Below are 55,582 nucleotides of genomic sequence, written 5' to 3' on the forward strand. Positions count from 1 at the left end.
TCTTCTAGTGGCCTCCACCCCATCGATCTCACCCGGCATGCGGATATCCATCAGTATGACATCAGGTTTGAGCCGGAGGGCATCCTTGATCGCATCCGCTCCGCAACCGGACTCGCCAACTACCTCGATGCCTCCGCTGCTCTCCAGTATGGTGGTGAGCGAGCGGCGCAGCAGCAGCTGGTCGTCAACGATGAGAACTCTGTTTCTTTTTCCCATCAGTTTCCCATCAGTTTCCCGTCAGTCGTCCTGGGGGTCGGGGATGACTGCATCGACAATGTACCCGTTCGACGTCTCGCCTGAACTGATGCTCCCCCCGAGTGAGTTGCACTTCTTTTGCAGCAGGAGCAGCCCGATCCCGGCGCCGGGTGAGGCGGGCGGCGCGGGCTCGGGGGTTTCGTTGCGTATGATGATGCGGATGTTCTCGTTTTCTCTGCTAATTCTCACCTCAGTGGGTGCGCCGCCGGCGTGCCGCAGGACGTTCATGAGAGACTCGTGTACCACCAACGATGCGGCTTCTTCCGCCTTCCTGCTGCGAAAGGCTGTTGTGTGTTTGACTGCCAGGCTGACACCGGAGGCGCTAGCCTGCGCATAGATCTGCTGCAATGGCGCGGTAGGTACCGGGACGTGGGTGCTGGATTGCAGTAGGGCCAGGAGCCGGCGCATCTCCCGGGCGGCGGCGCGGCTGTCCGCCTCTATCGTTCTGAGTGCAACGCGCGGATCGGATTCGTCCGCGAGCAGGCATGCGCTCGCCTGAGTTGCGATAGAGGCGATACGGTTCGAGATGATGTGATGTAGGTGCTCAGTGAGACTGAGTCTGTCCTGATGGACAGCATCCGCGATCGCCTGATCCCGACGGCGTCGTTCCATGGCCTTCCGGGTCCTGCTTCTGATCAGCAGCGCCAGTGAGACGACGGCTAGCGATGCGATCAGTACGTACGGCGTTATGCCATAATGGGCGGACTCGGGTCCGCAGGCGACAACCACCATGACGCCGACAAATATAGCCGTTAACGTCGCTGCGCTGTTGATCCTGGCTCTCGTCCCGGTCATTGCACGTGTACACCTGCTCGATCGGGGTAGAGCGACCTCTCGGCAGACGTGCGGATCAGGTTGGCGGTGGCTGCTCCCCCTGCGCGGTTATCGTCCACCATGTCGCCGTCCATGCCGGTCAGTGCGGCGGGTGTTTCAGGACCGGCCGGCGCCGTGGCCGCGCTGGGAGCGGGCCAGGATGTCCAGGAGGTACTGGCCGTAGCCGGACTTGGCCAGCGGCTCGGCCCGGGCGCGCAGGCCGTCGTCGTCGATGAAGCCCATGCGCCAGGCGGCCTCCTCCGGGCAGCCGATGGTCAGACCCTGGCGGTGCTGGATGGTGCGCACGAAGCCGGTGGCGTCGGCCAGGGAGTCGAAGGTGCCGGTGTCCAGCCAGGCGGTGCCGCGGGGGAGGACCTCCACCTTCAGGCGCCCGGCGTCCAGGTAGGCGCGGTTGACGTCAGTGATCTCGTACTCCCCGCGGGCCGAGGGCTCGAGGGCCCTGGCGATGCCGACGACGTCGTTGTCGTAGAAGTACAGCCCGGGCACGGCGTAGTCGCTCTTGGGCCGGGCGGGCTTCTCCTCGATCGAGATCGCCTTGAAGTCGGCGTCGAACTCCACCACGCCGTAGGCGGTGGGGTCGGCGACCTGGTAGGCGTAGACGACGCCGCCGTCGGGGCTGGTGTGGCGGCGCAGCCGGGTGCCCATGCCGGGGCCGTAGAAGATGTTGTCGCCCAGGACCAGGGCGACGCTGTCGGAGCCGATGAAGTCGGCCCCCAGGACGAAGGCCTGGGCCAGGCCGTTGGGGACCTCCTGGACCGTGTAGGACAGGTTGACCCCCAGCTGGGAGCCGTCGCCGAGCAGGCGGTGGAAGCCGGAGGCGTCGTGCGGGGTGGTGATGACCAGGACGTCCTGGATGCCCGCGAGCATGAGGGTGCTCAGCGGGTAGTAGATCATCGGCTTGTCGTAGACCGGCATGAGCTGCTTGGAGGCGCCCAGGGTGATCGGGTTGAGTCGCGTGCCGGAGCCTCCGGCCAGAATGATGCCCCGCATGGCCCCAAGTATGGCCCATGTGCGCCGCGGTCGTCGAGACGGCCGCCGCGGCGCGCGGGCCGACTGCGGCGCGTCCCCGGCGCGTCCTCGGCCCGCGGCGGGTGATGGGCTAGCGTGCCTGTCGTGGAACGACTCATTGGCGCACGCCAGACCTATGGCTGGGGCTCGGCGGCGGCCATCCCCGAGCTGCTCGGCGAGCTCTCCGACGACCGTCCCTGGGCCGAGCAGTGGTACGGGGCCCACCCCTCCGGGCCCACCGCCCTGGTCGGCCGCCCCGGCACCCTGGCCGATCTCATCGACGCCGATCCTCAGCGGCTGCTGGGCGAGGACGTCGTGCGGCGCTTCGGCGAGCACCTGCCCTTCCTGCTCAAGCTCATCGCCCCCGAGCGGGCGCTCTCGCTGCAGGTCCACCCCTCCCTGGACCAGGCGATCGAGGGGTTCCGGCGCGAGAACGAGGCGGGCCTGGCGCTGGACGACCCCGACCGCTCCTACAAGGACGCCAACCACAAGCCCGAGATGGTGCTGGCCCTGACGCGCTACGAGGCCGTCGCGGGCTTCCGCGCCCCTCGCCGGGCCGCCGAGGTCCTCTCGGGACTCGACTCGGCCCTGGCCCACCGCATGCGCCGCACCCTGCGGCTGAACCCGACCCGCTTCGGCATCCGCCAGGTCTTCTCCGACCTCGTCTCCACCGGGACCCGTCCCACGGCCGTGGAGATCAATGCGCTGGTGGCGGAGATCGACGCGCGCCTCGAACGGGGGTCCTCCCCCTCCCGGCGCGCGGACACCAACGCCGTGACCATGGCCCGGGCCTTCCCGGGCGACCCGGGGGTGGCGGCGGCGCTGCTGCTCAACCCCGTCACCCTCCACCCGGGCGAGGCCCTCTTCGTGCCCGCGGGCAGCGTGCACGCCTACATCAGCGGTCTCGGCGTGGAGATCATGGCATCCTCCGACAACGTGCTGCGGGCGGGGCTGACGACCAAGCACGTGGACGTGCCCGAGATGCTCGCCTGCGTGGACTACGTGGCCGCCCCGCCGGTGCGCCCGGCGCCGGAGTACCTCTCCCGCGCCACCCGCGCCTACTACGCCCCTGTGGACGACTTCGAGCTGCTCGTGACCACGGTCGTCCCCGCCGACGGCCGGATGCAGGTGCCCGGGCGCGGGCCCCGGATCGTGCTGGCCGTCGAGGGGACGACGACGGTGACCACTCCCGCCGGCCAGGCGGCCCTCGGGCGCGGCCAGGCCCTGTTCGTCGGCGCCGACGAGCGCGTGCTCGCCGTCGAGGGGGACGGCGTCGTCGTCCAGGCCGACGTTCCCTGAGGCCCGATGACTGGGTCCGGGTGCTCGTCCCCGTCCGGCCGCGAGGACCGGACGGAACCGGCCCCGGAACCGGCCCCGGAGCCGCCCGTGCCGCCCATCAGGCCCCCGGTCCGGCTCCGACGGCCCCCTCCTGGCGCGCGGCGGCGGCGAGCAGGGCGGCGTCGGCGTCGGGGGAGACGAGCACCGCCGTGAGACCGGCCCGCCAGGCGGCCAGGACGCCGAGCACCGCCCGCTCGGTCGTCTCCTGCCTGATCAGGAGCGCCCGGGCGCCGGCCGCGAGCGCCGCCTCGGCGCCGGCGCCCGGGCGGCCCTCGGCCAGCGCGTCCCGGCTCACCGTGCGCGCCCCGCCGTCGCCGACGACCCTGAGGGCGGGCTCGGAGCCGCCCGTCGGGGCGGCCGGGAAGCGGTCCGCGAAGGGCATGACGTCGGCGATCCCGTCGAGCACCAGCGGCGGGAGGGCTCCTGGCCAGCGCGTCGCGAGCGACCCCATTGTCACAAGTACCTGAACGTCCGCTGAGGGAAACAACCAACGAATCCTGAATGCGACCGACATGACGGGGGCTTCACTTAGTAGGTTTTCTACAAAAATGTCGTTGCTTTCGAGCAGCACAGGTGTGGCGCCGGCCACCCACGCGCCTGCGCACCAGGTCACCGCCCGCCAGTGCGGGCTCATTCCCAGGTGCACGTCGGCGCCGGGGCCGGCCTCGGCGGTGACGAAACCTGCGCACTTGGCGTGCCACATGCTCAGGACGTGTCCGGTCAGCTCGATGCGCTCGCCGGGGGCGTACCACACCAGCCAGGGGCGCGAGGAGTCCGAAGTGGAGGGCAGGACCCGGATCAGCGCGTCGGTCATGGGCCGATTCAAGCAAAAAGGGAGCGCGGTTCAAGCGGGCGCGCCCTCTGGGGCGCCACCGGCTCGCGGCGGCCCGGCCCCGGGCGGCGCGGCGGCCTCGGGGGCGGGCGGCCGGAGGGGCGCTGGACGGGGCGCCGCCGGTGCCCGCCCACCGGGGCGCGTGCGCCGGGTCCCAATCCGGGGGGTGGCCGGAGGGGCGTGTAGAGGAACCCTCAAAATCCTGGCTCCGCGGCTCCTGTTATCGTTCCGTTACATGGACTTTTTGTTGGAATGACGCCGATGGTCACGATTGGGTGACATATCCCTCGCCGGCTTGACTCTCTTTGCTGACACCCGTGTAATTCATGGGTAGTTAATCTGCCCCTGACCTGAAGGGAAGCCAACGTGTGGAACATTCTCGGCGAGGGTCCGCTCGCGCGTACCGACGAAGCTGACGACCAGACCCTCCTGTTCCTCTTCGGCGGTGACGAGGTCGACGAGGGGCCGCTCGCATGGCAGGAGCGCGCCCTGTGCGCGCAGACTGACCCGGAGGCCTTCTTCCCCGAGAAGGGCGGCTCGACGCGTGAGGCCAAGCGCGTGTGCGCCACCTGCGAGGTTCGCGAGGAGTGCCTCGAGTACGCTCTGGCCAACGACGAGCGGTTCGGCATCTGGGGCGGCCTGTCCGAGCGGGAGCGTCGCAAGCTCAAGCGTCGCGCCGTATGAGCCCAGAGGGTCCCGGCGCCTGGTCCGCCGGCGGGACCGAGGCGCTCGCCGTCGTCGTCACCGCCGGGGTCACGCCCTACCTCCGCCGGACCCTGCGAGCCCTCGCCCGGCAGACCGTGGCGCCCAGGACCGCGATCGTCGTCGATGTCGCCTCGCGCCACAACGGCCTGGGCGACGGGACCCCGGTCGAGGAGGCCGTCGCCGCCTCCGGGATCGGCGCCTGCACGCGGGTGCGCGTCGTGCGCGCCCCCGACGCCAAGGGCTTCGGCGGCGCGGTGAGCCGCGGCCTGGCGCTGTACGACGAGCTCGCCGGGGCCGACCCGCACGCGCCCTCCCCGCGCCGTCGGCGCAGCGGGACGCGATCCGGGCGCTCACGCGGCAAGAACGCCGGGAAGCGCTCCGAGGACCGGGGCGACAGGGGCGAGCAGGGCTGGCTGTGGCTGCTCCACGACGACTCGGCGCCGGCCGCGGACTGCCTGGAGGCTCTTCTGACCGTGGTGGCGGAGGCGCGCTCCGCCGCGCTGGTCGGGCCCAAGCAGGTCGACTGGGATGATCCCGAGCAGCTCCTCGAGGTCGGGCTGCGCACGACCGCGTCGGCGCGCAGGGCCAACGACGTCGTGGCGGGCGAGATCGACCAGGGTCAGCACGACGACCGCTCCGACGTCCTGGCGGTCGGCACCGCCGGCGCCCTCATCGACCGCGCCGTGTGGGAGGAGCTGGGCGGCACCTCGCCCGAGTTCCCCGTCTTCAACGACGGGCTCGAGCTGTCGCGGGCGGTCCGGCTGGCCGGGCACCGCGTCGTCGTCGTCCCCCAGGCCGTCATCCGGCACCGGCGGGCCGCCTACCTGGGTCTGCGCCCCGCCCAGGGCGGGGCCGCCGGGCGCGCCGACGCGGACGGGCGGCCCGCGGTCCCCCAGCCGCACGCGGCCGATCCCGACCCGGACCGCTCCTTCCGCGCGCGCCGCACCGCCCAGCTCCTCGCCTGGGCGACCTTCTCGACCCGGCCCGTCGGCCTGCTGCTGACCTGGTTCCTCATCCTGGGGGCCGTTCGCGCCGCCGGGCGCCTGCTGACCAAGTCCCCGTCCCTGGCCCGCGCCGAGCTCGGGGCCGCTCTGGCCGTCTCCCGCCGCGGCCGGGGCATCAGGCGGGGCCGCAGACGCCTGGCCGCCCATGCCACCGTGCGCCGCTCAGTGCTGGCCCGGCTCTACGTCAACGCCGCCGACATCCGCTCGGTGCGCCGCGACCGGGTCCGTCAGGAGCGCGAGCGCATCGCGCGCGCCGAGGCCCCCAGCGAGCTGGAGCTGGGCGAGCTCGCGGCGCTGGCGCGGCGTCGCCGACTCGTGCTGGCCGGCGTGCTGGCGGTGGCCCTTCTCGCGACGGGGGTCGGCCTGGGCGCGGTGACGGCCGCCGGCGCCGTCACGGGTGGCGCCGGGGCGGGCCTGGCCGCCGGCGGGCGCGCCCTGTGGAGCGCCGCCTGGGCCACCTGGGCCGCCTCCGGCGACGGCTACCCCGCCGTCGTCAACCCGCTGCTGGCGCTGCTCGCGCTGCCCGTCGGCCTGGCGGGCCGCGTCGGGCTCGACGGCGACGGCCTGGTCCGCCTGCTGCTCCTGGCGGCCGTGCCGCTGGCCGCCCTGGGCGCCTGGTTCGCCGCGGGCACCGTGACCCGGCGCACGAGCCTGCGGGCCTGGGGCGCGCTGACCTGGGCGCTGGCCCCCGCCCTCCTGCTGGCCGTGGGGCAGGGGCGGCTGACGGCCGTGCTGGTCCACCTCGCCCTGCCCTGGGCGCTGCTGGCGCTGGCGCGGGCGGTCGGCGCCGACCGGCGCGACGCGGTGCTCTCGGGCATGGTCGACGCCCACCACGCCACCGCGCTGGAGAAGGCGGACCTCGACCGCTTCGCCTCGGAGCGCATCGAGGACCTCGCGGCCCTGGCCGACGACCCGGACGGCGACGGCGGCAGCGGTAGCGGGAACGGTCCCGGGGAGGACCCGGGCGCCGGCGCCGAGGAGTCCGCCGCGCCCGGCACGGACGAGCCGGGCGGGCGCGACGCGGCGGCCCCGCGCGAGCGGGCCGTCGCGCTGGCCCGGATCGTGGAGGAGAACGACGCCGAGCTCGGCGCCCCCGCCCCGGCGCGGCGCTCCGGCGACGCCGCCGACGGCGAGGAGGAGCCCCGAGGGGCCGCTGACGGCTCCCGCGATCCCGCTGAAGGCGCCGGCCCCGACGGCGGCTCCGAGGGCTCGGGCTCCGGCGGCGCGCCCGCCGGTGCGGCTCGCGCCGGGGCCGTCGAGCGCTACGGCCCCGGCTCGCCGACGGCCGCCGCCGTCGCCGGGCTCTTCCTGACGCTCGTCGTCGCCGCCGCCCCGGCGGCGGCGGCGGTCGTGGTCGGCTGCCTGGTGGTTCTCATGACCACGGTGCGCCGGGCGGCCCTGCGACTGGTCCTGACCCTCCTCCCGGTGGCCGTCACCGCGGCGCCCGCGTGGTGGCGCGCCGCGCGCCTGGCCTCGGCCGAGGGCCCCGCCGCCGGGCTGCGCTACCTGCTCACCGACACCGGCGGCCCCGTGGCCGCCCCGGCGCCCTCGGCCCTCGACACCCTCCTGGGGGTGCCCGTCGACCTGACCGCGCTCGTGCCCGGCCCCACCCTCGTGCTGGTCGTCAGGGGGATGCTGGCGATCCTGCCCCTGGTCGCGCTCGGCGGCCTGGCCGTCGCGGGCCGGCGCGGGCACCGCGCCCGGGCCGGCCTGCTGGGCGCCGTTGGAGGCATGGGCCTGGCGCTCGCGGCCGTGCGCGTGACCACGGGGATCGGCACCCTGCCCGACGGGACCGGCTCGGTCACCGTCACCGGCTGGGCGGGAACCGGCGTCACCCTGATGACGGCGGGACTGCTCGCGGCGGGCCTTGCCGGCGCCGACGCCGCCCGCGCGGGCCTCGTGCGCCGCGGCGCCGGGTGGCCCCACCTGGTGCTCGCCGCGGTCACCGTCGTCGGGCTCGTCGTCCCGCTGGCCGTGGGGGCCTGCTGGGCCTGGGCCGCCCGCACATCCACGGGCCGGGGCGCCGACGCCGTCGTCAGGGCCCTGCAGCCGGGCACCCAGCAGGTGCCCGTCATCGCCAGGGAGACCCAGCGCTCGGCCGGCGCGGGCCGCGTCCTGGCCCTGGCCTCGACCTCCGAGGGCCTGGTCGTGCGAACCTGGCGCGGGCCGGGCACCCAGCTGACCGACGTCGTGCCCGACGTCCTGGCCGCCCAGATGCGCAGCCGCCTGGAGGCTCCGGGCGGCGCGGACCCGGCGGCCGGTCTCGCCCCGGCCGAGGGGGCTCTGCGCATGGCGCCCGCCGATCCCGCCGACGCCGAGCTGGCCGACATCGTCGCCCGGGCCACCGCCGGGCAGGACGAGACCGTCGCCGACGACCTGGCCGCCCACGGCATCGCCGTCGTCCTGCTGGCCGACGCCCCCGGGGACGAGACCACCGCCCTGGCCCGCGCGGGCCTGGAGTCCACGCCGGGGCTCGACCAGCTCGCGCAGACCGCTGCCGGCAACTCCTGGCGCGTCGGGCCGACCGGCGCCGCCGAGTCCGCCCGCGCCACCCTGGTCGCGGCCGACGGCACGACCGCGATTCTGCCCACCCCCGCGGGCGCGCCCACCGAGGTGAGCGCGCACGTCCCCGAGTCCGCCGAGGGGCAGGCCCGCACCCTCGTCCTGGCCGAGCGCGCCGACGCGGGCTGGTACGCCGAGCTGGACGGCGAGCCGCTCGAGCCGACCGTCGTCCAGGGCGTCGCCGGGACCTGGCGGCAGGCCTTCTCGGTGCCGCCGGGAGGCGGAGAGCTGGTCGTGGCCCACCGGTCCACGGCGGGCGCCATCGCCACCCGTCTCATCTGGGCGGTCTGGGCCGTCACCGTTCTGGCCGCCCTGCCCCTGCGGCGCAAGGGGGCCATCGCATGACGGACAGGACAGGCAGGACACGCAAGGCGGGCGAGGCGGACGAGGCAGGGGCGGCCTCCCCCGCCCGCCGGCGCCCGCGCTGGCGCAGGGTGCTCGGGCGAGCCGTCGCCCTGGCCGCCTCCGCCGCCCTGGGCCTCGCCATGGCAGGTCTGACCTGGGCGGGCGGCCGCGTCCCGGCTGACCGGAGCGCGGTCGTGGCCGCCGCGCAGGTCCCCGCGCCCGCCGGAGAGGCCGTCTACGCCTGCCACGCCGCCCCCGGCAACACCCTGGGCGCCGTCTCCGTCGGCAGGACGACCGCCACGACGACTCTGACCAGCCTCGACACGGCAGCCTCCCTGACCTACAGGGGGGAGGCGCTGACCGGGCCCGCCACCACGCTCAACGAGGCCTCCGGAGGTGTGCTGAGCGTCAACCCGGACGGGACCAGGCCCACCGGAGCCGCGGGCGTGTCGACCACGCTGACCGCCGACGGCGACCTGCGCGGACTCACCGCGGCCCCCTGCACGCCCCCGAAGGCGATCTCCTGGATCGTGGGCGGGTCGACCGCGCTCGGCTCGTCCGCCGAGCTGCGCCTGACCAACCCCGGCACCACGACCGTGACGGCCACAGTCCGCCTCTACGGCTCAGTCGGGGAGATCGCGCCGCCCGCGGGCGGCCAGGTGGTCGTGCCCCCGGGCAGGACCATGGCGGTCATGCTGGAGGCGGCCGGCAACGATCCCCGCCTGGCGCTGAGCGTGGAGGCCGTCGGGGGGACCGTCGTCCCCGCGCTGGTCACCGAGTCCCTCGACGGCGAGACCGCTGCGGGCACCGAGGTGCTCACGGGCGGCGCGGCCCCCGACACCGAGCTGACCGTCCCCGGCGTCGTCCTGGTCGAGGCGGCCGAGCAGGGCGAGAAGGCCCCCGGCGCGGCCGCCGGGGCGCCGGAGTCCTCGGACGCCCCGGCGGTGCGCCTGGTCAACCCGGGCAGCGCGCCCGCGACCGCGGCGATCTCGGTGATCGGCCCGGACGGCACCCGGGTCCTCCAGGGGGCGGACTCGGTGACCGTGGACCCGGGTGCGGTCTTCGACGTGTCCCTCAGCGGCGTGCCGGCGGGAGCCTACGGCGTGCACGTCAGCTCCGACGCCCCGGTGGCCGCCGGGGTCCGGCTCGTGCGCAGCGCGGGGGAGTACCCCGCGCGCTCGGGCGCGCTGCTGCACGACGTCGCCTGGTCGCAGGCGGCGACGCCCGACGCCGGTGAGGCCGGCTCCATCGCGCTGCCCCGCGCCGAGGGCCTGACCCCCCAGCTGGTGCTGACGAACTCCGGGTCGAGCGCGACCACCGTGACCCTGGCCTCGGCCGACGGCTCCTGGAGCCAGGAGACTGAGGTGCCGGCCGGAACCACCGTGACACCGGAGGTGCCCGGCCGGGTCACGGCGCTGACCATCTCGGGTCCAGCGGCCCAGCAGGTCACGGCGGCCGCGGTGGTGACTGCGAAGGTCGGCGGGGACGCGGCCGGGACCCTCATCGCCTCCGTGCCGGCGGTGGCCGACTCCACGGCCCTGGCGGAGAGCGAGCTGCTACTGCGCTAGGCCCGCCGATCTCGGCACGGAGGCGAACCGATCTCGGCGAGGGACGGCGGCCCGGCCCGGCCGGTCGCTAGCCTGGGGCCATGCCCGTCTCGTTCCGCCGTGTCCCGGCCCTCGTACCCGCGTCCACCCGCCGGCGGGACCGTCACGGGCGCGGGCTGCGGGGCCCGCTCCTGCCCCCGCACCTGCCGGCGTGGCGCACGCGCGCCGAGCGCTTCGACGAGCTCGTCGTCTCCGCCGCCGAGGACCTGACCCGTCGCTGGCCGCAGGTCGGCTCCATCCAGTTCGCCGTGGAGGACGTGCCGCCCTCCGACCCAGCCCCCTGGGAGCACGGAGTCGTCCTGGGCAGGGGCTTCGCCGCCCGGCCGCGCGCCGACCTGCCCTCCCGCATCGTCATCTACCGCCGGCCCGTCGCCTCCCGCGCCCAGGGCGACGCCGAGCTCGCCGACCTCGTGCGCCGTGTCGTCGTCGAGCAGGTGGCGCTCATGCTGGGGCGCGGCCCCGAGGAGATCGACCCGGAGGCGTAGGGCCCGCCGGCGGGACACGATTGCGTGCGTCAGGTACCCGGCCGAGGGGCTGCGCGCGATAACCTGCGCGTGTGAGAAGAGTCCGACGCTGCCGCAGGTCCGGCTGCGAGAATCCCGCTGTCGCCACCCTGACGAGCGTCTACGCCGACTCCACCATCGTGCTGGGCCCACTGGCCACCGAGGCGCAGCCCGAGGCATACGACCTGTGCGCCAAGCACGTGGAGTCCTTCACCGCTCCGCGCGGCTGGCAGGTGATCCGCCTGGCCACCGACTTCGAGCCCGCCCCGCCGTCGGACGACGACCTCACCGCCCTGGCCGACGCCGTGCGCGAGGCCTCGCGCGCCCCGCGCCCCAGGCCCCAGCCGGCCGAGCGCGCCGGACGGCCGGGCGGCATCCTGCCCGATTCCCTGACGCGCGAGCCCGACACCCTGCCCGACCACCTGGTCGGCCTGGGCGACGGCGAGATCATGCGCCGCGGTCACCTCCGCGTCCTGCGCGGGGAGAAGGAGGACTGACACATGAGTGTCGTGCCTGACTCGCCCGCCCCCACCGGTATCGCGCCCTGGGTCCGCCAGATCCTGCGCTGCCCCGCCACCGGGGGCGGGCTCGTCGACGGCGTCGGCCCCGACGGCGCCGCGTGCCTGGAGTCCCCCGCAGGCGCCCTGAGCTACCCCGTGCACGACGGCGTGCCCATCCTCCTGGCCCATGAGGCGGCGCCTCTCCGGCGCCCCGCCCACCCGGCCGCAGGCCGGCGGCCGGGTGAGGGCGGCCGGCAGGCGCCCGCAGGGCTCCTTGAACCGACCTCGACGCGGAAGTGAACCGATCCGATCTCGACGAAGAGGGGCGGCGCCCGCTGGCCCGGCCCGAGCCCCCGTCGGAACCGATTGTCTATCCCTGGTCCATCCGCCTGTCGCGCAGCTCGAGCATGAACTCGCGGTCCCTGCGCTCGGCGAGCACCGCGGCCAGGAACCGCTCCGGGTGCGTGCCCACCGGTGCCGGCGGGAACACGTAGGGCTCGACGGCGGCCGCCAGCTGCGCCGCCAGGCGCGCTCGCGGCGCGGGCTGCATGGACGAGCCGCGCTGGAGGAAGGTCCGCCCGATCAGCGCGAGGTTGCCGGGCAGGGCGCGCAGATCCGCCTGCGCGGCCCACGCGGCCAGCTCCGGCGGCATGAGCACCGGGGGAGCGGACTGGGCCGCCGAGCGCTCGCGGACCGCATAGGTCCCGGCCAGCAGGTCCCCCAGCCGCTTGCCCCGGCGCGTCACCACGCACACCAGGGCGGCCACCACGCCATAGGTCAGCCAGATCTCGAGCACCGCCACCAGGACGCGCACGAGGCCGTGACGCAGCCGTATCGCGCCGCCGTCGTCGCGCACCACCCGTGTTCCGGTCACGAGCCTGCCCGCCGACCGCCCGCGGGAGAGGACCTCGACGGCCAGGGGCACCACCAGCATCCACAGCAGCAGGACGAGTGAGACCACGACGATCTGCACCGCCTCCGATGGGAGCGCAGTGGTGGGGATCGTGGACAGGGTGATCACGGTCATGAGCAGACCGCCGCTGTACAGGGTGTAGTCGATCAGGCCGGACAGGATGCGCAGCCCGGCCGAGGCGGCGCGCACCTCCAGGGCGACGGCCTCGCCGGTGATCACCACATCGGGCGTCATCATCCGCTCGGACGAGGCCACGGCCTCATTGGTCATGCCAGACTCCTTCCGTGGACATTGATGCGTACGCGGCCGCGCACCGCGACCAGTGGGACCGGTTGGACGAGCTCACGCGACGACGTCGGCTCAACGGCGCGGAGGCCGATGAGCTGGTGAGCCTCTACCGCGCCACCGCCGGGCACCTGTCGCGCATTCGCACCGGCGCCCCGGACCCAGAGCTCGTCGCCGAGGTCTCCGCCCGCGTGGCCGCCGCCCGCGGCCGGCTCACCGGCACCAGGGAGGCCCGTCTGAGCGACCTGAGCCGCTTCTGGGCCGAGTCGGCCCCGGCCGCGCTGTACAGGGTGCGCTGGTGGACGGTGGGCGTCATGGTCGCCGAGATCGCCATCGCCGTCGTCGTGGCCGTATGGACCCTGCGCAGCCCCGAGGCGATGAGCACCGTAGGCACGCCCCAGGAGCGGGACACCTACGCCCACTCCGCGTTCGAGTCCTACTACACCCGGTACGCCCCCAGCGAGTTCGCCGCCCAGGTGTGGACCAACAACGCGCGCATCGCCGCCGTCTGCGTGGCCGGCGGCATCACCGGGCTGCTGCCCGCCTACATGTTGCTCGCCAACGCCCTCAACCTCGGCCGGGCCGCCGCCGTCATGGCCGATCACGACGCGCTGGGCGTGTTCTTCGCACTCATCACGCCCCACGGCCTGCTGGAGCTGACCTGCATCTTCGTCGCCGGCGGCGCGGGGCTGCGCCTGTTCTGGACGCTGCTCGCCCCCGGCCCCAGGTCCCGCGTCGCCGCGCTGGCCGCCGAGGGCCGGGCCCTGATCACGGTGGCGGTGACGCTGACGGCGGCCCTCGCCGTCGCAGGCCTCATCGAGGCCTTCGTGACTCCGGCCCAGATCCCGTGGGCGGTCAAGCTTGTGGTGGGGGTCCTCGCCGTGGCCGTGCTGTGGGCCTACACCCTCGTGCTGGGGCGCCGGGCCGCGGCCGCCGGGCACACCGGCGACCTGGCCGAGGAGGAGGCGGGCGCCGCCCTGGCCGAGGCGGGCTGACCCTGCCCCGCCCGGGCGGAGGGGGAGCGGTCGGGCGGGCCGCGGGCGGGGCGGGCCGCAGGGCGGGCTCGGGGCATGCGCGCCCATCACAGGCGCCCCGCGGCCTTGAGGGCCAGGTAGGTGTCCGCCAGCGCCGGGGGGAGGGCGCCGGGCTCGGCCTCGACCACCTCGACCCCGCGGCGGCGCAGCCGGCCGCGCACCCGGTCCAGCTCGACGACGTCGCGCTCGGCGGCCGCCGCCGCGTAGACGGCCTCGCTGTTGGCGCGGTCGGCGCGCAGCGCGGCGAGCCCGGGATCGGTGGGGGAGGCGAGCACCACCGCATGGTCGTGCGCCACGCTGCCCAGGGCGCGTACCATCGGCGCCTCGCCGCCCGACCCGTCCAGGGCGGTGAGCACGACGACGAGCGCGCGCTGCGACAGGGCCTTGCGCACCGTGGAGGCCAGCAGCGTCCAGTCGGTCTCCACCAGCTCGGCGTCCAGCGGCGCCAGGGCGTCCGCCAGGGCGCTCATGAGCGCGGGTCCCGACCGGCCCTGCACCTGGGCGCGCACGGCGACGTCGAGGGCGACGACGTCGACCCGGTCCCCGGCCCGTGACGCGAGGGCCGCCATGAGCAGGCAGGCCTCGATGTGGGCGTCCAGCCGCGGCGCGTCGCCCAGGCGGGCCGCGGCCATGCGGCCGGTGTCGACCACGATGAGCACGCGCCGGTCGCGCTCGGGCCGCCAGGTGCGCACGACGACCTCGCCGCGTCGCGCCGTGGACCTCCAGTCGATGGAGCGCACGTCGTCGCCGACGACGTACTCCCTCAGGGAGTCGAACTCGGTGCCCGCCCCGCGGGTCATGACGGCGCTGCGGCCGTCCATCTCCCGCAGGCGCGCGAACCGGGAGGGCAGGTGCCGGCGCGAGGCGAACTCGGGCAGGACACGCAGCCGTGCCGGCGCCAGCAGCGAGGCCTGGCGGCCGGCCAGCCCCAGGGGGCCCACCAGTCGCACCGTCACCAGGTCGGCCTGACGGTCTCCGCGGCGCGTCGGCGTGAGCACCGTGCGGGTGCGGCGGCGCTCGCCCGCGGGGACCGACAGCGACGCCCGCTCACGGGTGGCCCCCGCCGAGGGGGGCCACGCGTCGCGCACCCGGGCGCTGACCCGCCGGCGCCCGGTGTTCGTCACGGTCAGGGTCGAGGTCGTCGAGCCCCCCAGGCGCACGGAGCGCTCGACGAGGCGCTGCGCGCGCAGGCTGCGCGGCGAGGGCGCCGCGATCACATCGACCACCACGAGGAGCGTTGCGCCCGCGGCGCACACGACCACGGTCAGCGGTCGGGGCACGGCGAGCACGAGCAGGCAGCAGGCGGTCAGCAGCCAGACGGTGCGCATGGTGAGGTACACGCTTCCTCCTCCCTCAGGTCATCCCGGCCGGTGGGCCGGGCGGCGGCTCAAGACGCTCAGCGGGGCACGGGGACGGTGCGCAGCACCCCGTTGATCACGGACTCGGTCGTCACGCCCTCCATCTCCGCCTCGGCGCGCAGCTGGATGCGGTGGCGCAGGGTGGGCAGGGCGAGCGCCTTGACGTCGTCGGGCGTCACGAAGCCGCGCCCCGACAGCCAGGCCCACGCCCGCGCGGTGGCCAGCAGCGCGGTGGCTCCGCGCGGCGAGACGCCCAGCGACACCGACGGCGACACGCGCGTGGCCCGCACCAGGTCCACGATGTAGCCCAGGACCTCCGCGGAGACCCCGACCGTGCGCACCTGGGTGCGCGCGACGGACAGGTCGCCGGGGCCGGCCACGGAGCGCATGCCCGCGCCCGCCAGGTTGCGCGGGTCGAAGCCGGAGGCGTGCCGCGCGAGCACCTCGACCTCCTGGGCGCGCTCGGGCAGGGGCAGGACGAGCTTGAGCAGGAAGCGGTCGAGCTGCGCCTCGGGCAGGGGGTAGGTGCCCTCGTACTCCACGGGGTTCTGCGTGGCGACGACCATGAAGGGGTCGGGCAGCGGGCGCGGCTGACCGTCGATGGAGACCTGACGCTCCTCCATGGCCTCCAGCAGGGCGGACTGCGTCTTGGGCGGCGTGCGGTTGATCTCGTCGGCCAGGAGCAGGTTGGTGAACACCGGTCCCTGCCGGAAGGAGAAGGCGGCGGAGCGGGCGTCGTAGACCAGGGAGCCCGTCACGTCGCCCGGCATGAGGTCGGGGGTGAACTGGATGCGCTTGGTGCCCACGTCCAGGGCCTGGGCCAGGGAGCGCACGAGCAGCGTCTTGGCCACGCCGGGCACGCCCTCGAGGAGGACGTGCCCCTCGGCGAGGAGGGCGATGACCAGGCCCGTGACCGCGGCGTCCTGGCCGACGATGGCCTTGGCGACCTCGGAGCGGATGGTCGTGAGCCGTCCGCGCGGATCGTCCTGGGCGGCGGGCGCCGGGTCTGAGGTGGTGGGGGTGCTCATCGTGGAAGGACCTCGCTCTCGAGTCGGTCGAGCTGGACGGCCAGGTCCGCCAGGGCCCGGTCGTTGGATGGGGCGGGACCGCACAGGATCTCGTGGACGAGCCCGGGCGGCCGGCCGGCGACCTCGGCCGCGGTGCGGGCGACGGCGGCGCGCTCGGTGCCGGGCGGGAGGCCGAGCCTGCGGGTCAGGCGCAGCGCGGTCGCGGCGCGCAGCGCCTCGCCGGCGCGGTCGCGCGCCCCCGCGCGCCGGTACAGGCGGCCGCGCCCCCGCGTCGTCTCGGTGGCGCGCACGACCACGGGCAGGTCCTCGATCACGAGCCGCCCGAAGCGCCGCCCCCTCACCACGGCCAGGGCGAGGACGATGACGGCGCCGTGCGCCATGAGCACCGGCATCCAGCGCGGCAGGGACGCGTCGTCCCACACCGTGGGGGCCTCCTGCTGGGAGGCGTCGAACCACACCATGCGCCGGTTGTGGCCCAGGGCGCGCACGGCCAGGGAGGCGTGCCCCTCCTCGGTCAGGTGCGAGTTGGTCGCGGTCGTGGCGTCGGCGATGATCCGCAGCGCGCCGCCGCCGCGGGTGGTGGTGGTCGCGTAGGCCGCGTGGACGGAGCCGTCCGGGTCGGGCTGCGCGAGGGGGAAGCAGGCGGTGGCCTCGGCGCCGGCGCCGACCTGCACGGAGCCGCGCGAACCGGCCACGGACGCCGCGGCGGTGGCGTCCTGGTCGGGGCACTGGGCCGTCAGGACGGTGTCGGCGGGGGCCGACTGGCCCGAGGTGGTCAGCTCGCTCGAGCGGGTCAGCCCGGACAGCTCCTGGTACAGGGCGCCGACCACGACGACGTCGGCCCCGGTGCGCGCCAGCGCGTCCCGCTCCGTCTCGGTCAGGGTCCCGGCGTTGAGCAGCGCCACGGTCGTGCCCGGCTGGGCCGCGCGGATGGCCGCCTGGGACGAGCGGACGGTCTCGGTCGACACGCCCTCGTGGTCCAGGAGCCGGGCGAGCGCCTGTGCCCCGTCGGGCCGGGGGTTGTCGATCGCGTAGGGGGTCTTGGAGTGCCGGGGCTGGGTCAGCGAGCTGATGATGGCGACCAGGAGCAGCGCCCCCACCGCCAGCATGAAGGGGCGCCACCGGCGGAGCCTGGCGGTCAGGGGCTCGCCGGCGACCTGGTCGTCCTCGGGTGGCGGGCCGACCGGTCGGGTCCCGCGGGAGGGGGCTGCGGCCGTCACTGCGGGCCCCCGATCGCCGGCGCCGGGGCCGGCGCGGGCCGGGGGGCCGGCCGGGTCCTGCGGACGGCCTCGGCGAGCTCGCGCATCCAGGCGTCCTGCTCCGGGGTGGAGACGACCTCGCCGTAGCGCACGGCGTCGAACAGCGCCCCGGCGCGGTGGAGGTCGTCGGCGAGGTCGACCACCACGGCGGCGGCGATGGTCGCCGCCTCGTGGGCGGTCATCCCCGGGTAGTCCTCGAGGGCGCCGCGCTCGTCGAGGGAGCGGATGATCGCCCGGAAGCGCTCGACGACGGCGGTGGCCCAGTCGCCCTGCCCGGCGGCGTCGTCCGCGGCCCTGGTCAGCGCGGTCGAGCTGCGGTCGTCGTCGAACAGCGCGCGCTCCGCACGGGCGCGGCGCACCCGGGTGATGCGGCTGAGCAGAGCCAGCAGGAGCGCCACCAGGGCGAGGACTACGACGACGACGATGAGGATGGACACCCAGCGCGGCGCCCCGGGCATGACGTTGCCGGGGTCGAGGTGCTCCACGATCCACCGCCACAGCCGCTCCCACAGGGTCTCCTGCGCGTGGTACTCCGGGCGCGCGAGCTCGCGCTCGGCGGCCTCACGGGCCTGGGAGGCGTCGGGCGTGGCGGGGACGTCGGCGCCCGGCGCGCAAGGAGCGCCCGCGCACGGGAGGGCGGGCAGAATCGGCGAAGCGGTGCGGGTGCGGGGCATGGTGCTGCGGGATCCGGTCGGGTCACACGCCGGCGGCCCGGCGCAGCTCGACGTCCAGGCCCTCCTTGCGCATGCGCAGGTCGATGTAGGTCAGCGCGACGACCGCCGAGGTGAAGGGCAGGACCGCCGCCTGGAGGAAGGAGGAGAGGAAGGACGACGCGGCCATGGCGGTGGCGTAAGGGCCCGGTCCTCCCACGGCCGTGAGCCCGCTGACCAGGCCCAGGGCGCCCGAGACGATCCCGACGAGGGTGCTGGTGATCAGCAGGGCGAGCAGCAGGATGCCGAGCACTCTCCAGAAGCTGCCCTTGGTCAGGTGCCACGACCGGCGCATGCCCTCCCACACCCCCACGTTCTCCAGGATGAGGGCGGCGCTGGAGAAGCTCAGGCGGATCGTGAGGTAGACGGCGACGATGATGAAGACGAGGGTCAGGATGAACAGGACCAGGACGCCGACCATGATGGCCGTCAGGTTCGAGTCCCCGTCGAGGGCGCTGATGATGGCGGCGACGATGGTCACGAACAGGCCCAGCGAGAACAGGACCGCCACGAGGCTGATCACGCCGATGACCATGGACTGGCCGATGAGCGGCCAGATGCGGGGGCGGACCCGCGCCCAGACCTCGCCCGGCGTGGCGATGCGCCCGAGCACGGAGCGGGAGACCGTCATGATGAGCAGGCCGGTCAGGATGGTGGAGACCAGCGACAGGAGCAGGGAGGGGCCCAGCTGCACCAGGCTCGTGACGCCGGTGATCCGGAAGGCCTCCAGGGCGAGCTCCGTGTCGTCGGCGGACGTCCCGGAGGTGGCCGGCAGCGCCGCCAGGGCGTCGAGCTGGGCGCGCGTGGCCAGGAACGTCACGGCCGCCGACAGCAGCCCGACGATGCTCATGACGATCAGGGCGGGCAGGAACATGGCGCGCGGGTTGGCGCGCAGCGCCTCGAACGCTCCGCTGATGATCTCGGTGACGCCCAGCGGCCGCAGGGGGACGATTCCCGGCTTGGGCGCGAGGACGAAGGGGCTCTGCATGAAGTCCGGGCCCGCCGCCCCGTAGGCGGCCGCCTGACGCGCGTACTGGCCGGCCCCGTACTGGCCCGCCCCGCCCTGCCCGCCGCCCGGCGGCGGTGTGCTCGGCGCCTGCCACGCCGGACCGCTGCCCGGGGCCTGCTCCGGGGCCTCGGGAGCCTGCTCCGGGGACCGGGGGTAGTCGGATGGCGGCTGCCACGGCTGGTTCGGGGGCCCGTCGGTCTCGCTGGTCATGGCCCCACTGTGGCACGCCGCGGTGACGTTCTCCTCCGACCCGAGGAGGAGATGGGCGGGCCCGGGGGGCGGCGCCGTTGTGGAAGACATAACGGGGGCGACACGACGGCATCACGAAGATGGCACGAAGGCGTCACGGAGGTGTTACAAAAGAGGTGTATGGGCCAGTACACGGACGACACGTGCCGAGCGGCGCGCCAACAATGCCTCGTCCGGCGCTTCCTCATGTCAAGATACGTCCTATGAGCACCCGCATCCTGGTCGTCGATGACGACACGGCCCTGTCAGAGATGATCGGCATCATGCTCACAGCCGAAGGCTATGAGCCTTCGTACTGCGCAGACGGGGCCGCCACTATCGACGTTTTCCACAAATCCGATCCCGACCTTGTCCTCCTCGACCTCATGCTTCCCGGCCTCGACGGCGTGGAGATCTGCCGACACATCCGCGAGGAGTCGGATGTCCCCGTCATCATGCTCACCGCGCGCACCGACACCCAGGACGTCGTCGCGGGGCTGGAGGCCGGGGCCGACGACTACGTCACCAAGCCGTTCAAGTCCAAGGAGCTTCTGGCCCGCGTGCGCACCCGGCTGCGCCGCACCTCCGACAATGTCAACGCCGAGCACGTGCGCGCAGGCGACCTCGACATCGACGTCGCCGGGCACCAGGTCCGCCGCGGCGAGATCGAGATCGGCCTGACTCCCCTCGAGTTCGACCTGCTGGTCACACTGGCCCGCGCCCCCTGGAAGGTCTTCACCCGCGAGGAGCTCCTCGAGCAGGTGTGGGGCTACCAGCACGCGGCCGACACCCGGCTCGTCAACGTGCACGTCCAGCGGCTGCGCGCCAAGATCGAGCACGATCCCGAGCACCCGGCGATCGTGGTGACCGTCCGCGGCGTGGGCTACCGCGCCGGCGACAGCGCCTGACCCGGTCGCCGGCGCCCGGATCGTGACCTTCGCCCACCGGCCCGCTCGTGCGAGCTCTTCCGAGGCGCCCCGCAGGGCGCCCGGGGGCGCGCCGACGCCGGTGAGCAGCCCCGGCCTGCGCCGACGCGACGGCTTCATGCCGTCGCTGTCGGCCATCCGGCGCAGCCTGGCCACCCGGATGGCGATGTTCGCCATGGTCGGCGGCATCGTCCTGATCGTCATCCTCCTGGTGGTCGTCACGGCCCGGATCCGCGACGACATCTTCGCCGACCGGCGCGACGTCATCCTCACCGACGCCCGCCTGCGGGTCGCCACCGTCCAGGCGGCCTTCGACACCTCCGGCGCGACGACGGCGGACCAGGTGGCCGCCGTCGCCCAGACGCAGATCTCCTCCGTCGGCCAGTCCTTCGCCGGGGCCGGCGGCGTCGGCGTCGTCCTGAAGCGGAGCGGCACCGAGACCACGGCCAACGTCATCAACGACCTGACCACCGACGTCAAGCTCATGCCGCTGGTCTCCGAGGACCTGACCACCGCCATCGCCGAGAGCACCGGCGAGCACCGGCAGTACTGGAAGTCGATCAGCGTGGACTCCGGCAGCGGCTCCAGCCCGGGCCTCATCGTCGGGCAGCGGGTCTCCCTGCCGCTGGCCGGCGACTACGACCTCTTCCTGGTCTACACCCTGGCTCCGGAGCAGAACGTCATCGACCTGGCCTCCCGGGCCGTGGTCATCGCCGGCTCGGGCTTCCTCCTCATGCTCATCCTGGGGGTCTGGGGTCTGACCTGGCGCGTCCTGATCCCCATCCGGCGCACGTCCCTGGCCTCCCAGCGCCTGGCCGGCGGCCGCCTGAGCGAGCGCCTGCCCGTCCACGGAGAGGACGAGATCGCCACGCTGTCGCGGTCCTTCAACGAGATGGCGGCCTCCCTGGAGGCGCAGATCGAGGCCTGGGAGAAGCTGTCCAAGATCGAGAGGCTGTTCGTCTCCGACGTCTCGCACGAGCTGCGCACCCCCCTGGCCTCGATCCGCCTGGCCAGTGAGCAGATCTGGGAGGCCCGCGACGAGATCGAGGATCCCTTCGCGGCGCGCAGCCTGGAGATCCTCATGCGCGAGATCGACCGCTTCGAGTCCATGCTCACCGACCTGCTGGAGATCTCGCGCATCGACTCCGGGCGCGTGCAGCTGCGCGCCGAGGACGCCGACATGGTCGCCCTGACCCTGGGCGTGCTGGACCTGGTGTCCGTGCACGTCGAGGCCAAGGGCTCCCAGGTCGAGCTCGACGCCCCGTCGACGCCGGTGGTCGCCGAGGTCGACTCCACCCGTGTGGAGCGCATCCTGCGCAACCTCATTGTCAACGCCATCGAGCACGCGGACGGCTCCCGCATCGACATCACCATCGCCGGGTCGCACGACGCGGTGGCCGTGCGGGTGCGCGACCACGGCATCGGCATGAGCCCCGACGTCGTCAGGCAGGTCTTCGACCGGTTCTACCGGGCGGACCCCTCCCGCACGCGGACCCTGGGCGGGACGGGGCTGGGCCTGTCGATCGCCCTGGAGGACGCCGCCCTGCACGGCGGCACGATCGTCGCCTGGGGGTGGCCCCAGGAGGGCGCGTCCTTCCTGCTGACCCTGCCGCGCCACCTGGGGCCGGACGCCGGGCCCGGCACCTTCACCCCGCCCGGGCCCCTCGACGTCGTCCCCGACGACGCCCCCGCCGTCGCCCGAGTGGCCCCGCGCTACGAGCCGGAGCCCAAGGCCGCGACGGCCCCGGCGCCCGTGGTCGTGCCCGCCCCCGCCTCCCGTCGCGCCGCCGACCGGGCCCAGGAGGGCGGCCCGCCGGTCGTGGTCGAGGCGCAGGTGGTGCCGCCGCTCGCCGCAGACGCCGACGTCGAGCCCGGGGCGCGCACGCCGGAGGACGTCGCCGGCAGGCGGACGGATCCGGGCGGGCCGTGATGGGACGGGGACTGATGGGACGGGGACAGAGAGCGCGCGCGTCGCGGCGCGCCGTGCTCGCGGCACTGACGTCGGGGGGCGGCCTGGCCGCGCTGGCCGCCTGCGCCGACCTGCCCACCTCGGGCCAGGTCACCTCCTCCGACGCGGTCTCGGCCCGCAGCGGGCAGCTCGTGCAGACGGCCGCCCGGCCGCGGGACGGCGCCGGGCCGGAGGAGGTCGTCTCCGGGTTCCTGCGGGCCTGCATCGCCGGGTTCTCCGACGACTTCGCCACCGCCCGCATCTTCCTGCACCGGGTCGCCTCCGAGGCCTGGGACCCCTCGGCCATCGTCCGCGCTTACACCGGAACCACGGCGCCTGTGGTGGGGCGCGATGAGTCGGGGGCCGTGAGGGTCGCGGTCGAGCTCGTCGGCTCGATCGACACGGACGGGGTCCTGGCCGCCGGCCCGTCGGCCGGGGGCACGAGCGGCTACACGGCCTCCTACTCGCTGGCCACCGACGGGCTGGGCCAGTGGCGGATCGTCGATCTGCCCTCCGGTGTGCTGCTCCCGGCAGGGAGCCTGTCAACCAACTTCGTCGCCACGAGCCTGTACTTCCTGGCCCCCGACCGGAAGCGCTTCGTCCCCGAGCTGCGGTGGCTGCCGCGGCGGGACCTGGCCGCCGCCGCCGTCGAGGCGCTGCTGGACGGACCTGGGGACTGGCTCGCCACGGGGACGTTCTCGGCGTTGTCCGACGGCATGATGCCGGCGGACGGCGGCGTCGTGCTCGAGGACGAGACCGTGACCGTGACTCTCGATGCGGCCGCAGCCGGCCTGGGGGAGCAGGACCGCTCCCTGGCGGTGGCGCAGCTGAGTGCGACGCTGAGCCGCATCGAAGGCGTCTCGTCGGTCGTCGTCATGGCCGGGGACGAGCCGATGGGCGAGCCGGCCTCGATCCAGGAGCCGGATGCCGACGGCGGCGCGGTCGTCGGCCTGAGTGCCGGCGCCGTCGTCCAGGGCACCAGCTCGACCCGCAAGACCCTCGCCACCGTCCAGGCCCTGGGCACCGCCCAGGCCCGCTACCCGGCCCTCGGCCCGGACGGGACGGTCTACGCCCTCAGCGCCTCGAGCCTGCTGCGGCTGCGGCCGGGAGAGAGCGCCGCCAGCGTCATCGCCTCGGTGGGGGAGGCCGATGCGGGTGCGGGCGGCCTGCTGCCTCCGGTGGCGGACCGCTACGGCTGGGTGTGGACGGCCGCCGACGGCGCGCTGACCTCGGTGGGGAGCCTGGGGCAGCGCGCCCAGCTGGGCGCGCACTGGCTCGAGGGGCGCGAGGTGACGGCGATGGACCTGTCGGCCGAGTCCGCCAGACTCGTGCTGCGCCACCGCAGCAGGGGCGACGGGGGCGACGAGCGCGTGAGCGTGGCGGTTGTCGTGCGCGCAGACGACGGGGCGCCCACCGGGCTCGGCGAGCCGCTGCCGCTGCCGCTGGCCGCGGGCTCGGGCGTCACCGGGCTGGCGTGGTGCGATCCGGTCAATGTGGCGGTGCTGGCGCCCGGTGAGGCCGGTCAGGGGACTCTCGACATCCGCTACGTGCAGGTCGGGGGGATGAAGACGAGCGTGGCCGGCACCCAGGGCGCCAAGGCGCTCGTCGCCGACCGCGTCACCGGCGCGGCGCTGCTGACGGATGAGCGCGGCCAGGTCTGGCAGCGCAAGGGCGCCACCTGGCGGGTGCTGACCACGGAGGTCTCGGACCTGTCCTACCCGCTGCCCTGAGCCGCGCCCGGTCGAGGTGCGGCCTCAGACCAGTCGACGCGGTGGGGGAGCGGAAGACGGGGCCGGCCCGTGAGCCGGTCCCGGTCGCGTCATGACTGGCGGGCGGGGACGACAGGGCCCCCGGCTACAGGACCTGGGCGTCCAGGCGGATGACCCCGTAGGTCCACCCGTGGCGGTGGTAGACCGCGCACGGCTGCTTGGACGACTTCTCGATGAAGAGGTAGAAGGGGTGCCCGACGAGCTCCATCTGGTAGAGCGCCTCGTCGACCGTCATCGGCACGGCCTGGTGCAGCTTCTGACGGACGATGATGGGGGAGTCCCCCAGCTGCGACTCGACGGCGACCCCCGGCTCGGTCGGGGCCTGGGGCGAGTCCTCGATCGGCGCGTCCCCGGTGTCGGGGACGACGACGGCCTCCTCCGCGGCGGCGGGGGCCTCCTGGTCCTTGGCGGCCTCGACCACGTAGCGGCGGTGGTTCTTCTTGCGGTCGCGCGCGCGGCGCAGACGCTCGGTCAGCTTGCCCATGGCGATGTCGAAGGCGGCGAAGCGGTCGGAGGAGCTGGCCTCGGCCCGGATGATCGGGCCCTTCGAGATCACGGTGATCTCGGCGCGCTCGGCGGTGTCGGCCTGGCGCGGATTGCGCTCGTGGGTGACCTCGACCTCGACACGCTGGACGCGCGGGTCGAGCTGCTCGACCTTGGCGGCCTTCTCCTCGACGTAGTCCCGCAGGCGAGAACTGATCTCAGCGTTGCGGCCGACGACGGTGATGTCCATGGTGAACCTTTCTGGGTCCTGGTGATCCTGCGGGGGATCGGGCTGGGGGAGCACCCGTCGCACCGTGCGGCGGGTTCTGGATGGTCGCTCACCACCTCCCCGAGTGCCTGTCCGCCGTCCGGGCGGAGTGCCGTGCAGCCACCTGCCTGCGGCTCGCGCGTCCGTGCGCTGTGATACATAAACTACACCATAATGGCGCCTCTCAGTGGGGCTTTGATGTCACCGACAGGGATCGATCCCGGGCCGATCGTCCGGCGCCGCTACCGGTCCGCCCGGCACGACCGGGTTCGCCCTGCGCGATGGCGGCGGGGCGGCCGCCACGGCGAGCGCGCCGACGACGCGGGCCCCCTCCGCGTGCAGCGCGCGGGTGCACGCCCCCAGGGTCGCGCCGGTGGTGACGACGTCGTCGACCAGCAGGACCGCCAGCCCCGCCACCGGCGCCAGGACCCGCGGCGGGCTCGCGCGGTTGGCCCGCCGCTGCCGCGCCGAGCGGCCGGCTTGGCGCGCGCCGCCGGCGAGCCGGCGGCGCAGCAGGTCCGTGCTGAGGACGCTCAGGGCCCGGCGGCCTCTTCGCGTCGGGTCGGCCTGCGGCCACCCGGCGGCCACGCCCTGGGCGACGGCGTCGGCGAGCGCGGCGGCCACCAGGCGGCCCCGGGCGCGGCGGACCCAGCCGGAGGGGGCCGGGACGACGAGCAGCGGGCCGGCGCCGACGACGGCGCGCGCCTCGTCGTCCAGGGAGCGCGCCCACAGCCGGCCGGCGCGCCTGCCCGTCTCGGCCATGAAGGACGCCAGGTCCTCGCGGGCGCCGTTCTTCCAGCCCAGCACCATGTGGCGCACCGGTCCGGCATAGACGGCCACGGCCCGCACGTCCAGCGCGCCGGCGGCGTCGGCGCGCTCGACGGCGGCGGGCTCCCCGGCCAGCAGGTCCCGGCAGTCCGGGCACAGCGCGGTGTCCCAGCGCCCGCAGCCGGCGCAGGAGACCGGCAGCACGAGGCGAGCCGCCTCGCGCAGGCGCTCCAGGCGGCGGGAGGCGGCCGGCGTCGGGGCCGCGCGGGGCGCGCCGCCGGGCGGGGACGGGGCCATGCCCCACGGTCTCACGACCGTGGGGCGCAATGAGGCAGATCATGCGGCAGCGTGATGGCCGCCCACGGGGCGTCCACTACGATGGGAGACGTCTGTGCCCGGTGACCGGGCGTTGAGGGCGCCCGTGCCCGGGGACTCAGCCGTGCGCAGCGCGCACCCCACCACCAACAAGGGAGAAGCCAGCGTGTCGATCGTCGACCGGATCCTTCGCATCGGTGAGGGCCGTACCCTCAAGAAGCTCGGCGCCATCGCCGACCAGGTCGAGGCGCTCGCCGACACCTATGCGGACTTCACCGACGATGACCTCAAGGAGGTCACCGCGGACCTCAAGGAGCGCTACATCGACGGGGAGACCCTGGACTCGCTGCTGCCCGAAGCCTTCGCCACGGTGGTCGAGGCCGCCGACCGGGTCCTGGGGATGCGGCCCTTCCACGTCCAGATCATGGGCGGGGCGGCCCTCCACCTGGGCAACATCGCCGAGATGAAGACCGGTGAGGGCAAGACGCTGGTGGCCACCATGCCCTCCTACCTGCGGGCGCTGACCGGCAAGGGCGTGCACGTGGTGACCGTCAACGACTACCTGGCCGAGTACCAGTCCGACCTCATGGGCCGCGTCCACCGCTTCCTGGGGCTGACCACCGGCTGCATCCTGACCGGCCAGACCCCCGCCGAGCGCCGCAAGCAGTACGCGATGGACATCACCTACGGCACGAACAACGAGTTCGGCTTCGACTACCTGCGCGACAACATGGCCCAGCGCCCCGAGGACCTGGTGCAGAGGGGCCACGCCTTCGTCATCGTCGACGAGGTCGACTCCATCCTCATCGACGAGGCCCGCACCCCGCTGATCATCTCCGGCCCCGCCACCGGGGATGTCAACAAGTGGTACAAGGAGTTCGCCAAGATGGCCGGGCGCCTGCGCGCGGGCAAGGACTACGAGGTCGATGAGAAGAAGCGCACCGTGGGCGTGCTGGCGCCCGGCATCGAGCGCGTCGAGGACTACCTGGGCATCGACAACCTGTACGAGTCGGAGAACACGCCGCTGATCGGCTTCCTCAACAACGCGATCAAGGCCAAGGAGCTCTTCCACCTCGACAAGGACTACATCGTGCGCGACGGCGAGGTCCTCATCGTCGACGAGCACACCGGCCGCGTCCTGCCGGGCCGCCGCTACAACGAGGGCATGCACCAGGCCATCGAGGCCAAGGAGCGCGTGGAGATCAAGGCCGAGAACCAGACCCTGGCCACCATCACCCTCCAGAACTACTTCCGCCTCTACCCCGAGGGCTCGCGCTCGGGCATGACCGGCACCGCCGAGACCGAGGCCGCCGAGTTCAACGGGACCTACAAGATCGGCGTCGTCCCGATCCCCACCAACAAGAAGATGATCCGCACCGACCAGCCCGACCTGGTCTACACCACCGAGGCGGCCAAGCTGACCGCCGTCGTCGATGACATCGTCGAGCGCCACGAGGCGGGCCAGCCGGTCCTGGTGGGCACCACGAGCGTGGAGAAGTCCGAGCGGCTCTCCAAGATGCTCAGCGAGCGGGGGGTCCCCCACGAGGTCCTCAACGCCAAGCAGCACGCGCGCGAGGCCGCCATCGTCGCCATGGCGGGGCGCAAGGGCGCCGTCACCGTGGCCACCAACATGGCCGGCCGCGGCACCGACATTATGCTGGGCGGCAACGCCGAGCACATCGCCGTCGCCGGGCTGAAGGAGGCGGGCCTGGACCCGGAGGAGAACGCCGAGGAGTACGACAGGGCCTGGCCCGCCGCGCTCAAGGCCGCCCAGGACGCCTGCAGGGCGGAGCACGACGAGGTCGTCTCCCTCGGCGGCCTGTACGTGCTGGGCACCGAGCGCCACGAGTCGCGCCGCATCGACAACCAGCTGCGCGGACGCTCCGGGCGCCAGGGCGACCCGGGCGAGTCCCGCTTCTACCTGTCCATGGAGGACGACCTCATGCGCATGTTCGCCTCCAACGCCGCCCAGCGGATCATGGCCTCGGGCGCCTACCCCGACGACGTGCCCCTGGAGTCCAAGGTGGTCACGCGCGCCATCGCCAGCGCCCAGCGGCAGGTCGAGTCGCGCAACTACGAGATCCGCAAGAACGTCCTGAAGTACGACGACGTCATGACCGAGCAGCGCGAGAAGGTCTACGACGAGCGGCACCGCGTGCTCGAGGGCGAGGACCTCGAGCCGCAGGTCGCGGCCTTCCGCTCCCAGGCCGTCGAGACGATCGTCGCCAGCCGCACCTCCGAGGGCCGCGCCGACGAGTGGGACCTGGACGCCCTGTGGGACGACCTGGCCCACCTCTACCCGGTGGGGCTCACCCGCGACGAGCTCGTCGACGCCGTGGGCGGGCTGGACCTGCTGACCTCCGAGCGGCTGTCGGCCGAGCTGTCCGAGGACGTGGCGGTGGCCTATGAGGACGCCGAGAAGCGCATGGACGACAACGCGCTCGCCCACGCCCAGCTCGGCGCCGAGCCCATGCGCACCCTGGAGCGCCGCGTGCTGCTCGCGGTGGTGGACAAGCGCTGGCGCGAGCACCTCTACGAGATGGACTACCTCAAGGAGGGCATCGGCCTGCGAGCCATGGCTCAGCGCGACCCGCTGGTGGAGTACGCCAACGAGGGGGCCCACATGTTCAAGGCGATGATGGAGGGCATCCGGGAGGAGACCGTCGAGCAGATCTTCGCCAATGTCGGCCGCTTCGACGCCGCCGCCGCGCGCGCGGCCGAGGACGGCACGGCCGAGGCGGCCGCCGCCGTCGCCGCCGCCGACGGCACCGCCGCGGCCCGGCTCAAGCTCGGGTCGGGGGCCAGGACCGGCAGCGTGCTGGGCTCGACCGGCAGGGAGGCCATGAGCAGGCGGATGACCTACTCGGCCCCCGCCGAGGACGGCACAGGGGCGGCCACCTCGACGACGCCGGGCCCGCGGCCGAGCGGGACGGGCGGCGCAGGGGCGTCGGGGTCGGCGGGCCCGCGGTCGGCAGAGCGGGCGGGGGCGCCCTCCGGCGGGGCCCCGCGCGCCGCCAACCGGGCCCAGCGGCGGCGCGCCGCCAAGAGGAAGCGGCGGCGCTGAGGCCGGGCGCGACGACGGCTCGGACGCGGGGCCGGTCGGGCGCGACGGCGGACTCAGCCGATCTCGAGCGTTGACATGACCCACCGGCCGCGATGAGGGACCAGGAGAGCCGCTGCGGCGCGGACCTGCGAGCCGTCGTCGAGCAGGATGGCGGCCTCGCAGTTGCCCGACAGGGTGATCTGGGTGTGGATGGAGCACACCCTGGGCCTGGGGCGACCGGGCTCGGTCCCCAGCAGCCGCAGTGCCAGGCCCGCGCGGCGGGCCAGCGCCTGGAACATCTCGGGGGTGGTCCATCGCGCCAGGTGGTCCACGGGCCTGTGCCCGCTGAGGGCCTCTGCGGCCGCCGTGACGATGCCGGCGGCATGGCGCCGCGGGTCGGGCAGGTCCCGCGAGTCCGGCAGGGCCTCGGCGGTCGCGGGTTCGGACCTGGACAGGGTCTTCTTGCGCCGCCGCTTGCGCTGCTGCCGGAGGCTGAGCTCGGTCTGGAAGCGCAGGCGGTCCCACTGCCGGCGCTCGGCGCCCGCCATGGGCGTGCGGGGGACGACCTCGCCCGCCGGCTCGCCGACAGCGGTCCTGGGGACGCGCGGTTGCGGCCCGGTCGGCTCCGGGCGGCCCGGCGCGGGGCGCGTGAGGGCGGAGCTCTTCCCGGCGGGGAGCGGCTGCGTCAGCCCCGGGGCGGGCGGCGCGGCGGCTGTCACGGCTGTCACGGCCGGCTCCCGTCGTCGGCGGGTCCCTGGGCGCGGGTAAGTGAGTCGGGCAGGTCCAGGGCGTCACCCGGGTGGATGAGGGAGGGGTCGGCGCCGATGCGCTCGGCGTTCGTCTCATAGATCAGGGGCCAGGCCCGCACGATCTGCTCGTCGGCGGCGCCGGGCCCCAGGGCGGCGGCGGTGATCGACCACAGGGACTCCCCGGGCCCGACGACGTGGGCGGACGAGGATCCGGACAGGGCGCCGGCCCGGTCGCCGGCGGCCTCGCCGGGAGCGGGAGGCTCGACGTCGGGGTCGCCGTTCTCGACGCCGGGTGCGGGCTGGGCGGGCTCGGCCTGCGGGGCGGAGGGCCCGCCGGCGCCCGCCCGCCACCCCAGGTCGTCGGGGACGGAGGGGGCGGCCGCCGCCACGGGGGTGACTGCGAGCCCCGCGACCACGGCGCCTGCGGTGATCCGCCGCACGAGCGGGGCGCCCCACCGCTGGAGTGCTGTGTCGGCGCGGCCGCCCGCTGCGGCGCCCACCGGCGCACTGGGCGCACCCGCCGCGGCGAGGGCGTCCTGGAGCAGGACGGTCAGGGCGAGTCCCGCGGACGCCAGGTGCCACAGGCAGCCCGCGGCCCCGAGCCCGCACGCGAGCGCGATCGCGCTCTGGGCGATCTGGGCCGTGCTCCACCACGCCACCGGCACCGAGGCGAGGCCGGCGGCCGCCGACCAGGCGCTCGCCGCCAGGACCGCCGTGCCGACAGCCGCGGCCAGCGCCACCGCAACAAGATGCATGAGAGCGCGCATAAGATCCTCCACCATTGGAGATGCTGTTTGAGGTGATTTGATATTGCACGTTCATGTGAGAAATGTCAAGTTGTTCTGCGGCGGGGCGTGGCGCGAGCGGGCCGGCGCGGCCGCTGCGCGCCCGGGCGGGGAGGTGCGCAGGGCGCGCAGGGGCAGCCGGTCAGGGGCGCTGGAAGACGCGCAGGGGTGCGCTCAGCGGCGCGCAACGCGTGGAAGTGCGCTCTTGCCGCCCCGCCGGTCGCCATGGTGGGCTGCCTCCATGGACTGGGACGCGCTGCTGGCAGACCTGGAGAGCCGCTTCGAGGCGGAGCGCCGCGCCGACATCGCCGCCCAGGCGGCGGACCTGGCGGAGGCCGAGATCGCCGTCGTGCGGATGGCCGATCGGCTGCGCGGGGCCGTGGGGCGCGCGATCCGCCTGCGCACGCGCGGCGGCACGCCGGTCGATGGCGTGCTGGTGCGGGCGGAGGACGGCTTCGTGCTCATCGACGAGGGGGACGGCCTGCAGGCTCTCGTCCCCACCGGCTCGCTCGCGTTCCTCGCTCCGCTGCCCGGGCCCGCGCCCGAGCCGGACGGGCGCAGGCGCCCGACCCTTCGGGCCGCCGCGCGCGAGCTGGCCCGTAGCGGTGCGCGGGTGCGGGCGATGACCCCCGCCGGGGACGTCATCGGCCGGATCGCACGGGTGGGGGCCGACTACCTGGACGTCGTCGTGGACGGTCCGCGCAGCGACGAGCGGCGCCGGGCGGCAGGGGCGCCGCGCAGAGGCGTCGTCACCGTGGCCCTGGGCGCCCTCGATGTGCTGCGCAGCCGGTGAGCGCACCCGTTCGGGGCGCGCTCACCGGGCGCGCTCACCGGGCGGGTCACTCCTTGTCGAGGGAGCGCCCCGCGGCGACCATCTCGCGTGTGGCCTCCAGCTGGCGCTCGATGTAGGCGTCGAAGGCGCTCTCCGGGACCCGCCACAGGCGGCGGGCGCCGACCTGGAGGGCCGGCAGGTCGCCGGACTGGATGAGGGCGCGCACGCCCTGGGCGGACAGCTGCAGGTTCTCGGCGACCTCGGCAATGGTCAGGAACTTGTCTTTCATGGCACGATAATGACACTCCGGCGCACAGCGCGCCATCCCTGAACAGCCTTGTGGATAATCAAAGATGCTTCCAGGCTGTGCCAGGGCCCCATGAGTGATCAGGAGAGTCTCGTGGCCCCTTCCCGCCGCGGCCCCGCACCGGCCGCCGATGCTGCACCTCCGGCTCGCAGACGCCGGTCCACCTGGCGCGACCCGCGCATGGCCGGCGGGCTCGTCCTCATCGGGGCCGCCGTCGCTCTGGGCGCCTGGGCGGTGAGCACCGCAGCAGACACCCAGCAGGTCTACGTCCTGGCCCGCGACGTCGCCCCGGGCCAGGACCTGACGGCCGACGGGGTCCTGTCCCTGGTGGACGCCCACCCGGGCACGGACGCCTACATCCCGGCCGGCGAGCTGCCCGAGCGCGCCGTCGCCCAGCGGTCCCTGAGCGCCGGCGAGCTCCTGCCCGCCGGCGCCGTGGGGTCCCAGACGCCGGAGGACCTGCGCGCGATCGTCCTGAGGGTCTCCTCCAGCCTGCCCGCCGGCACCGCCACCGGCGACGTCGTCGATCTGTGGGTCCTGCCCGCAGCCCGGACCGCCGCCGAGAGCCCGCGGACCCAGGCCGAGGTCGTCGCCGAGCACCTGACCGTCTCGGCGGTCGGGCAGACCGATGAGGGCCTCATGGGCGGGGACACCACCGAGGTCGAGGTCCTCGTCCCCGCCGGCTCGGTGGCCGCGGTGCTCACCGCCGTCGGCGGCGACGGCGCCCTCGTCCTGGTCCCCGGCGGCGCCGGGAGCTGAGATGGACGAACGACTGCACGGGGTCCTCCTGGCCGTCTCCGGGGACGACGCCGACCTGCTGCGCGCCATCGACGCGCGCGGATCCGGGCTGCGCGTGGTGCGCCGCTGCGCGGACGTGGCCGAGCTGCTCAGCGCCGCCATGGCGGGCCTGGCCGCGCTCGTCGTCATCGACGCGGACTTCGACGACCTCGACCCCTCGGTCGTGGACCGGCTGAGGCACGTCGGTGCGAGCGGCGTCGTCCTGGCGCCCGCGGACCGGGCGGAGCGCTGGGCCGCACTCGGGTGGCCCGTTGAGGACCGGGAGGCTGATCCCGAGGCCGTGCGAGCGCACGTGCAGGCGCTCGCACGCGCCGTCGAGCCCGCTACGAGTCCGCGCACGCCCCCGCGGGCGGGCTCCTCCGCCTCGCCCGCCCGACCCGGGGCCGACGACCGGCTGTGGGCCGAGCTGACCGCCTCGGGGCCGCCCACCCCGACCGCTCCGGACAGGCCCGAGGAACCGGGGCGCCACGGACCGGGCGGCAGGATCGCGGTGGTCTGGGGGCCGCGCGGCTCCTCGGGCAGGACGACGATCGCCGCGGCGCTGGCCCACAGCCTGGCTCCGGCCGGCGGCACGATCCTGGTCGATGCCGACCTGGAGGGGCCGTGCCTGACCCAGGTCCTCGGGCTGCCGGAGGACTCCTCAGGCCTGGCCACCGCCGCGCGCCTGGCCGGGCACGGCAGGCTGGATGACGAAGCCCTCGAGGCGCTCCTGGTCCCCGTCGGCCCCTCGGAGCGCCTGCTGTCCGGTCTGGGACGGCCCGGGCGCTGGCGCGAGCTGCCGCCCTCGGCCATGTCCCAGGTGTGGGCGCGCTGCCGGGGCCTGGCGGCGTGGACCGTTGTCGACATCAGCGGCGGACCGGTCGATGACTCGGTCGACGAGTACACCCTGGAGCCCGGCAGGGGAGCCGTGGCGGCCGACCTCGTGGGCGGCGCCGATGTCGTCCTGGTGGTGGGCGGGGCGGATCCGGTCGGGGTGCGCAGGCTCCTGCAGCTGCTGGGCGACCTCGACGGGGAGGCGCGCCCCGCCGGGCGGATGGAGGTGGTCGTCACGCGGGTGCGCTCCAGCGTGGCGGGGCCCTCGCCGCAGCGCGCCGTCAGGGACGCCCTGGAGCGCTACGGGAGGGTCAGCGAGGCGGTGCTCGTGCCCGACGACCCGGCCACGGCCGATCGGTGCCTGATGGAGGGGCGCGCCGTGACCGAGGCGGCGCCGGACAGCGAGCTCGGGCGGGCCCTGGCCGGGCTCGCCGACCGGGTCGACCCGCAGGCGGCCGCCTCCGGGCGCGAGGGCGGACGCGGGCGACGGCGCAGGCCCGGGCTGCGACGCCGCCGCGAGAAGCGGGGCGCTGCGCGGGCGCTCCGGTCGGCGCCGGCTCCGACGCAGCGGCCGGCGGCGCCCGCGCCCTCCGCCGGCGCGCCGGCTCCCGCTCCTCCACCGGACAGGGGCGCAGCCCCGCGGCGGGGGCCGCAGCCCCCGCCGCTCGCGGCCCCGCCTCCGCCTCAGGCCGGGGACGGGGGCGGGAGCCCGGCCGCGCCCGGCGCGCGCGTGAGGCGGCGCCGGAGCCGACGCGCCCGGTAGGGGCGCGCTCCGCGGCGGGCGGGCGGGGCACACTGGGGGCATGCGCGTTTACCTGCCTGCGACGGCCGCCGACCTGTCCACCCCGCAGATCAGCCCCCGGACGGCTCATGCGGTCACGCCCGCCCTGGCCCGGGCCCTGCCCGATCAGGACGAGGAGGGTCTGGAGGCCTCGGCGAGCCTGTGCGCGGCCGACGCCTCCCTGGTGCTCCTGGCGGCCCCCGGCGCCGAGGGCCTGGCGGATCGCCGCGTCGTCATTGCGGCGGACGTCGAGGACGCCCGGGTCGCCGAGCCGGCGGCGGGCGGGGACGTGCTGCCGGGCACGGTCCGGGTGGAGGCGCCGGTGGGCTGGGAGGCCGTGGCCGCGCTGCTGGTGGACGAGCGGGCGGCGGAGGCGGACGTGCGGGCGGCGCGCGCCGGCGACGAGGAGGCCTTCGAGCGGACCGCCGAGGCTGACCTGCTGTGGTACGACGCCACCGAGCGCGGGCCCCTGTCCGCCGAGCTCGCGTAGGGGCCCCGGTCGGCCCGGGCCGCCCGCTTTGCCGAGGTGGTTGCTCTCCGGCTCGAGATCGGTTCAAGGAGGGCTCGGGCCCCGCCGCCGGGTCTCTAAGCTCTCCGGGGGTCAGGCAGGGCGTCAGGCGGGCGCCTCGAGCTGATCTCGCCGAGAAAGAAGCCGCAGGCCCGCCCCGGAACCAGTCGTCTGGTGTCCCGCGTCTTCAGCTTCTAGCTTCTGTTGGGCTCTGGGCATGGCGATACGGGGCCGGCGCCTGGTCTGGCCGAGGCCGTCGGAGGGGCGCGAGCAGCTGGGGCGGTGGGGCGGGAGGAGCGAGTCCGCTCAGGGGCCGGCGGTGCGCTGCGGACGCTACCACCAGATACTCGAGACCGGCTGATGAGGCGGGATGCTAGGAGGCTGTGATGCGCAGCGTTGAGCCCGACGGCGCCCTGACCACCTCGATGCGGTCGGGTATCTGGCGGCGCAGCTCCTCGACGTGGGAGACGATGCCGATGGTGCGCCCGCCCGCCTGCAGGCGCCCGAGCTCGGCCAGGACGGCCTGAAGGGTCTCGGGGTCGAGGGAGCCGAAGCCCTCGTCGACGAAGAGGGTCTCCATGGCGACGCCCCCCGACTCGGCGGTGACGACGTCGGCCAGGGCGAGGGCCAGCGCCAGGGACACGTAGAAGGTCTCCCCGCCCGAGAGCGTCTTGGGGTCGCGCACCCCGCCTGAGGAGAAGCGGTCGACGACGCCCAGCCCCAGCCCGCGGTCGCGGCGCCCTGCCGAGCCGGCCTCGTCGTCGACGCGCACGAGCTCGTAGCGTCCCGAGGACATCTGGGCCAGACGGCCGTTGGCGAAGACGAGGACCTCGGCGAAGCGGTCGAGAAGGACCCACGTCGCCAGGGGCGCGGCGGCGTCATTGCGGCCGGCGACCAGTGCGGCCACCCGAGCTGGCGCCCGGGAGCTCTCAAGGGTCTCGACGAGCTGGGTGGCGGCCCCGCCCACGGCCGCCAGTGCCTCCTCCAGGTGCCGGTGGGACTCCAGGGCGGTCGCGTGGACCGCCAGCGCGGCGTCGCGCGCCTTCTCGGCGGACTCCAGGAGACGGCGGGCGCCCGCGACGTCGGCGGTCTCCTGGCCGGTGAGGGCGGCGATCCGCGGGTCCTGGGTCAGCGCGTGGCGGACGCGTTCGCGGTCGGCGCGCTCGCGGTCGACGGCATCGGCGAGGGCCTCCAGCTCGGCGGGCGGCAGGGCGGCCCGCTCGGCTTCCGCCGCCTCGGCGAAACCGGCCCCGGACAGGGCCTCGGCCAGGTCGGCCGAGGCGACGGCGGCCTCCTGGGCGGCGGCGCGGACAGCGGCCAGGTGCGTGCGGGCCGACTCGGCGGCCCGGGCGGTCCTCAGGAGCGAACGGTGCCGGCTGGCGACCGTGGCGTGCTCGCCGGCGGCACCGGCGCAGCGCGCCCGGTCCTGCTCAAGAGCGGTCTGCGCTGCTGCCAGGCGCGCCCGGTCCTCGGCCAGCGCGGTGCGGTCCGCCTCCAGGGCGTCTCGCATGGCGGCGGTCTCCTCTGCGAAGCCGGCCAGCTGCTCGGCCAGCTCCGCGGCGGGGCGCGCGGCATCAGCGAGCGAGCGGAGGCGCTCGGCCGCCTCCGCCAGCGCGGCCTCGAGCTCGGCGAGGGGACGGGCGCCCGAGGCGTCGAGGGCCGCGCGGTACTCGCGGTCCAGGTCACCGTGCTCGCGCGCCCTCTCGGTCAGGATCTCGTCGGCGCGGGCGCGGTCGGCGTCGGCCCGCTCGACCTGGGAGCGGCTGACCGAGCCGGACTCCGGGGCGGCGGGGGCTGGGTGCTCCGGGGAGCCGCACACGGGGCAGGGCTCGCCGTCGACGAGCTCGGCGACAATGGAGCCGGCGGTCGCCTCCAGCCAGGCGCGGTGCTGGGCGGCGGCGTGCGCCTTGGCCTCCTGCACGGCGGCGGTCGCCTCGGCGACGGCCCGCCGGCTCGCGTCCAGCCCGGCGCCGAGGTCCTCGGCACGGGCGGCGGCGTCGCGCCGCGCGGCGGCGGTCTCGCGGTCCACGCGGGCCTGGGGGAGGCGGGCCTCGGCTCGGCGCGCGGCCTCCAGGGAGGTCTCGAGCTCGGCGTGACGGGCGGGCCGGGCCGCCAGCATCCGGGCGCGCTCGTCCACATCCGCGCGGCGCGCATCCAGGTCGGCCTGCTGGTGCGCCAGCGCCTCCTGGCGGTCCGCCAGGTCCGTCTCGAGGGCGACCAGCGGTTCGAGGGTCCCGGCGAGGGTGCGGGTGCGGGCCGCGGCGGCGGCCAGGTGCTCCTCGGCGCGTCGAAGGCGGCGGGGGTCCTCCAGGTCGGGGGCGCCGTCGGGCGCCTGGCGCGCGAGGGTCGCTGCGGTGGCGGTCTCACGGTCCTCGGCGGCCAGGTGGGCGTCCACGCCCAGGGACCGCGTCGCTAGGCCCCGAGCGGAGACGAGGTCCCGCAGGGCGCGTGCGCGACGGTGCAGGGCGGTGGCGACCTGGGAGGCGCGCCGGGCGGCGTCGAGGCGGGCGACATCGGCGTCGTGGTCGGGGCGGTGGGCGTCGAGCTCGTTCTGCTCGGCCAGGAGCGCCTCGCGCCGCTCGAGCCGCTGGCGCAGGTCGACGGCGGCCTCCGCGGCCGTGCGCGCCTCGGCCGCCTCGGCCCGGGCGCGCTCCACGGCATCGGCCAGCGGGGCCAGGGCGGCGCGGCTGCGGGCAAGGGCCTCCTCGCCGACGACGGCGATGGCGTCGGCATCCGGGACGGCGGCGCCGGCCTGCTCCGCCAGCGCGGCCAGCCGCTCGTCCAGGGAGGGCGCGGCAGCCCCGGCGGGCTCGGCGGACGCAGCGGGCCCGGCGGCGCCGCTGCCGGCAGCGTCGGCGCCCTCCGGGGGAGCGCCGTCGCCGGCCCCGGGGGCGGGCAGGGCCGCCAGCAGCGGGGCCGCGAGCTCGACGCGGGCCCGGAGCGCCTGGCGGGCGGCCTGGGTCTTCCGGTCGGTCAGGCGGCCGCGCTCGGCGATCTCGGCCTGGATGGCGTCGAAGATCGCGGTGCCGAAGACGTCGCGCAGCAGGGTGTGGCGATCCGCGGACGTCGCCCGCAGGAAGCGTGCGAAGCGCCCCTGGGGCAGCACCACCGTCTGGGTGAACTGGTCGCGGCTGAGCCCCACGACGCGGGCGACCTCGGCGCCGACGTCGTCCAGGCGGGTGAGGGGATCGTCCAGGGGCCGCCCGCCGGGGGCGGCCAGGCGCCACAGCCTGGCGGAGGCGTTCTGCCGGGTGGTGCCAGTGCCGCGCTTCTTGGGCCGCCGGTACTCGGGGCTGCGCAGGATCCTGTAGACGCCGGCCGAGGTGGAGAAGGTCAGGTCGACCTCGGAGGCGGCGGCGCCGTCCACGAGGGTGGAGCGCAGGCGCTGCTTGGACGAGCCGGCCGAGTCGGCGACCTGCCCGTACAGGGCGAAGACGATGGCGTCGATAATGGTCGTCTTGCCCGCACCGGTGGGGCCGGTGAGCAGGAAGCGGCCGGAGGCGGTGAAGCGGTCGAAGTCGATGGTCTCGGTGCCCGCGTAGGGGCCGATACCGGTCATGGTCAGCGTGTGCAGCCGCATCAGTTCCTCCTCCGCTCGCCGGCGCGCACGGCGTCGTAGGCGGCGGCCATGACGGCCTGCTCGTCGGGCCGGGCGGGACGGCCGAGCATCTCGGCCAGGAACCGGCCGGTGACCTCCAGCGGGTCGCTTCCGCGCGTGACGGGAGCGCAGCCGCCCTCGGCTCGCGGGGGAGGCGTGTGGGAGAAGGCCAGGAGATTCGGCAGCTCGGCCTTGAGGCGCGCCATGGCGTCCGGCTCCATGGCGCCGGTGAGGACCACCCGCACCCAGTCCTCGCGGTGCTCGGGGGCCAGGGCCAGGACCTCGGCGAGGGTGCCGGTGAGCGTCGTCGCCCGGTAGGGCGCCGGAGCGGGAACGCGCTCGAGACGGGTCACGCCGTCGGCGCCGATGTCGAGCAGCGCGGTGGACTTGGGGGAATCCGCCTCGGGGAAGGAGAAGGGCAGAGGGCTGCCGCTGTAGACGAGGCGGGGGCCGGGTGCGCCGGCACTGTCAGCACTGTCGGCACTGTCGGCACCGCCGGCAGCGCGGATCTCCTGGGGGCGGTGGAGGTGGCCGAGGGCCACGTAGTCCAGGCCGCCGGAGCGCTCGGCCAGCGGCGAGCCGCCCAGGCCGGCGTAGACGCCCGCGGGTACGGAGTCGACGCCGCCGACGCGGATATCCCGTTCGGACTCGGCGGTCGGCCTCCCGCCGACGACGAAGGCGTGGGACATGACCAGGGCCGGGACGCGGGCGGTTGCCGTAGCCCTACGGGCGGCGAGGTCGGCGGCGACCAGTCGCAGGGCGCCCGAGACGACGGCCTCGTGGCTGCGGGGCAGTCTGCGCGGGGGCTGCGAGGCCGCGGGGGAGTCGGGCCCGGGCGAGTCCTCGGACCCGGCGGCGCGGACGGCGTCGGGATCCTGGGCGGGGGCCCCGCCGGTCTCCCCGAGCCGCTCGGCGAGGAGAGGAGGCAGGGAGTCGCGGGCCGCGTCCGGGTCCAGGTAGGGCAGGGCGTAGACGTACAGGCCGTCCGCGCCCCCGGGACCGGGGATGATGATCGGCCGGTCGACCTCAGCGGTGCGGGCGCGGATGGTCAGGCCCTCGCGCAGGAGACCGGCCCCGAAGCCGAGGCGCTGGGCGGAGTCGTGGTTGCCCGGGGTGAGGACCACCCGGGTCAGCTCCGACAGGCGGCGCAGGGTCTCGTCCAGGAGGCGGACCGAGTCGGTGGGCGGGATGGCGCGGTCGTAGACGTCCCCGGACACGACGATGGCGTCGACCGCCTCGCAGCGGGCGAGCTCGACGAGGTGGTCGGCGAAGGCCGCCTGGGCGTCGTCCAGGACGCGCCCGTGGAAGGTGCGCCCCAGGTGCCAGTCGGAGGTGTGCAGGATCCGCATGGGTGCACCCTCTCACAGGGGTGCGACGCGAATGAGCAGGCACGGATGAGCAGACCTTGTCCGCGGCCCGCCCCCTCGTCGAGATCGGTTCGGCCTTGGGCGGCGCCGTCGATCGGCGCGAGCCGGATCGCCGTCGTCGAGCCCATGACCCTGTAGGGCTGCGGCAGGCGGTCGCCGCTCAGTCCTTGATGGTGAGGATCTCCTCCACGTCCGCGCGAGAGGGGGAGAAGGCGGCCAGAGGAGTGTCCGCGACGTGCCCCAGCGCAATGCCGATGGCGAGCGTCTCGTCCTCGCCGATCCCCATGATCTCGCGGACCACGCCGGGGCGGTTGACGAGCGCGTAGGCGTTGATGGCCCCCAGGCCCTTGTCGAATGCCGCCAGGGCGAGCATGGCGGAGAACGCGCCGAGGTCGTGAACGGACCACAGGGGGGAGTTCTTCGGGATGGTGATGTAGAGGACGGCCTGGGCGTTGAACAGGCGGCCCTGGGAGGCGGTGAACTCCCGGGCGGCCTCGCCCAGGGCCGCAATCTCCTCACCGGTGGCCGCCATATTGGCCTGAGCGGCCTGCGACCACTCGGTGCGGGGCATGACCGGGAAGTCCGAGTCCCCCTTCTCGCCGGCGGCCGCACTCGCGGTGTAGTGCTCCTTGATCCGCTGCAGCGCGGCACCAGTGGCGGCGTAGACGCGCCAGGGCTGGGAGTTCACCCACGACGGCGCCTGCTGGGCGGTGCGAACGATGTCCACCAGATCCTGGCTGGGCACGGGCTGATCGGTGAAGTCGCGGACGGAATGGCGCTTCGCGACAACCTGCTTGAACTCCATCATGCTCTCCTTCCGGACGCCGGTGCGCCCGGCGGAGACAACATCCGGTCGGCCCCGGGCATTCCGGGTGTTGTCTGTGGGTGGGCTTTTTGGGGGTGGTGGTTGTTGTGGGTGTGGCGGTAGAGTTGGTGGTGCTGGTCGATGGTGACCGGTGTGCGGGGCTGGTTGTGGCTCGTTCTGTCTGTTCTGTCGGTGCTGTCGGTGCTGTCGGTGCTGATGGTGGTGAGTGATGGTGACTGTGTCGTTCTCGCTTCGTCGTGGTGGGGTGCTGGTGGTGGCGCTGGTGGGCGTGTCGTGCGTGCTGTCGGCCTGCGGGCGGGGGGATGGGGGCGTGTCGGCGTCGGCCGGCTCTGAGGCTTCCGTGGTCTCGGCGTCGCCGGTGGTGGACCTGCCGGAGGAGCAGGCGGCGGCGCGGGAGGCGGCTCTGTCCATGGCGGCGCCCGAGCGGCCGGAGGGCATGGACGAGGAGTCCGCCGAGGGGGCCGTGGCGACGGCGACGTACTTCGTCCAGCTCTACCCCTACGTGTACGCCACCGGGGACCTGGAGCAGTGGAGGTCGATGAGCCGCCAGGACTGCCTGTTCTGCGGCTCGGTGATCACCAACGTCACCAGGCTCCACGACTCCGGGGGATGGAAGGACCCATGGGTGCACACCGTTACCGGGACCGGCTACGCCGACCCCGGCCCCGGCAGCGAGTACTCCCGGGTGGACGTTACATTCAACAGAGAGGCTACTTATACCTACGATGGAACCGGGGCAGAACCTGAGGTGGCAGAGCCCCATTCCAATACGCTCATCATTTTTGCTGTGAAATACGTGGAGGGACGTTGGGTTATTCGAGAGGGGCAGGTTGAATGAAAGCAAGAGCTATCAGATGCGTTATTCCGATTACTGTTGTAGCGATGGCGCAGGTGATACTACCGCCGACTGCCATAGGAGATAACAGTGACTCGGTTTTTCTTCTGAAGGAAGTGGAAATTCTGTCGGAGTGACGCGTACGCGTACGGAGGTGGTTGATCCGGGTCCGGTTCCTGGTGCGGGGGGTGGGGGTGGGTCCTATGAGGGTGCTTCTGGTGGTCGGCAGGGGCCGGTGGGGCAGGAGCAGGGGGAGGTGTGCGCCGGTCTTCCTGCGGCGGAGCGTCCGTACTGCGTGGTTGGGCGGTACGGTCTGCCGGGGCCGGGCGGGCGGGGCGGTGAGCCGGGTGGTGCGGGGCGTGCGGCGGGGCCGGTGGTGGTCACCTCCACCGACGTCGCCAGGGTCATGGCCCGCGGGTCGGGCGTCGTGCGTCAGCCTCCGGGGGCCGAGGCGCTGGTGTCCAGGATCGTCATCGTCTACACCTCCTCGGCCTCCCAGGAGCTGAGCACCCGGGTGGGGGACCAGGACGTGAGCATCCTCGCCACGCCGGTCTCCTACACCTGGGGGTGGGGCGACGGGGCCACGACCACCACCACCGACCCCGGGGCCGCCTACCCCGACCACACCGTCTACCACAGGTACTCCCGCACGGCCCGGGGGGTGACCATCACGCTGACCACGACGTGGTCGGCGACCTACTCCGTGGCCGGCGGGCCGCCGCAGCCCGTCTCCGGGGTCCTGACCACCACCGACACCGCGGACCCCTTCGACCTGGTCCGCCAGATCTCCTACCTCACCGACGACGCCGAAGAAGCCCAAGGCCACTGACGACTGGCTCCGGCGGGGCCCGCGCCGGGCCCCCGTCGGTCCTTTGGGGCTCTGCCCATGGGGCGGGCGCGGAGGCGGGCCGCGCACGGCAGAGCGGCTGCCCGGCCCCTTGAACCGATCTCGACGACAAGGAGAAAGGGGAGCCCCGGGGGTCAGCCGCCGAACCACTCGTTGACGCGCGCCACGATCGCCTTGTCGAAGGCGTCATCGCAGTGGTGGCGGGCGATCCAGGCCGAGAAAGAGCCACCCGCGGCCTCAGGGCTCGACCGTGCCGGAGGCGACCAGCGCGACGATGAGTGCGCCCAGGGCCACGCGGTAGAGGAGGAAGCTGGTGAACTTGTTGGAGGAGACGAACTTCAGCAGCCACGCGATCGTCGCGTAGGCCACCAGGGCGGAGACGATAGTGGCGATAATGGTGGCGGTCCACCCGACGGTGGCGGTGATGTCTCCCGCTGCTGTGACCGCTTCGAGCAGGCCTGCGGCGATGAGGGCGGGGATGCCCATGAAGAAGGACAGGCGCGTGGCCGTGACGCGGTCGAAGCGCAGGAAGAGCCCGGCGGAGATCGTCGCCCCGGAGCGGGAGATGCCCGGCAGGACGGGTGCGAGCGCCTGGAAGCCGCCGATAATGAGGGCGTCCTTGACGCCGACCTTGCTCATGCCCTTGCCGAGCGAGGCGTGGGCGGCTCCGGGCGGGCCGTCGGACTGCTGGTCCGCGAGCCACATGACGGCGCTCCAGACAATGAGGGCTCCGGCGATCACCCACATGTTGCGGGCCGTGACCTCGATGAAGTCCTTGAGCAGCAGCCCGACCGCCGCGACCGGGATCGAGCCGAGGATGATGCCCCAGCCCAGTGTGTAGTCGGGGTCGCTGCGCGCCTCCTTGGACCTCAGGCCCTTGAACCAGGCGGCCACGATGCGCACGATGTCGCCCCAGAAGTAGACGACGGCGGCCAGGATCGCCCCGATCTGGATGACGGCGGTGAAGGCGGTCATGCCCTTGCCCTCGATGTCGTAGTGGAGGAGCTTCTCGACGATATTGAGGTGGCCCGTCGAGGAGACGGGCAGGAACTCGGTGATGCCCTCGACGATGCCGAGGATGACGGCGTGCAGCCAGTTCATGGGTCTCCCAGGATGAGGGCGGACGGGGTCGCCCGAAGGCTATCGCGCCGTGACGCGACGATGGCGGGTCTGCGGCGTTGGCCTTGGTCTCACTCGGCGGGTCGGGGCGGCGGCGCCCCGGAGGCCCGACGACGGCGCCCCGCGGGCCCGGACCGGCGCGCGGGCCCGGCCTCAGTCGGTCTCCTCGGCCAGGCGCGCCAGGACGGCGTCGTGCAGCAGGCTGTTGGTGGCCACGGCGTCGCCGCCCCACGGGCCCGGCTCCCCCGCCAGCGAGGTGAAGCGCCCGCCCGCCTCGGTGACGATCGGGACGAGCGCGGCCATGTCGTAGACCTCGAGCTCGGGCTCGGCCGCCAGGTCGACCGCGCCGGAGGCCAGCAGCATGTAGGACCAGAAGTCGCCGTAGGCGCGCGTGCGCCAGCAGCTCTGCATGAGCGAGAGCATGCCGCGCAGCCGCCTGCGCTCCGCCCAGCCGGACAGGGAGGAGTAGGACATGGATGCGTCCTGAAGGGACGTCACGCTGGACACGTGCAGCTGGCGGGCCAGCGCCAGCGATCGCCCGCTCCAGGCGCCGCCTCCCCTGACCGCCCACCAGCGCTTGTCCAGCGCCGGCGCGGAGGCCAGGCCGACGACGACCTCGCCGTCCTCCACAAGGCTGATGAGAGTGGCCCACACGGGCACCCCGCGCACGAAGCTCTTCGTCCCGTCGATCGGGTCGATGACCCACTGGCGCGGCGAGTGGCCCGTCACCCCGAGCTCCTCGCCGAGCACCGAGTCGCGGGTGCGGGCCCGCGACAGGTAGTCGCGGATGAGGCGCTCGGCCTCCCGGTCGGCGGCGGTGACCGGGGTGAGGTCCGGCTTGGTCTCGACCTCGAAGTCCTGGTTGTCGAAGTGCGCCCGAGTCAGGGGATCGACCTGGTCCGCGATCGTGTGGGCCAGGTGCAGGTCGTCTCGCCAGCGGCGCTCGCCGGCCGGGGGAGGGGAGGCGGTCTCGATCATGGCACCACGGTAGCGGGGCGGGCCCCGCTCGCCCCGGCCGACAGGCTCCGCGTGCCGGGCGCAGCCCGGTGACATCGGCTCGGGAGCACTGGCGCCGTGCGCTGGCGGCTCCTGGGCGGGGCCCGACGACGGCGGGGCCGTGCGAACCGCTTGGCTCCTGTTGCGGAAGCTGTTTGAGCAAGTCGTTTGAGCCGGTGGTCGGTGCCGTCGGTGTGCGGTGGCAGTGCCGGAGGAGGGCGTTGCACATGGGAGAGGAGGGCCTTGCCGGTGCGGATGCCGGTTCTTCGCATCATTCTGCGATTTCCGCATGTCCGTCAAAATGAGCTGACGCGCTCCCATGTGCGCAGACCCCCCTGTAGGCACATGGGAGCGCGTCAGTCAATCTTGGCGATCCGAGAAGAACGTTGGAATTCCAACGAAAGTCGGCGTCCATCTCGTCGGGTCGCCTCTCTCCCATGTGCAACTTGCCTCCGCACCCGTCCCGACCCGCACCCAGGGCGGCGGGTCCCCGCCCGGCCGCACCCGGACACGGGCCGGACGGCATGCGCGGTCGTCCGCAGCATCACCCACCCCGGGTGCGCAGTCATGACTGTCTCCGGATTCTCCTGACGGGTGCGGGCCTCGCCGGGACTACCGACTCAGGAGCTGGGCCAGGAAGGAGTTGATCTCGTCGAAGAGGGTGAGATCGATGCGGTGGTAGAGGTCCACGTGACCGGCGCCGGGTGCCGCGACGAGGCGCTTGGTGGTCGTCGGCTTCTCGTGGATCGCCTTGGACAGCGAGCGGGAAGTGGCCTGCTCGCCCACCACCGTGAGCACCGGCGTCTCGATCTGTTCGGGATGCATCAGTTCGGCGAAGTTCATGAAGGACGGGTCCGAGGCGGCGGCGAGCCGTGTAGTGGGGCTGTGGTGGTGCCCCGCTTCGCGCCAGTAGAGGGCCCCGAACTCGCCCATCGGGTTGTCGTCGCTGAGGGTCATGGGTAGCCCATGGCCGCCGTCGCCGGGGATGGCGAGCCGAGGTCCAGGTAGTGCTGCTCGGCCAGGTTCCGCCAGGGCGGTCCTGCGCGCCTGCGCATCGGGGTGCGGCGGCAGATAGCTGGCGGAGATGTCGATCATCGAGACGTTGACCAGCGACTTGATGCGCAGGTCCGCCTGGACCGGCGTGGCTCCGTTACGGTGGTACCGGGCGGTGTCGATGAGGCGGTAGCCCGCCTCGACGGCCTCGCGCACGCAGCGCTCGGTCTCGCGCGGCGGCGTCCGGTACACGCCCAGGCCGAGGACCGGACGCCGTTACTGAGGGTTGTGCTCTCCGCGCTGCTCCCGCGCTGCTCCCCTCCGCCGCGCTCTCAAAGCCTGTGACGACCCCGGGGCCGCTTGCGTCTGCCCAGGGCGTGGCGTCGCGGTACCGCCCAGCCGGGGAGGATCCCGGCCCGGAGCGGTGCTCCCCGCCACCGCACGTGGCACAGGAGGAGGCCGACGGCGAGGAAGACGGCGCTCACCCACCACGACGCGGATGCCTCGGGCGGGGCCTGGGCCCAGTTCCACGGGGCGTGCTCTCCGTCGGAGGAGCCGAACCAGATGATGATGAAGATGCCGAAGAGCGCTCCGACCCAGGACAGCGACTCGCGCAGGAGCCCGGCGGCGAGGAGCGTCAGCCCGCTCCACGCCATGTAGGCGCGGATGACTTCGAGAGCCTCCGCTCCTGTGCCCGTTGCGGAGGACGCCGTCGCGAGCAGGAGGCCGAACGCGCTGAGGACTATGAGATGGAGCCACCTGGCCTTCTGCAGGACACCTGTGTCCCCCTCGTCCGTGGCGGTGAGCGGGGACGCGAGTGAGCTGGTGACAGCTGACGCGATAAAGGCGCTCAGGACGTAGTGGTAGGGGATGGTGACGGGGTTCACTCCTGATGTCAGGGTGAGCAGGCTCTCTCCGGTGATGAGGGTGGCGATCGTCAGCAGAGCCATGATCGTGAGAGCCAGTCCAATTCTGCGGGAGCGCAGATAGAGAGTCATGAGCAGTGCTCGGGGTCGGAGCCCGCGGCGAGCGAGCGCATGGTGGCGAGCCGCTCGTCTATCCAGGTCTGCTGCTCTGTCTCAGTGGTTTTCCAGATTCTCGCTATCTCGGTCCGATCGGTCCCGCTGCTGTCTCTCATTCCGTGAGGCCAGTCTGCCGCTTGAAGACGTAGCTCAAGCAACAATGACAGCTCGTGCGCCGCTTTTGAGTATGCCTGCCTCCCTGATTCGTCGTGCGGATAACACTGCGCCGGGACGACAGACGCTGTCAGCAGACCTGCCACCGAACCGGCTGCGAACCAGGTGCTGTCGCTCTCTATGACGAAGCTGCCCGATCCTGGTTTGAGGCCGCGGGTGTCTTCGAGTCCGTAGGAGCTGATGTGATCGGGAACCGGAACTCCCAGGGTCCGCGCCTGCTCGGGTACCCTCTCGGCAATTCTGGTGAGCTCTGGTAGGCGGGCCGCCTCATCGGGCCAGACGCAGATGCGGAAGTCTGTGGACGTGCAGACCGCCTCCTTCGGGGGCCGGCGCTCCTGGGTGAGCTGCGGGCTGGTCAGTACCAGGGCTCCCGCGACGACGCAGCTCAGGCTCCCGACGACGGCGGCCCTGCGACGGGGCCGGGACCAGGGGTAGGCGGTGCGTGCTCTGACAGCCCGCGTGTGGGCGATGAGACCAGGGGCGGACCAGGCGAGGACCACGACGAGCCCTGCTTCGACGACGGCGAGAGCGACACCGGTCGGGGAGAGGACGGCAGAGGCCCGGCCGCTCAGGAACAGGCGTGTGAAGTGGAACCTCATTGCATCGCCTGACCCTGGCAGGGTGATGACCAGGCGCAGGAAGAGGAGCATGACGGTGGTGACGGGTGCGAACCAGGCGGGGCCGCCGAGGCGTCCCAGGAGGAATCCGACGGCGATGCACTCGGTCAGGCACGCCAGGGCCACGAGGACGTATGACGGCCACAGGAGTCCTGCGGGCGCCGCGGAGGCGAGGTTGACGATGGTGGCGCACAGGGCGCCTGCGGCGATGACGGCGGCGCCGGACAGCAGGTGGGCGATCAGCAGGGGCGTGGTCCACGGCGCGGTCCCGCTGCGGGCACCGCGGGCGGATCCGGCCAGGTGCCGGCGCCGCACCTCCCAGGCGCTGGCTCCACCCATCACAGGACCGATGAAGAGCAGCGGGGTGGAGATGTGGGCAGAGCCCTCGGGCCAGATGCCCCTCCAGGTATGGATGTCGTTGACCATGAGGGCGACTGACGCCGCGGCGGCGAGTGGGGACAGGCACACGAGGAGAGAGCGGCGCATCTCGATGCGCAGGATGCCGATCATAGTGGTGCCTTCTCCAGGACCGTCATGTATCCGCGTTCAAGCCGGCTGTCTCCGGGGGCGTCGTGGCGTGCCAGCTCCTCCAGCCCTGCGACCGTGCCCTGGAAGCGGACACTGCCCGAGTCCATGACCATGAGCTTGTCGCTCACGGCGCGGACGTCCTCCACGAGGTGCGTCGCCAGAATGGTCGCCGTATCCGGAAGGCTCTCGATGAGCCCACGGAAGGCGATGCGCTGGGCCGGGTCAAGACCGACGGTCGGCTCGTCGAGAAGAAGAAGTGAGGGGCGGCTGGCGAGCGCGGCTGCCAGGTGGGTGCGTTGGATCATGCCGCCTGATAGCCTGCGCATAGGTCTGTTGGCCTGTGAGGACAGCCCCACTCGGTCCAGCGCCTCCCGGCAGGCTTCGCGTCGACCTCTCCGGGGGACTCCGTGGACCCAGGCGGAGTACTCCACCGTGTCCAGGGCGCTGAAGCCGGGAACGCTTCCGGGATGCTGAGGCATGAGGGACAGGCTCCGGCGCGCGCGTCGGGCGCTGCTGGTGTCGGTGACGGCGACCCCTCCCACGGTCACGGTTCCGGAGCTCGGAGCGAGCGTGCATGCCATGATGGACAACAGTGTGGTCTTTCCCGCCCCATTGGGCCCTAGAAGGCCGAGCACCTGGCCGACACTGACGTTCAGGTTAAGTGGGTTCAAGGCTTGAACGTGCCCGAAGGCCCGGGAGACCCTCTCCAGACTGAGAACGTTTCCCGGGCCCTTGGGGGCATGTTGCTGGATTGCCGTCATCCGCGGTACTCCACCCAGTTTCCGCTTCCCTGCACGGCGAACCACGCGTTTCCGTAGTCAAAAGTGACGACTGAGCCCTCACCGATGGAGTACCACGAGCCCACGATATCGGGCTGGGAGGCCTGGGCGACGATTGCTCGGTAGTCGCCAGAAGCGGTTGCCGGTTCGCACGTGGCTTCCCAGGCGGTGTTCCACCACTGGACATAGCACCCGTTGGTTGAGGGGCTTGTGCCCTCGGCGGACGCGGTTGCGCTTGCGATGACTCCCGCTGTGGGGACCGCCAGGGCGGCTACCAGCCCGAGGCGCGTGATCCTCTTGAGGGTTGATGTGATAGTCATGAGATCCTTCCTCGCAGACTTGTCGATGTGCCGGAACCTGCTGACGTCGGCTCGTCAGCGCACCCAGTGTGTGTCGACGACGTCCGTGAGAGGTATCGATGAATGTCAGTGACTTCCGCTGTCGTGACGGCGCCCCGGTGCTCGCACCATCCCATGGGGGTCCGTGGCCTCCAGAGCGGTCGCCTTGAGCGTGAGCTGCGTGCGGGACGGGCATCCCAGCAGGCCGAGTATCTCCGTGACATAGGTCCGCACCGTGTGCTCCGACATGCCCGTGGCGGTTGCCACCTCTCGGTTGCTCAGCCCTTGGACAACCGACCGGTAGACGTTCTTCAGGCGTTCTGGGAGCGAGCCGACCGCGCAGATGAAGTCGATGTTGTCCGCCCGGGCCTCCGCGTAACGGCGGAACCTGTCCGCCACGATCTGCATGGGGGCGGGCCCGAGGACGGTCTGACCGTGAGCGGCACTGCGAAGACACGTGACGATGTGGTCGACGTCCATGTCCTTGGTGAGGAAGCCACGCGCCCCCGCCCCGATCGCCTCCTCGAGGCGTGCGCGATCGACGAGGGCCGTCAGCATGACCACGGCGACCCCCGGGTGCCGGTCGGAGATGAGCCGCGCGCTCTCGATGCCGCTGACGTGCGGCATCTCCACCTCGAGAAGGGCTATGTCGATGCGGCGCCGATCCAGGACGCGCAGTGCCTGCGCCCCGTCCTCCGCGGTGGCGGCTACGGCTATGCCCGCACGTTGATCGAGCACGCGCGCGTACCGTCGTCGGACCGCGGCATCATCGTCGGCGAGAAGAACTCGAAGATCCGTTCTGGCCCGTGCACTGTCCGGTCCGTTGTCGTTCATGCGCTCATCCGCTTCCGAGCTGGAGTCCGAGGAATCGATGAAGACGGGATGTGGAGACGTGGGAGATGCCGCCCTGGGCGGGCACCGCCCCACCATACGCGGCAGCGCGTGGCCGGCACCGCGGACCCGAGTTTTGAGACGCATGTCTTTCTGGCCGAGGATCTTCCGTAGACTCACGCGCATGAAACCCCTCTACTGGTTCCTCGCCGCCCTTGTCCTGTTCGCCGCCGGGGCGGGGCTCATCAGCGTCCAGCACCTCGGCCCCGCACCAGACGTCACGTGCCTGGAGGAGGGGCAGCCGTCCTCGGGCTTCTCCGTCGAGGTCAACGGCGAAGAGTGCCGGCTCAACAGCGAGGACTTCGAAGCGGTGTGGGACTACGAGAACAACTCGGCGCGCCCAGTGCGCCTCGCGGGCCTCGGGCTCGTCGTGGTCAGCATCGGCCTCGTGGTGACCGGCACCGTCTCCGCCGTCCGCCGCTGGAGCCGCAGGAGGAGGGCGGAGCGTCTCGCCGCCGTCGGCTGATGACGGCGCGACCCGTACCGGGGCGGGATCGTTCGGAGGATCCGCAGCCCCGCGTCTGAGCCGCGCGGGCGCGGCCGACGACCACTGGCCGCAGCCCGACCGTCGAGGGGTCGTGGGCTGCGGCCAGTGGTGTGAATCGCGGTCAGGGGTAGACCGTGTCGGACGGCGTCAGACCTCCAGCAGCACCTTGATGGCGCGGCGCTCGTCCATCGCCGCATACCCCTCGGCCGCCCTCTCCAGCGGCAGGCGCATGGTGAAGACCCGCCCGGGGTTGATCTCGCGCTTGAGGATGCGGTCGATGAGGTCTGGCAGGAAGCGGCGCACCGGTGCGGGCCCGCCCAGCATGTTGACCTCGGCGAAGAAGAGCTGCTGCCCGTCGAGGCTCACGCCGTGGGCCACGCCGACGTATCCGACGTGCCCGCCGGGCCGGCACGAGGCGATGGCCTGGTTCATGGACAGCTGGTTGCCGACAGCCTCGACCACGCCGTGGGCCCCGTAGCCGCCGGTGAGCTCCTTGACCTTCGCGGCGCCCTCCTCGCCGCGCTCGGCGATGACGACGTCGGCGCCGAACTCGCGGGCGAGCGCCGCCCGGTCCTCGTGGCGGGAGAAGGCGATGACCCTCTCGGCCCCCAGGGCCTTGGCGGCCAGGACGGCCGACAGGCCCACCGCGCCGTCGCCGACGACGGCGATCGTCTTGCCGGGGCCGGCCTGGGCGGCCACGGCCCCGAACCAGCCGGTGCCCAGCACGTCGGAGGCCGCCAGCAGGGAGGCGACGACGTCGGGGTCCTCCGGCTTGCCGCCGGGCACCGCCACGAGGGTGCCGTCGGCCAGGGGCACGCGCGTGTACTGGGCCTGCGTGTCGCCCATGAAGCCGCCATTGGCACAGCGGGACTGGAAGCCGGACTCACAGATCTCGCAGGTGTTGTCCGAGGTGCAGAAGGAGCCGACGACGAAGTCGCCGACCTTGACGTTCTTCACCTTCTCGCCCACCTCGACGACGGTGCCCACGTACTCGTGCCCCATGGGGCGGGGCTCGGTGACCGGGGCGATTCCGCGGAAGGGCCACAGGTCGGAGCCGCAGACACAGGCGACCTCGACCTTCAGGACCGCGTCGGTGGGCTCGACGACGCGTGGGACCTCGCGGTCGTCCACGCGCACGTCTCCGGGGGCGTGCATGACGACGCCGCGCATCGTGGTGGGCAGGTCAGGGGTTGTGGTACTCATGAGATCCTCCGTTACTGGCGCCCGGTGGTGCTCGGGCGCCGTCGTTTCGAGCCTACGAGCCGCCCGCGTCCTGTCCCAGGCACTCCCAGGGCCACCCCTATCGCTGTCAGCCGAAGCGTCTTGCCGCCTCTGCGTGGCCGAAGGGCCTTGGGGCGGTTCGGCGCGCGGCTCGCCCAGCCTGCCGGCCGACCCCTCGGTCGCCCCGGTGCCGCGATCCGACGTGCGCGGGCGAGCCAGGCCTCGCGCCGCTCGGGGCTGGAGCCTCCCAGCGGGCTCGCCGGCAGCCGTTCGACGGTCGCGCTGCCGAGGCGGGCGCCGACGCGGCGCTCCCAGATCGCCGACGACGACGGCGCGGCCCATGGGGTTTCGTGGGGTAGCGTCCGTGGTGCTCGCAGTACTGCAGCACGTACTGGCACGCGCTGCTGCCCGGATGAGAGGACCGCATGCACAGAACCGCTCATGACCTTGAGGCCGCTCCCGGCGAGGAGCAGGAGGTCACCAAGATCGAGCTCTTCTTCGACCTCATCTACGTCTTCGCCATCTCCCAGCTCTCCGAGCACCTCCTGGAGAACCTCACGTGGCGCGGGGCGCTGGAGACACTGGTGATGTCCCTGACGGTCTTCGGGGTGTGGGCCACGACCACCTACGAGTCCACCATGGTGCTGGCCAGGCGGCGCACGGCGCGCTACCCCCTGCTGGGCGTGATGGTGCTCGGTCTGATCATGAACGCCTCCATCACCGGGGCCTTCGAGCACTCGCCCTGGGTGTTCGTGGCCCCGCTGCTGGCCATCCAGATCGGCAGACCGCTGCTGACCCGGAGGGTGGATGTCCTGCCCGCCATGCGCCTGCACCGCATCAACATGGTGGTCTGGTCGCTGGTCTCGGCCGTGCCCTGGGCGGCAGGAGCCCTGGCCGACGAGCACGGCCGCCTCGTCTGGTGGGCGGCCGCCGCCGCCATCGACCTGCTGGGGATGCGCCTGCGGCACCCGGTGCCCGGGCTGCCCGTGCCCGGCCGCGATGAGATCGACTTCGACCAGCCCCACCAGATCGAGCGCTGCCAGCTGTTCTTCATCATCTGCCTGGGCGAGGCCGTCCTGACCACCGGCAGCGCGGTCATCCGCGGCCTGGACGAGCCCGTGGTGGTGGCCGCTGGAGTGGCTTCCATGCTGGTCATCATCTGCATCTGGGCACTGTTCTTCGGGCCGGCCAACGAGGAGCGCGTCGTGGCGCCGCTGGCCGCGCTCAGGCAGGAGCGCGATCCGGCCGCCAGGCTCTCACTGGCCATCCTGGCCACCAACGGCCAGCAGGTCCTCGTCCTCGGCATGGTCGCCTTCGCCGTCGGTGCCGAGGTGGTGGTGGACGAGCCCGCCGAGCCGGCGGGAACGGCCGCCGTGCTGGCCCTCTTCGGCGGCACTATCATCTGCGTCACGGCTCTGTGGCTCTTCCTCGCCCGCGCCACCGGCCGTCGTGCGTGGGCCAGCCTGGCCGCCTCCGACGCCGTGCTGGTGGGCCTGGCCCTGGTATCCGCGCTGGCGGGCCTGCCGGGGTTGGTCGTCATCGGCCTGCTCCTGGTGGCGGCCGCCTCCACGGTCTGGGGGTTCTCCCGGGAGACCCACCGACTGGCCCGGTAGCGGCCCCGGCAGGCCGCGCCGTCCTTGTCTCCGATGCTCTGACGGAACGTGCTCCACGCGCGCCTCACCCCCCAGTACCGCTCGTAGCGCTAGGTGCTACACTGGGTACAATGATGTCCATCGGCCAGCGTGAACTGCGCAACAACAGTGGTGCGATTATGCGGGAGCTGAGCGGGGGGAAGAGTTTTATCGTGACTCGGAACCAGGTCCCGGTCGGCGAGCTGCGGCCGCTGCGTCGCAGTCGAACGGTGAACCGGGAGGTGCTCCTGGCCGCTCTCGCCGGTGCCCCGGTGGTCGATGGTCGGCAGGTGGTCGCCGATCTGGACACCGTCATCGATCAGGATCCTGAGCCCCGTGCCTGAGTCGCACCGAATTGGCCTTCTCGATACGTCTGTCGTCATTGACCTGCCGCAGATCGACTCGGCCCTGCTTCCCGAGGAGCTTGCCATCAGCGTCGTGACGCTCGCCGAGCTGAGTGCCGCTCCTGCTTACGCATCTGATCCGATGGAGCGCTCCCGTCGGCAGGCGAGACTCCAATTGGTCGAGTCCCTCATCGAGCCGATTCCTTTCGGGGTCGAGGCTGCGCGCGCCTACGGGCTGATTGCCAGTGCAGTCTTGGCTGCGGGCCGCCTTCCTCGCAGTCGTGCAGCGGATCTGATGATCGCTGCGACAGCCCTGGCGGAGGATCTTCCGCTGCTGACCAGGAATGCGGGCGATCTCAGGGGGCTTGAGGGCCTCATCGACATTCTCCCCGTCTAGCGGAACCCGAGCTGGCAGATGCTGGAGCGGTCTTTGCGCCTCGGTCATCGCCTGCGCCGCCTGTTGCTGTCACTGGAGCGAAGTAGCTGGTCGGGTGGGTGGGGCATCGTTGCGGGGCGGAGCGTCGGGGGTGTCGTCAGGGCCTGGGCATGAGGTGGCCGGCTGGGCTGGTGGTGGAGCAGATCGCCTGAGGTGACGAGGCGCGGGCGGCCCGCACGCCGGGAGCCCTGTGGGATGCGTCAGACGGGCCAGTCACCGCTCCGCCCTCCCGCTCGTCGCGGTGGCTGTGCCGCCGCCGGCCCCAGGGCCGTCTGCGCTCCCGGCGCGCCGGGGCACGATGCGCACCTCGACGGCCTTGATGGCGCACCACAGCTCCTGACCGACGGCGATGCCCATCTCGGCGACGGCGCCGGCGGTGACCACGGCGCGGACGCCCTGGCCGCCGGCCAGCCCCACGCTCACGCTCACCAGGGCGCCGGCCCGCTCCACCCCGGTCACCCGGCCCGCCAGGACGTTGCGGGGCGAGCCCTCGGGAGGCTCCCGGTACAGGGCCACGGCATCCGGCGGCACCAGGGCGATGCCGGGCCCGCCGGGGCGCGGGGGCCCGCCGCGGGCACCGGCGTCGTCCCGGGGCCGGCCGTGGACGACCTGGCCGTGCGGCAGCTCCAGGGCCGGGGCCTCGGCGTCGCCCGCCAGCTCCCCGGTCAGGACCGCCGTCCCGGTCAGCCGCGCGGCGAAGTCGGAGACCGGTGCGGCCAGGACCTGAGCCGTCGCCCCGCGCTCCACGACCCGGCCGCCCTCCAGGACGACGACGTCGTCGGCCAGCGCCGTCACGTCCAGGACGTCGTGGGTGACCACCAGGGCCGTGAGCCCCTCCTCGGCGGCCCGGCGCGCGACCAGGGCGCGCATCTCCTGGCGCGCGGTGACGTCCAGGGCCGACATGGGCTCGTCGAGGACCAGCAGGCGCGGGCGCGTGGCCAGGGCCCGGGCCAGGGCCACGCGCGCCGCCTGGCCGCCGGAGAGCGCGCCGCCGGAGCGGGACGCCAGGTGCGACGCCCCGACGGCGGCCAGCTCGGAGCGGGCGCGGCTGCGGGCCTGCTGGCGGCTCGCGCCCTGGCAGCGCAGGGCGAAGACCACGTTGCTCAGGACCGACATGTGGGTGAAGACGCCGGGCTCCTGGCTGAGCAGCGCCACCTCGCGGCGGCCGGCGGGCACGAAGCCCTCCGGGCCGTCCAGGACCCGCTCACCCAGGACCACCCGGCCGCCCTCGGCGTCCAGCAGCCCGGCCACCACGGTGCAGACCGTGGACTTGCCCGAGCCGTTGGGGCCCACGAGCGCCACGGTGCGCCCGGCCGGGACGGTCAGGTCGACGACGACGTCGCGCGCGTCCAGGCGGAAGGAGACCGTCAGCTCCCGGCCGCGCTTTCCGGGCTCGCCGCGCCCGCCGGGCTCGTCCGGGACGCCTGCGGGAGCGCCGCCGTCGTGGGAGGGGGCGGGCTTCCTCGGCGTCCCGGGCGCGTCCGCCTCCCCGGCCTCGTCGGCGAGGCCCCGGGTCGGACGGCGGCCGCCCGCCAGGGCGGTCCAGCGCACGTTCGTGGTTCCGATAATGAGGAATGACAGGGCGATGAGTACCACGGCCAGCGCCAGGGAGGTCGCCGTGTCGCTCTCCCGCTCCAGGTAGATGGCCAGCGGCATGGTGCGGGTGACGCCCTCCTTGGAGCCGGCGAAGGCGATGGTCGCCCCGAACTCGCCCAGGCTGCGCCCCAGGGCCAGGGCGGTGCCGCGCACCAGCGCGGGCGCCGCCAGCGGCAGGGTGATGCGCACCAGGATCCGCCACGGGCCCGCCCCCAGGGTGCGGGCAATGGTCTCGGCGCGGGTGTCGCGGCTGCGCAGCGCGGCCTCCAGGGTGACCACCAGGTAGGGCATGGAGACGAAGACTTGGGCGACGACGACGGCTGCGGTGGAGAAGGCAATGGGTATTCCCCAGGCGTCCAGGGTCTGCCCGAGCAGCCCCCGCTTGCCGAGGGTCGCCAGGAGGGCGATGCCCGCGACCACCGGCGGCATGGTCATGGGCAGCACGGCTACGACGCGGGCGGTCCGCACCCCCGGCCACTGCCTGGCCAGCAGCAGCGACAGCGGCACGCCCAGAGCCACGCTGATGGCCGTGGCGATCAGGCAGGTGCGCACCGAGAGCCACAGGGCCTTCTGTGCGGAGGGTGTGG

General features: G+C 73.7%; 51 protein-coding genes (2 of these 51 only partly in view). 23 read left to right on the forward strand and 28 right to left on the reverse strand.

What is annotated here, in order from left to right:
- The 3 genes from AIF0345_RS04220 to rfbA form a co-directional block, all read right to left on the reverse strand.
- On the reverse strand, positions 1-216 hold the 5' end (the start) of the coding sequence (locus AIF0345_RS04220) for a response regulator (RefSeq protein ID WP_285297309.1). The gene continues 477 nt to the left of window position 1, outside the view; 216 of the gene's 693 nt are visible here — the first part of the coding sequence; its start codon is at positions 214-216; its stop codon lies off the left edge, out of view.
- Positions 217-237: 21 nt separating this feature from the next.
- Positions 238-987, reverse strand: coding sequence for a sensor histidine kinase (locus tag AIF0345_RS04225; protein ID WP_285297311.1), 750 nt, complete (start codon positions 985-987; stop codon positions 238-240).
- A gap of 198 nt (positions 988-1,185) precedes the next feature.
- Positions 1,186-2,079 carry a glucose-1-phosphate thymidylyltransferase RfbA gene (gene rfbA / locus AIF0345_RS04230; protein ID WP_285297313.1) on the reverse strand — a complete coding sequence of 298 codons (894 nt, stop codon included), beginning with the start codon at positions 2,077-2,079 and terminating at the stop codon, positions 1,186-1,188.
- Between the two features lie 123 nt (positions 2,080-2,202).
- Between rfbA and manA the strand changes: the two genes are divergently transcribed.
- Positions 2,203-3,396, forward strand: coding sequence for a mannose-6-phosphate isomerase, class I (gene manA, locus AIF0345_RS04235; RefSeq protein ID WP_043561834.1), 1,194 nt, complete (start codon positions 2,203-2,205; stop codon positions 3,394-3,396).
- A gap of 97 nt (positions 3,397-3,493) precedes the next feature.
- On the opposite strand, the gene AIF0345_RS04240 is transcribed toward manA, so the two are convergent.
- Complete coding sequence (locus tag AIF0345_RS04240; RefSeq protein ID WP_285297315.1) at positions 3,494-4,249, reverse strand: TIGR03089 family protein; 756 nt, start codon at positions 4,247-4,249, stop codon at positions 3,494-3,496.
- A gap of 447 nt (positions 4,250-4,696) precedes the next feature.
- On the opposite strand from AIF0345_RS04240, the gene AIF0345_RS04245 reads away from it, so the two are divergent.
- The 6 genes from AIF0345_RS04245 (at position 4,697) to AIF0345_RS04270 (ending at position 11,793) form a co-directional block, all read left to right on the forward strand.
- Positions 4,697-4,951, forward strand: a complete 255-nt coding sequence (locus AIF0345_RS04245) for a WhiB family transcriptional regulator (protein ID WP_229118420.1) — start codon at positions 4,697-4,699, stop codon at positions 4,949-4,951.
- Positions 4,948-8,883: a glycosyltransferase gene (locus AIF0345_RS04250; protein WP_285297318.1), complete on the forward strand. Its 3,936-nt coding sequence runs from the start codon at positions 4,948-4,950 to the stop codon at positions 8,881-8,883. Before AIF0345_RS04245 ends, AIF0345_RS04250 begins: the two co-directional genes overlap by 4 nt.
- Positions 8,880-10,451 (forward strand): DUF5719 family protein, encoded by a 1,572-nt coding sequence (locus tag AIF0345_RS04255; protein ID WP_285297320.1) that lies wholly within the window; start codon positions 8,880-8,882, stop codon positions 10,449-10,451. Before AIF0345_RS04250 ends, AIF0345_RS04255 begins: the two co-directional genes overlap by 4 nt.
- Positions 10,452-10,531: 80 nt before the next feature.
- A complete protein-coding gene (locus AIF0345_RS04260; RefSeq protein ID WP_449701835.1) occupies positions 10,532-10,975 on the forward strand; it encodes a metallopeptidase family protein in 444 nt (147 codons plus the stop codon).
- Positions 10,976-11,046: 71 nt separating this feature from the next.
- The gene (locus AIF0345_RS04265) at positions 11,047-11,490 is read left to right on the forward strand and encodes a DUF3499 domain-containing protein (RefSeq protein ID WP_043561724.1); all 444 of its coding nucleotides are present in this window, start codon (positions 11,047-11,049) and stop codon (positions 11,488-11,490) included.
- 3 nt (positions 11,491-11,493) lie between these two features.
- The gene (locus tag AIF0345_RS04270; protein ID WP_311136102.1) at positions 11,494-11,793 is read left to right on the forward strand and encodes a Trm112 family protein; all 300 of its coding nucleotides are present in this window, start codon (positions 11,494-11,496) and stop codon (positions 11,791-11,793) included.
- Between the two features lie 70 nt (positions 11,794-11,863).
- Here the strand turns inward: AIF0345_RS04270 and AIF0345_RS04275 are convergent, their stop codons facing one another.
- Positions 11,864-12,676, reverse strand: coding sequence for an RDD family protein (locus AIF0345_RS04275; protein WP_285297322.1), 813 nt, complete (start codon positions 12,674-12,676; stop codon positions 11,864-11,866).
- Positions 12,677-12,690: 14 nt separating this feature from the next.
- Between AIF0345_RS04275 and AIF0345_RS04280 the strand changes: the two genes are divergently transcribed.
- Positions 12,691-13,686: a stage II sporulation protein M gene (locus tag AIF0345_RS04280; protein WP_043561720.1), complete on the forward strand. Its 996-nt coding sequence runs from the start codon at positions 12,691-12,693 to the stop codon at positions 13,684-13,686.
- A gap of 86 nt (positions 13,687-13,772) precedes the next feature.
- On the opposite strand, the gene AIF0345_RS04285 is transcribed toward AIF0345_RS04280, so the two are convergent.
- From AIF0345_RS04285 to AIF0345_RS04305, 5 genes are read right to left on the reverse strand one after another with little or no spacing between them, the layout of a single operon-like run.
- Positions 13,773-15,065, reverse strand: coding sequence for a DUF58 domain-containing protein (locus tag AIF0345_RS04285; protein ID WP_285297325.1), 1,293 nt, complete (start codon positions 15,063-15,065; stop codon positions 13,773-13,775).
- 56 nt (positions 15,066-15,121) lie between these two features.
- Positions 15,122-16,111: an AAA family ATPase gene (locus AIF0345_RS04290; RefSeq protein WP_156966640.1), complete on the reverse strand. Its 990-nt coding sequence runs from the start codon at positions 16,109-16,111 to the stop codon at positions 15,122-15,124.
- On the reverse strand, positions 16,108-17,331 hold the full coding sequence (locus tag AIF0345_RS04295) for a DUF4350 domain-containing protein (protein WP_285297328.1): 1,224 nt from the start codon (positions 17,329-17,331) through the stop codon (positions 16,108-16,110). Before AIF0345_RS04295 ends, AIF0345_RS04290 begins: the two co-directional genes overlap by 4 nt.
- Positions 17,328-18,044 carry a DUF4129 domain-containing protein gene (locus AIF0345_RS04300; RefSeq protein ID WP_273168317.1) on the reverse strand — a complete coding sequence of 239 codons (717 nt, stop codon included), beginning with the start codon at positions 18,042-18,044 and terminating at the stop codon, positions 17,328-17,330. Before AIF0345_RS04300 ends, AIF0345_RS04295 begins: the two co-directional genes overlap by 4 nt.
- A gap of 22 nt (positions 18,045-18,066) precedes the next feature.
- Positions 18,067-19,299, reverse strand: a complete 1,233-nt coding sequence (locus AIF0345_RS04305) for a glycerophosphoryl diester phosphodiesterase membrane domain-containing protein (RefSeq protein ID WP_285297331.1) — start codon at positions 19,297-19,299, stop codon at positions 18,067-18,069.
- Positions 19,300-19,541: 242 nt separating this feature from the next.
- Between AIF0345_RS04305 and mtrA the strand changes: the two genes are divergently transcribed.
- The 3 genes from mtrA to AIF0345_RS04320 all read left to right on the forward strand — a co-directional run bounded on the left by mtrA (position 19,542) and on the right by AIF0345_RS04320 (position 23,921).
- Complete coding sequence (gene mtrA, locus AIF0345_RS04310) at positions 19,542-20,225, forward strand: MtrAB system response regulator MtrA (RefSeq protein ID WP_043561711.1); 684 nt, start codon at positions 19,542-19,544, stop codon at positions 20,223-20,225.
- 100 nt (positions 20,226-20,325) lie between these two features.
- Positions 20,326-22,173 carry an MtrAB system histidine kinase MtrB gene (mtrB, locus tag AIF0345_RS04315; RefSeq protein ID WP_268917663.1) on the forward strand — a complete coding sequence of 616 codons (1,848 nt, stop codon included), beginning with the start codon at positions 20,326-20,328 and terminating at the stop codon, positions 22,171-22,173.
- A gap of 14 nt (positions 22,174-22,187) precedes the next feature.
- The gene (locus AIF0345_RS04320) at positions 22,188-23,921 is read left to right on the forward strand and encodes a GerMN domain-containing protein (RefSeq protein WP_285297334.1); all 1,734 of its coding nucleotides are present in this window, start codon (positions 22,188-22,190) and stop codon (positions 23,919-23,921) included.
- A 124-nt stretch (positions 23,922-24,045) separates the two neighbouring features.
- Here the strand turns inward: AIF0345_RS04320 and hpf are convergent, their stop codons facing one another.
- Positions 24,046-24,693, reverse strand: a complete 648-nt coding sequence (gene hpf, locus AIF0345_RS04325) for a ribosome hibernation-promoting factor, HPF/YfiA family (protein ID WP_043561705.1) — start codon at positions 24,691-24,693, stop codon at positions 24,046-24,048.
- A gap of 219 nt (positions 24,694-24,912) precedes the next feature.
- Positions 24,913-25,776, reverse strand: coding sequence for a ComF family protein (locus tag AIF0345_RS04330; protein WP_285297336.1), 864 nt, complete (start codon positions 25,774-25,776; stop codon positions 24,913-24,915).
- 184 nt (positions 25,777-25,960) lie between these two features.
- Between AIF0345_RS04330 and secA the strand changes: the two genes are divergently transcribed.
- Positions 25,961-28,858, forward strand: a complete 2,898-nt coding sequence (gene secA / locus AIF0345_RS04335; protein ID WP_043561702.1) for a preprotein translocase subunit SecA — start codon at positions 25,961-25,963, stop codon at positions 28,856-28,858.
- Positions 28,859-28,911: 53 nt separating this feature from the next.
- On the opposite strand, the gene AIF0345_RS04340 is transcribed toward secA, so the two are convergent.
- Positions 28,912-29,565, reverse strand: coding sequence for an Rv3235 family protein (locus AIF0345_RS04340; RefSeq protein ID WP_285297338.1), 654 nt, complete (start codon positions 29,563-29,565; stop codon positions 28,912-28,914).
- Positions 29,562-30,353, reverse strand: a complete 792-nt coding sequence (locus tag AIF0345_RS04345) for a LysM peptidoglycan-binding domain-containing protein (protein WP_285297340.1) — start codon at positions 30,351-30,353, stop codon at positions 29,562-29,564. The genes AIF0345_RS04340 and AIF0345_RS04345 overlap by 4 nt, the downstream gene beginning before the upstream one ends.
- Before the next feature lie 259 nt (positions 30,354-30,612).
- Here AIF0345_RS04345 and AIF0345_RS04350 point away from each other — a divergent pair, with 259 nt between their 5' ends.
- The gene (locus tag AIF0345_RS04350) at positions 30,613-31,164 is read left to right on the forward strand and encodes a Fis family transcriptional regulator (protein WP_268918757.1); all 552 of its coding nucleotides are present in this window, start codon (positions 30,613-30,615) and stop codon (positions 31,162-31,164) included.
- A 46-nt stretch (positions 31,165-31,210) separates the two neighbouring features.
- Here AIF0345_RS04350 and AIF0345_RS04355 read toward each other — a convergent pair whose 3' ends face one another.
- Entirely contained in the window at positions 31,211-31,432 is a 222-nt protein-coding gene (locus AIF0345_RS04355) for a helix-turn-helix domain-containing protein (protein ID WP_043561689.1), read from the reverse strand.
- 111 nt (positions 31,433-31,543) lie between these two features.
- On the opposite strand from AIF0345_RS04355, the gene AIF0345_RS04360 reads away from it, so the two are divergent.
- The 4 genes from AIF0345_RS04360 to AIF0345_RS04375 all read left to right on the forward strand — a co-directional run bounded on the left by AIF0345_RS04360 (position 31,544) and on the right by AIF0345_RS04375 (position 34,711).
- Positions 31,544-32,209, forward strand: a complete 666-nt coding sequence (locus tag AIF0345_RS04360) for a CpaB family protein (protein WP_156966639.1) — start codon at positions 31,544-31,546, stop codon at positions 32,207-32,209.
- Between the two features lies 1 nt (position 32,210).
- Complete coding sequence (locus tag AIF0345_RS04365; RefSeq protein ID WP_285297343.1) at positions 32,211-33,824, forward strand: AAA family ATPase; 1,614 nt, start codon at positions 32,211-32,213, stop codon at positions 33,822-33,824.
- A gap of 40 nt (positions 33,825-33,864) precedes the next feature.
- A complete protein-coding gene (locus AIF0345_RS04370; RefSeq protein WP_285297345.1) occupies positions 33,865-34,332 on the forward strand; it encodes a DUF6912 family protein in 468 nt (155 codons plus the stop codon).
- 235 nt (positions 34,333-34,567) lie between these two features.
- Positions 34,568-34,711 (forward strand): hypothetical protein, encoded by a 144-nt coding sequence (locus AIF0345_RS04375; RefSeq protein WP_285297347.1) that lies wholly within the window; start codon positions 34,568-34,570, stop codon positions 34,709-34,711.
- A gap of 12 nt (positions 34,712-34,723) precedes the next feature.
- Here the strand turns inward: AIF0345_RS04375 and AIF0345_RS04380 are convergent, their stop codons facing one another.
- From AIF0345_RS04380 to AIF0345_RS04390, 3 genes are all read right to left on the reverse strand, one after another.
- Positions 34,724-37,930, reverse strand: a complete 3,207-nt coding sequence (locus AIF0345_RS04380) for an AAA family ATPase (protein WP_285297349.1) — start codon at positions 37,928-37,930, stop codon at positions 34,724-34,726.
- Complete coding sequence (locus AIF0345_RS04385) at positions 37,930-39,297, reverse strand: exonuclease SbcCD subunit D (protein WP_285297351.1); 1,368 nt, start codon at positions 39,295-39,297, stop codon at positions 37,930-37,932. The genes AIF0345_RS04380 and AIF0345_RS04385 overlap by 1 nt, the downstream gene beginning before the upstream one ends.
- A gap of 178 nt (positions 39,298-39,475) precedes the next feature.
- Positions 39,476-40,123 (reverse strand): nitroreductase, encoded by a 648-nt coding sequence (locus tag AIF0345_RS04390; RefSeq protein WP_285297353.1) that lies wholly within the window; start codon positions 40,121-40,123, stop codon positions 39,476-39,478.
- Between the two features lie 235 nt (positions 40,124-40,358).
- On the opposite strand from AIF0345_RS04390, the gene AIF0345_RS04395 reads away from it, so the two are divergent.
- The gene (locus AIF0345_RS04395) at positions 40,359-40,979 is read left to right on the forward strand and encodes a DUF6318 family protein (protein ID WP_285297355.1); all 621 of its coding nucleotides are present in this window, start codon (positions 40,359-40,361) and stop codon (positions 40,977-40,979) included.
- Between the two features lie 370 nt (positions 40,980-41,349).
- Complete coding sequence (locus AIF0345_RS04400) at positions 41,350-41,805, forward strand: hypothetical protein (RefSeq protein ID WP_268918583.1); 456 nt, start codon at positions 41,350-41,352, stop codon at positions 41,803-41,805.
- A gap of 255 nt (positions 41,806-42,060) precedes the next feature.
- Here AIF0345_RS04400 and AIF0345_RS04405 read toward each other — a convergent pair whose 3' ends face one another.
- The 8 genes from AIF0345_RS04405 to AIF0345_RS04440 form a co-directional block, all read right to left on the reverse strand.
- Entirely contained in the window at positions 42,061-42,924 is an 864-nt protein-coding gene (locus tag AIF0345_RS04405) for an undecaprenyl-diphosphate phosphatase (RefSeq protein WP_285297357.1), read from the reverse strand.
- A gap of 171 nt (positions 42,925-43,095) precedes the next feature.
- A complete protein-coding gene (gene hisN / locus AIF0345_RS04410) occupies positions 43,096-43,920 on the reverse strand; it encodes a histidinol-phosphatase (RefSeq protein ID WP_285297359.1) in 825 nt (274 codons plus the stop codon).
- A 630-nt stretch (positions 43,921-44,550) separates the two neighbouring features.
- Positions 44,551-45,183, reverse strand: coding sequence for an alpha/beta hydrolase family protein (locus AIF0345_RS04415; protein ID WP_285297361.1), 633 nt, complete (start codon positions 45,181-45,183; stop codon positions 44,551-44,553).
- Between the two features lie 80 nt (positions 45,184-45,263).
- The gene (locus AIF0345_RS04420; protein ID WP_268916498.1) at positions 45,264-45,929 is read right to left on the reverse strand and encodes a hypothetical protein; all 666 of its coding nucleotides are present in this window, start codon (positions 45,927-45,929) and stop codon (positions 45,264-45,266) included.
- Entirely contained in the window at positions 45,926-47,254 is a 1,329-nt protein-coding gene (locus AIF0345_RS04425; protein WP_285297363.1) for a DUF7224 domain-containing protein, read from the reverse strand. The genes AIF0345_RS04420 and AIF0345_RS04425 overlap by 4 nt, the downstream gene beginning before the upstream one ends.
- Positions 47,251-48,033, reverse strand: coding sequence for an ABC transporter ATP-binding protein (locus AIF0345_RS04430; RefSeq protein WP_268916500.1), 783 nt, complete (start codon positions 48,031-48,033; stop codon positions 47,251-47,253). Before AIF0345_RS04430 ends, AIF0345_RS04425 begins: the two co-directional genes overlap by 4 nt.
- Positions 48,030-48,371, reverse strand: a complete 342-nt coding sequence (locus tag AIF0345_RS04435) for a hypothetical protein (protein ID WP_268916501.1) — start codon at positions 48,369-48,371, stop codon at positions 48,030-48,032. The genes AIF0345_RS04430 and AIF0345_RS04435 overlap by 4 nt, the downstream gene beginning before the upstream one ends.
- A gap of 105 nt (positions 48,372-48,476) precedes the next feature.
- Complete coding sequence (locus AIF0345_RS04440; RefSeq protein WP_268916502.1) at positions 48,477-49,223, reverse strand: response regulator transcription factor; 747 nt, start codon at positions 49,221-49,223, stop codon at positions 48,477-48,479.
- A 181-nt stretch (positions 49,224-49,404) separates the two neighbouring features.
- On the opposite strand from AIF0345_RS04440, the gene AIF0345_RS04445 reads away from it, so the two are divergent.
- Complete coding sequence (locus AIF0345_RS04445; protein WP_285297366.1) at positions 49,405-49,746, forward strand: hypothetical protein; 342 nt, start codon at positions 49,405-49,407, stop codon at positions 49,744-49,746.
- Positions 49,747-49,914: 168 nt separating this feature from the next.
- Here the strand turns inward: AIF0345_RS04445 and AIF0345_RS04450 are convergent, their stop codons facing one another.
- Complete coding sequence (locus tag AIF0345_RS04450; RefSeq protein WP_404975999.1) at positions 49,915-50,937, reverse strand: zinc-dependent alcohol dehydrogenase family protein; 1,023 nt, start codon at positions 50,935-50,937, stop codon at positions 49,915-49,917.
- 476 nt (positions 50,938-51,413) lie between these two features.
- Here AIF0345_RS04450 and AIF0345_RS04455 point away from each other — a divergent pair, with 476 nt between their 5' ends.
- From AIF0345_RS04455 to AIF0345_RS04465, 3 genes are all read left to right on the forward strand, one after another.
- A complete protein-coding gene (locus AIF0345_RS04455; protein WP_285297370.1) occupies positions 51,414-52,601 on the forward strand; it encodes a low temperature requirement protein A in 1,188 nt (395 codons plus the stop codon).
- A gap of 110 nt (positions 52,602-52,711) precedes the next feature.
- Positions 52,712-52,963: a type II toxin-antitoxin system Phd/YefM family antitoxin gene (locus tag AIF0345_RS04460; RefSeq protein ID WP_268916506.1), complete on the forward strand. Its 252-nt coding sequence runs from the start codon at positions 52,712-52,714 to the stop codon at positions 52,961-52,963.
- Complete coding sequence (locus tag AIF0345_RS04465; protein WP_043561340.1) at positions 52,956-53,360, forward strand: type II toxin-antitoxin system VapC family toxin; 405 nt, start codon at positions 52,956-52,958, stop codon at positions 53,358-53,360. The genes AIF0345_RS04460 and AIF0345_RS04465 overlap by 8 nt, the downstream gene beginning before the upstream one ends.
- Before the next feature lie 252 nt (positions 53,361-53,612).
- On the opposite strand, the gene modB is transcribed toward AIF0345_RS04465, so the two are convergent.
- Positions 53,613-55,582, reverse strand: the 3' portion of a protein-coding gene (gene modB / locus AIF0345_RS04470) for a molybdate ABC transporter permease subunit (RefSeq protein ID WP_285297374.1). 181 nt of this gene lie beyond the right edge of the window; 1,970 of the gene's 2,151 nt are visible here — the last part of the coding sequence; its start codon lies beyond the right edge, outside the window — the gene reads right to left on this strand; its stop codon occupies positions 53,613-53,615.

The sequence above is a fragment of the Actinomyces israelii genome, assembly GCF_030253495.1.
GTDB classification, from domain to species: Bacteria; Actinomycetota; Actinomycetes; order Actinomycetales; family Actinomycetaceae; genus Actinomyces; species Actinomyces israelii.

Coding starts and splice junctions, on each gene's coding strand:
- AIF0345_RS04365 (WP_285297343.1), top strand. CDS start 32,211: ATGGACGAACGACTGCACGGGGTCCTCCTGGCCGTCTCCGGGGACGAC.
- AIF0345_RS04300 (WP_273168317.1), bottom strand. CDS start 18,044: ATGCCCCGCACCCGCACCGCTTCGCCGATTCTGCCCGCCCTCCCGTGC.
- AIF0345_RS04260 (WP_449701835.1), top strand. CDS start 10,532: ATGCCCGTCTCGTTCCGCCGTGTCCCGGCCCTCGTACCCGCGTCCACC.
- AIF0345_RS04320 (WP_285297334.1), top strand. CDS start 22,188: ATGGGACGGGGACAGAGAGCGCGCGCGTCGCGGCGCGCCGTGCTCGCG.
- AIF0345_RS04225 (WP_285297311.1), bottom strand. CDS start 987: ATGGTGGTTGTCGCCTGCGGACCCGAGTCCGCCCATTATGGCATAACG.
- AIF0345_RS04250 (WP_285297318.1), top strand. CDS start 4,948: ATGAGCCCAGAGGGTCCCGGCGCCTGGTCCGCCGGCGGGACCGAGGCG.
- AIF0345_RS04455 (WP_285297370.1), top strand. CDS start 51,414: ATGCACAGAACCGCTCATGACCTTGAGGCCGCTCCCGGCGAGGAGCAG.
- AIF0345_RS04385 (WP_285297351.1), bottom strand. CDS start 39,297: ATGCGGATCCTGCACACCTCCGACTGGCACCTGGGGCGCACCTTCCAC.
- hisN (WP_285297359.1), bottom strand. CDS start 43,920: ATGATCGAGACCGCCTCCCCTCCCCCGGCCGGCGAGCGCCGCTGGCGA.
- AIF0345_RS04305 (WP_285297331.1), bottom strand. CDS start 19,299: ATGACCAGCGAGACCGACGGGCCCCCGAACCAGCCGTGGCAGCCGCCA.
- AIF0345_RS04380 (WP_285297349.1), bottom strand. CDS start 37,930: ATGCGGCTGCACACGCTGACCATGACCGGTATCGGCCCCTACGCGGGC.
- AIF0345_RS04420 (WP_268916498.1), bottom strand. CDS start 45,929: ATGACTCTCTATCTGCGCTCCCGCAGAATTGGACTGGCTCTCACGATC.
- AIF0345_RS04450 (WP_404975999.1), bottom strand. CDS start 50,937: ATGCGCGGCGTCGTCATGCACGCCCCCGGAGACGTGCGCGTGGACGAC.
- AIF0345_RS04240 (WP_285297315.1), bottom strand. CDS start 4,249: ATGACCGACGCGCTGATCCGGGTCCTGCCCTCCACTTCGGACTCCTCG.
- AIF0345_RS04405 (WP_285297357.1), bottom strand. CDS start 42,924: ATGAACTGGCTGCACGCCGTCATCCTCGGCATCGTCGAGGGCATCACC.
- AIF0345_RS04275 (WP_285297322.1), bottom strand. CDS start 12,676: ATGACCAATGAGGCCGTGGCCTCGTCCGAGCGGATGATGACGCCCGAT.
- AIF0345_RS04430 (WP_268916500.1), bottom strand. CDS start 48,033: ATGACGGCAATCCAGCAACATGCCCCCAAGGGCCCGGGAAACGTTCTC.
- AIF0345_RS04355 (WP_043561689.1), bottom strand. CDS start 31,432: ATGAAAGACAAGTTCCTGACCATTGCCGAGGTCGCCGAGAACCTGCAG.
- mtrA (WP_043561711.1), top strand. CDS start 19,542: ATGAGCACCCGCATCCTGGTCGTCGATGACGACACGGCCCTGTCAGAG.
- hpf (WP_043561705.1), bottom strand. CDS start 24,693: ATGGACATCACCGTCGTCGGCCGCAACGCTGAGATCAGTTCTCGCCTG.
- AIF0345_RS04375 (WP_285297347.1), top strand. CDS start 34,568: ATGGCGATACGGGGCCGGCGCCTGGTCTGGCCGAGGCCGTCGGAGGGG.
- rfbA (WP_285297313.1), bottom strand. CDS start 2,079: ATGCGGGGCATCATTCTGGCCGGAGGCTCCGGCACGCGACTCAACCCG.
- AIF0345_RS04445 (WP_285297366.1), top strand. CDS start 49,405: ATGAAACCCCTCTACTGGTTCCTCGCCGCCCTTGTCCTGTTCGCCGCC.
- AIF0345_RS04370 (WP_285297345.1), top strand. CDS start 33,865: ATGCGCGTTTACCTGCCTGCGACGGCCGCCGACCTGTCCACCCCGCAG.
- AIF0345_RS04440 (WP_268916502.1), bottom strand. CDS start 49,223: ATGAACGACAACGGACCGGACAGTGCACGGGCCAGAACGGATCTTCGA.
- AIF0345_RS04390 (WP_285297353.1), bottom strand. CDS start 40,123: ATGATGGAGTTCAAGCAGGTTGTCGCGAAGCGCCATTCCGTCCGCGAC.
- AIF0345_RS04350 (WP_268918757.1), top strand. CDS start 30,613: ATGGACTGGGACGCGCTGCTGGCAGACCTGGAGAGCCGCTTCGAGGCG.
- AIF0345_RS04435 (WP_268916501.1), bottom strand. CDS start 48,371: ATGACTATCACATCAACCCTCAAGAGGATCACGCGCCTCGGGCTGGTA.
- AIF0345_RS04345 (WP_285297340.1), bottom strand. CDS start 30,353: ATGCGCGCTCTCATGCATCTTGTTGCGGTGGCGCTGGCCGCGGCTGTC.
- AIF0345_RS04460 (WP_268916506.1), top strand. CDS start 52,712: ATGATGTCCATCGGCCAGCGTGAACTGCGCAACAACAGTGGTGCGATT.
- AIF0345_RS04290 (WP_156966640.1), bottom strand. CDS start 16,111: ATGAGCACCCCCACCACCTCAGACCCGGCGCCCGCCGCCCAGGACGAT.
- AIF0345_RS04270 (WP_311136102.1), top strand. CDS start 11,494: ATGAGTGTCGTGCCTGACTCGCCCGCCCCCACCGGTATCGCGCCCTGG.
- AIF0345_RS04255 (WP_285297320.1), top strand. CDS start 8,880: ATGACGGACAGGACAGGCAGGACACGCAAGGCGGGCGAGGCGGACGAG.
- AIF0345_RS04330 (WP_285297336.1), bottom strand. CDS start 25,776: ATGGCCCCGTCCCCGCCCGGCGGCGCGCCCCGCGCGGCCCCGACGCCG.
- AIF0345_RS04425 (WP_285297363.1), bottom strand. CDS start 47,254: ATGATCGGCATCCTGCGCATCGAGATGCGCCGCTCTCTCCTCGTGTGC.